48 protein-coding genes, 2 tRNA genes and 2 pseudogenes (2 of these 52 running past the window's edge) are annotated in these 57,671 nt (G+C 43.8%); 30 read left to right on the top strand and 22 right to left on the bottom strand.

Annotation, left to right across the window (positions count from 1 at the left end; all coding sequences use genetic code 11):
• The 7 genes from glmS to hisF form a co-directional block, all read right to left on the bottom strand.
• A protein-coding gene (gene glmS / locus ACPEGP_RS08735; protein ID WP_191690643.1) for a glutamine--fructose-6-phosphate transaminase (isomerizing) crosses the window boundary here: on the bottom strand, window positions 1-1,814 show its 5' portion. It extends 31 nt beyond the left edge of the window; the window shows 1,814 of its 1,845 coding nt (coding positions 1-1,814); its start codon is at window positions 1,812-1,814; its stop codon lies off the left edge, out of view.
• 164 nt (window positions 1,815-1,978) lie between these two features.
• Window positions 1,979-3,355: a bifunctional UDP-N-acetylglucosamine diphosphorylase/glucosamine-1-phosphate N-acetyltransferase GlmU gene (gene glmU / locus ACPEGP_RS08730; protein WP_423813168.1), complete on the bottom strand. Its 1,377-nt coding sequence runs from the start codon at window positions 3,353-3,355 to the stop codon at window positions 1,979-1,981.
• A 253-nt stretch (window positions 3,356-3,608) separates the two neighbouring features.
• Window positions 3,609-4,199 carry a phosphatidylglycerophosphatase A family protein gene (locus ACPEGP_RS08725; RefSeq protein WP_109592018.1) on the bottom strand — a complete coding sequence of 197 codons (591 nt, stop codon included), beginning with the start codon at window positions 4,197-4,199 and terminating at the stop codon, window positions 3,609-3,611.
• A 3-nt stretch (window positions 4,200-4,202) separates the two neighbouring features.
• Window positions 4,203-5,243 carry a thiamine-phosphate kinase gene (thiL, locus tag ACPEGP_RS08720; RefSeq protein ID WP_423813167.1) on the bottom strand — a complete coding sequence of 347 codons (1,041 nt, stop codon included), beginning with the start codon at window positions 5,241-5,243 and terminating at the stop codon, window positions 4,203-4,205.
• Between the two features lie 2 nt (window positions 5,244-5,245).
• A complete protein-coding gene (nusB, locus tag ACPEGP_RS08715) occupies window positions 5,246-6,274 on the bottom strand; it encodes a transcription antitermination factor NusB (RefSeq protein ID WP_423813166.1) in 1,029 nt (342 codons plus the stop codon).
• A gap of 292 nt (window positions 6,275-6,566) precedes the next feature.
• Entirely contained in the window at window positions 6,567-7,100 is a 534-nt protein-coding gene (ribE, locus tag ACPEGP_RS08710) for a 6,7-dimethyl-8-ribityllumazine synthase (RefSeq protein WP_201591898.1), read from the bottom strand.
• Window positions 7,101-7,239: 139 nt separating this feature from the next.
• On the bottom strand, window positions 7,240-8,022 hold the full coding sequence (hisF, locus tag ACPEGP_RS08705) for an imidazole glycerol phosphate synthase subunit HisF (RefSeq protein ID WP_423813165.1): 783 nt from the start codon (window positions 8,020-8,022) through the stop codon (window positions 7,240-7,242).
• 187 nt (window positions 8,023-8,209) lie between these two features.
• On the opposite strand from hisF, the gene ACPEGP_RS08700 reads away from it, so the two are divergent.
• Genes ACPEGP_RS08700 through ACPEGP_RS08690 form a run of 3 tightly spaced genes read left to right on the top strand, consistent with a single transcriptional unit; the run spans window position 8,210 to window position 10,725 of the window.
• A complete protein-coding gene (locus ACPEGP_RS08700) occupies window positions 8,210-9,460 on the top strand; it encodes a homoserine kinase (protein ID WP_423813164.1) in 1,251 nt (416 codons plus the stop codon).
• Window positions 9,461-9,507: 47 nt separating this feature from the next.
• A complete protein-coding gene (locus ACPEGP_RS08695; RefSeq protein WP_423813163.1) occupies window positions 9,508-9,816 on the top strand; it encodes a hypothetical protein in 309 nt (102 codons plus the stop codon).
• Window positions 9,817-10,725, top strand: a complete 909-nt coding sequence (locus ACPEGP_RS08690) for a class II glutamine amidotransferase (RefSeq protein ID WP_423813162.1) — start codon at window positions 9,817-9,819, stop codon at window positions 10,723-10,725.
• Window positions 10,726-10,759: 34 nt separating this feature from the next.
• Here the strand turns inward: ACPEGP_RS08690 and ACPEGP_RS08685 are convergent, their stop codons facing one another.
• The gene (locus ACPEGP_RS08685; RefSeq protein ID WP_423813161.1) at window positions 10,760-11,323 is read right to left on the bottom strand and encodes a YchJ family protein; all 564 of its coding nucleotides are present in this window, start codon (window positions 11,321-11,323) and stop codon (window positions 10,760-10,762) included.
• Between the two features lie 44 nt (window positions 11,324-11,367).
• On the bottom strand, window positions 11,368-12,084 hold the full coding sequence (locus ACPEGP_RS08680) for a metal-dependent hydrolase (RefSeq protein WP_423813160.1): 717 nt from the start codon (window positions 12,082-12,084) through the stop codon (window positions 11,368-11,370).
• Window positions 12,085-12,198: 114 nt separating this feature from the next.
• Between ACPEGP_RS08680 and ACPEGP_RS08675 the strand changes: the two genes are divergently transcribed.
• Window positions 12,199-13,212, top strand: coding sequence for a DUF3025 domain-containing protein (locus ACPEGP_RS08675; protein ID WP_423813159.1), 1,014 nt, complete (start codon window positions 12,199-12,201; stop codon window positions 13,210-13,212).
• A gap of 428 nt (window positions 13,213-13,640) precedes the next feature.
• Window positions 13,641-16,427, top strand: coding sequence for an aconitate hydratase AcnA (gene acnA / locus ACPEGP_RS08670; protein ID WP_423813158.1), 2,787 nt, complete (start codon window positions 13,641-13,643; stop codon window positions 16,425-16,427).
• An 88-nt stretch (window positions 16,428-16,515) separates the two neighbouring features.
• On the opposite strand, the gene ACPEGP_RS08665 is transcribed toward acnA, so the two are convergent.
• The 4 genes from ACPEGP_RS08665 to gltX form a co-directional block, all read right to left on the bottom strand.
• Complete coding sequence (locus ACPEGP_RS08665; RefSeq protein WP_423813157.1) at window positions 16,516-17,169, bottom strand: LysE family translocator; 654 nt, start codon at window positions 17,167-17,169, stop codon at window positions 16,516-16,518.
• Between the two features lie 162 nt (window positions 17,170-17,331).
• Window positions 17,332-17,407 (bottom strand) — tRNA-Glu (locus tag ACPEGP_RS08660).
• 164 nt (window positions 17,408-17,571) lie between these two features.
• Window positions 17,572-17,647: transfer RNA gene (locus tag ACPEGP_RS08655), tRNA-Ala, on the bottom strand.
• Window positions 17,648-17,877: 230 nt separating this feature from the next.
• Window positions 17,878-19,413 (bottom strand): glutamate--tRNA ligase, encoded by a 1,536-nt coding sequence (gene gltX / locus ACPEGP_RS08650; RefSeq protein WP_423813156.1) that lies wholly within the window; start codon window positions 19,411-19,413, stop codon window positions 17,878-17,880.
• 426 nt (window positions 19,414-19,839) lie between these two features.
• Here gltX and rsmH point away from each other — a divergent pair, with 426 nt between their 5' ends.
• The 7 genes from rsmH to ACPEGP_RS08615 all read left to right on the top strand — a co-directional run bounded on the left by rsmH (window position 19,840) and on the right by ACPEGP_RS08615 (window position 29,295).
• A complete protein-coding gene (gene rsmH, locus ACPEGP_RS08645) occupies window positions 19,840-20,853 on the top strand; it encodes a 16S rRNA (cytosine(1402)-N(4))-methyltransferase RsmH (protein WP_423814272.1) in 1,014 nt (337 codons plus the stop codon).
• A gap of 247 nt (window positions 20,854-21,100) precedes the next feature.
• On the top strand, window positions 21,101-21,571 hold the full coding sequence (gene ftsL, locus ACPEGP_RS08640; protein ID WP_068404308.1) for a cell division protein FtsL: 471 nt from the start codon (window positions 21,101-21,103) through the stop codon (window positions 21,569-21,571).
• On the top strand, window positions 21,568-23,673 hold the full coding sequence (locus ACPEGP_RS08635; protein ID WP_423813155.1) for a peptidoglycan D,D-transpeptidase FtsI family protein: 2,106 nt from the start codon (window positions 21,568-21,570) through the stop codon (window positions 23,671-23,673). The genes ftsL and ACPEGP_RS08635 overlap by 4 nt, the downstream gene beginning before the upstream one ends.
• Before the next feature lie 120 nt (window positions 23,674-23,793).
• A complete protein-coding gene (locus tag ACPEGP_RS08630) occupies window positions 23,794-25,503 on the top strand; it encodes a UDP-N-acetylmuramoyl-L-alanyl-D-glutamate--2,6-diaminopimelate ligase (RefSeq protein WP_423813154.1) in 1,710 nt (569 codons plus the stop codon).
• Between the two features lie 107 nt (window positions 25,504-25,610).
• Window positions 25,611-27,059, top strand: coding sequence for a UDP-N-acetylmuramoyl-tripeptide--D-alanyl-D-alanine ligase (locus ACPEGP_RS08625; protein ID WP_423813153.1), 1,449 nt, complete (start codon window positions 25,611-25,613; stop codon window positions 27,057-27,059).
• A gap of 3 nt (window positions 27,060-27,062) precedes the next feature.
• The gene (gene mraY / locus ACPEGP_RS08620; protein ID WP_068404301.1) at window positions 27,063-28,181 is read left to right on the top strand and encodes a phospho-N-acetylmuramoyl-pentapeptide-transferase; all 1,119 of its coding nucleotides are present in this window, start codon (window positions 27,063-27,065) and stop codon (window positions 28,179-28,181) included.
• 169 nt (window positions 28,182-28,350) lie between these two features.
• A complete protein-coding gene (locus ACPEGP_RS08615) occupies window positions 28,351-29,295 on the top strand; it encodes a putative RNA methyltransferase (protein WP_423813152.1) in 945 nt (314 codons plus the stop codon).
• A 26-nt stretch (window positions 29,296-29,321) separates the two neighbouring features.
• Here the strand turns inward: ACPEGP_RS08615 and cls are convergent, their stop codons facing one another.
• Both cls and ACPEGP_RS08605 read right to left on the bottom strand, forming a co-directional pair.
• On the bottom strand, window positions 29,322-30,773 hold the full coding sequence (cls, locus tag ACPEGP_RS08610) for a cardiolipin synthase (protein ID WP_068404298.1): 1,452 nt from the start codon (window positions 30,771-30,773) through the stop codon (window positions 29,322-29,324).
• Between the two features lie 102 nt (window positions 30,774-30,875).
• Complete coding sequence (locus ACPEGP_RS08605) at window positions 30,876-31,670, bottom strand: YdcF family protein (protein WP_068404296.1); 795 nt, start codon at window positions 31,668-31,670, stop codon at window positions 30,876-30,878.
• Window positions 31,671-31,831: 161 nt separating this feature from the next.
• Here ACPEGP_RS08605 and arsC point away from each other — a divergent pair, with 161 nt between their 5' ends.
• From arsC to ACPEGP_RS08590, 3 genes are all read left to right on the top strand, one after another.
• Window positions 31,832-32,239, top strand: coding sequence for an arsenate reductase (glutaredoxin) (arsC, locus tag ACPEGP_RS08600; protein ID WP_068404294.1), 408 nt, complete (start codon window positions 31,832-31,834; stop codon window positions 32,237-32,239).
• Complete coding sequence (gene arsH / locus ACPEGP_RS08595; RefSeq protein WP_423813151.1) at window positions 32,226-33,023, top strand: arsenical resistance protein ArsH; 798 nt, start codon at window positions 32,226-32,228, stop codon at window positions 33,021-33,023. Before arsC ends, arsH begins: the two co-directional genes overlap by 14 nt.
• A 66-nt stretch (window positions 33,024-33,089) precedes the next feature.
• Complete coding sequence (locus ACPEGP_RS08590) at window positions 33,090-34,400, top strand: arsenic transporter (RefSeq protein ID WP_423813150.1); 1,311 nt, start codon at window positions 33,090-33,092, stop codon at window positions 34,398-34,400.
• Between the two features lie 482 nt (window positions 34,401-34,882).
• On the opposite strand, the gene ACPEGP_RS08585 is transcribed toward ACPEGP_RS08590, so the two are convergent.
• Complete coding sequence (locus ACPEGP_RS08585) at window positions 34,883-35,815, bottom strand: hypothetical protein (protein WP_423813149.1); 933 nt, start codon at window positions 35,813-35,815, stop codon at window positions 34,883-34,885.
• Between the two features lie 282 nt (window positions 35,816-36,097).
• Here ACPEGP_RS08585 and ACPEGP_RS08580 point away from each other — a divergent pair.
• The 9 genes and pseudogenes from ACPEGP_RS08580 to ACPEGP_RS08540 all read left to right on the top strand — a co-directional run bounded on the left by ACPEGP_RS08580 (window position 36,098) and on the right by ACPEGP_RS08540 (window position 48,267).
• Window positions 36,098-37,644 (top strand): annotated as a pseudogene (locus ACPEGP_RS08580) (type I restriction-modification system subunit M).
• Window positions 37,634-38,761 carry a restriction endonuclease subunit S gene (locus tag ACPEGP_RS08575; RefSeq protein ID WP_423813148.1) on the top strand — a complete coding sequence of 376 codons (1,128 nt, stop codon included), beginning with the start codon at window positions 37,634-37,636 and terminating at the stop codon, window positions 38,759-38,761. Before ACPEGP_RS08580 ends, ACPEGP_RS08575 begins: the two are co-directional and overlap by 11 nt.
• A gap of 49 nt (window positions 38,762-38,810) precedes the next feature.
• A complete protein-coding gene (locus ACPEGP_RS08570) occupies window positions 38,811-39,308 on the top strand; it encodes a hypothetical protein (protein WP_423813147.1) in 498 nt (165 codons plus the stop codon).
• Between the two features lie 156 nt (window positions 39,309-39,464).
• Entirely contained in the window at window positions 39,465-40,613 is a 1,149-nt protein-coding gene (locus tag ACPEGP_RS08565; RefSeq protein ID WP_423813146.1) for a PD-(D/E)XK nuclease family protein, read from the top strand.
• 212 nt (window positions 40,614-40,825) lie between these two features.
• Window positions 40,826-42,052 (top strand): DUF6161 domain-containing protein, encoded by a 1,227-nt coding sequence (locus ACPEGP_RS08560; RefSeq protein WP_423813145.1) that lies wholly within the window; start codon window positions 40,826-40,828, stop codon window positions 42,050-42,052.
• A 63-nt stretch (window positions 42,053-42,115) separates the two neighbouring features.
• Window positions 42,116-42,859 (top strand): hypothetical protein, encoded by a 744-nt coding sequence (locus tag ACPEGP_RS08555; RefSeq protein WP_423813144.1) that lies wholly within the window; start codon window positions 42,116-42,118, stop codon window positions 42,857-42,859.
• Between the two features lie 222 nt (window positions 42,860-43,081).
• Window positions 43,082-46,447 carry a type I restriction endonuclease subunit R gene (locus tag ACPEGP_RS08550; RefSeq protein WP_423813143.1) on the top strand — a complete coding sequence of 1,122 codons (3,366 nt, stop codon included), beginning with the start codon at window positions 43,082-43,084 and terminating at the stop codon, window positions 46,445-46,447.
• A gap of 6 nt (window positions 46,448-46,453) precedes the next feature.
• Entirely contained in the window at window positions 46,454-47,278 is an 825-nt protein-coding gene (locus ACPEGP_RS08545; protein ID WP_423813142.1) for a M48 family metallopeptidase, read from the top strand.
• 134 nt (window positions 47,279-47,412) lie between these two features.
• Window positions 47,413-48,267 (top strand): patatin-like phospholipase family protein, encoded by an 855-nt coding sequence (locus ACPEGP_RS08540; RefSeq protein ID WP_201591965.1) that lies wholly within the window; start codon window positions 47,413-47,415, stop codon window positions 48,265-48,267.
• A gap of 150 nt (window positions 48,268-48,417) precedes the next feature.
• Here ACPEGP_RS08540 and ACPEGP_RS08535 read toward each other — a convergent pair whose 3' ends face one another.
• Both ACPEGP_RS08535 and ACPEGP_RS08530 read right to left on the bottom strand, forming a co-directional pair.
• The gene (locus ACPEGP_RS08535; protein ID WP_423813141.1) at window positions 48,418-50,205 is read right to left on the bottom strand and encodes a potassium/proton antiporter; all 1,788 of its coding nucleotides are present in this window, start codon (window positions 50,203-50,205) and stop codon (window positions 48,418-48,420) included.
• 549 nt (window positions 50,206-50,754) lie between these two features.
• Window positions 50,755-51,228, bottom strand: a complete 474-nt coding sequence (locus tag ACPEGP_RS08530; RefSeq protein WP_201591971.1) for a winged helix-turn-helix transcriptional regulator — start codon at window positions 51,226-51,228, stop codon at window positions 50,755-50,757.
• A gap of 102 nt (window positions 51,229-51,330) precedes the next feature.
• On the opposite strand from ACPEGP_RS08530, the gene ACPEGP_RS08525 reads away from it, so the two are divergent.
• The 6 genes and pseudogenes from ACPEGP_RS08525 (at window position 51,331) to ACPEGP_RS08500 (ending at window position 55,218) form a co-directional block, all read left to right on the top strand.
• Window positions 51,331-52,059 (top strand): SDR family oxidoreductase, encoded by a 729-nt coding sequence (locus ACPEGP_RS08525; protein WP_198328177.1) that lies wholly within the window; start codon window positions 51,331-51,333, stop codon window positions 52,057-52,059.
• A 36-nt stretch (window positions 52,060-52,095) separates the two neighbouring features.
• Window positions 52,096-52,689, top strand: coding sequence for a 2-hydroxychromene-2-carboxylate isomerase (locus ACPEGP_RS08520; RefSeq protein WP_423813140.1), 594 nt, complete (start codon window positions 52,096-52,098; stop codon window positions 52,687-52,689).
• A 193-nt stretch (window positions 52,690-52,882) separates the two neighbouring features.
• Window positions 52,883-53,245, top strand: a complete 363-nt coding sequence (locus tag ACPEGP_RS08515; RefSeq protein ID WP_201591977.1) for a hypothetical protein — start codon at window positions 52,883-52,885, stop codon at window positions 53,243-53,245.
• A gap of 134 nt (window positions 53,246-53,379) precedes the next feature.
• Window positions 53,380-53,817: an MgtC/SapB family protein gene (locus ACPEGP_RS08510; protein ID WP_201591980.1), complete on the top strand. Its 438-nt coding sequence runs from the start codon at window positions 53,380-53,382 to the stop codon at window positions 53,815-53,817.
• Window positions 53,818-54,072: 255 nt separating this feature from the next.
• Window positions 54,073-54,333 (top strand): annotated as a pseudogene (locus ACPEGP_RS08505) (helix-turn-helix domain-containing protein); the annotation flags it as partial.
• 315 nt (window positions 54,334-54,648) lie between these two features.
• Window positions 54,649-55,218: a PepSY domain-containing protein gene (locus ACPEGP_RS08500; protein ID WP_369957834.1), complete on the top strand. Its 570-nt coding sequence runs from the start codon at window positions 54,649-54,651 to the stop codon at window positions 55,216-55,218.
• Window positions 55,219-55,592: 374 nt separating this feature from the next.
• Here the strand turns inward: ACPEGP_RS08500 and ACPEGP_RS08495 are convergent, their stop codons facing one another.
• The 4 genes from ACPEGP_RS08495 to ACPEGP_RS08480 form a co-directional block, all read right to left on the bottom strand.
• A complete protein-coding gene (locus ACPEGP_RS08495; protein ID WP_227671248.1) occupies window positions 55,593-56,114 on the bottom strand; it encodes a cytochrome b in 522 nt (173 codons plus the stop codon).
• 34 nt (window positions 56,115-56,148) lie between these two features.
• Window positions 56,149-56,421, bottom strand: a complete 273-nt coding sequence (locus ACPEGP_RS08490) for a DUF2218 domain-containing protein (RefSeq protein WP_227671249.1) — start codon at window positions 56,419-56,421, stop codon at window positions 56,149-56,151.
• 49 nt (window positions 56,422-56,470) lie between these two features.
• The gene (locus ACPEGP_RS08485) at window positions 56,471-57,274 is read right to left on the bottom strand and encodes an SDR family NAD(P)-dependent oxidoreductase (protein ID WP_201591983.1); all 804 of its coding nucleotides are present in this window, start codon (window positions 57,272-57,274) and stop codon (window positions 56,471-56,473) included.
• Window positions 57,275-57,371: 97 nt separating this feature from the next.
• A protein-coding gene (locus ACPEGP_RS08480; protein ID WP_423813139.1) for a DODA-type extradiol aromatic ring-opening family dioxygenase crosses the window boundary here: on the bottom strand, window positions 57,372-57,671 show its final stretch. 519 nt of this gene lie beyond the right edge of the window; the window shows 300 of its 819 coding nt (coding positions 520-819); its start codon lies off the right edge, out of view; the stop codon is at window positions 57,372-57,374.

Raw genomic sequence — 57,671 nt, 5'->3', positions numbered from 1 at the left:
CTAGGCTGATCAACATCCGTACCACGCATCACCGCGACATGATACGACAACAACTGCACCGGTACGCTATAAACGATAGGGGCAAGCGTCTCGCAAACCTCAGGGACATAAACCACGTGCATTCTATCTTCTGCGACCATCTTGCTTTCTTCACTGGCAAATACAAACAGCTCACCGTGACGCGCATGTACCTCTTGCATGTTTGCTTTTAGCTTATCAAACATACTGTCTTTTGGCGCGAGCACCACGATAGGCATGTCTTTATCGACCAACGCTAATGGGCCGTGTTTTAGCTCACCGGCGGCATAGCCTTCTGCGTGAATATAAGAGATTTCTTTTAGCTTCAATGCGCCTTCTAAGGCGATTGGGAATTGTAAACCGCGACCTAAGAATAAGCAGCTTTTCTTATATTCAAAGTGCTCACTCATGACTTTGATAGGCGCATCGAGTTGTAAGCTGGCATGTAGTTGCCCGCGTAGCGCTTGTAATTTGCCCAGCAAGGTGGTTAATTTTTCACCTGTCATACGCGTTTGTACAACACCCACTTTTAATACCAGTAACATCAACGCGGCAAGCTGAGTGGTAAAGGCTTTGGTAGAAGCAACGCCAATCTCAGGGCCGGCAAGCGTTGGTAAAAAGATATCGGTTTCACGTACCAAAGATGAGGTCGGTACATTACATAAAGCCAAGCTGACGAGGCCTGCTGGCGTATGTTTTTGGATATCGCGTAGCGCCGATAAGGTATCCGCCGTTTCGCCTGATTGCGAGATGCAAATGACCAAGGTGTCATCGACGACCACTGGATTGCGGTAGCGGAACTCACTAGCAACCTCAACCGAACACGGCACACGGGTTAGACTTTCAAACCAATATTTCGCGACCAAACCTGAATGATAGCTGGTGCCACAAGCGATGACTTGAACATTCTTGATACCTTTTAACTGCGCTTCATGACGCTGCAAAAAGTCATCGCGCAGCTTAGATGGTGCATCACTATCTATTGCCATCTCAATCGTACGGGCAACCGCATCTGGCTGCTCATAGATTTCTTTGAGCATATAATGTTTGAACTCGCCTTTATCAGCATTATGCTGGGCGGCATCAATCTCGTGTATCTGGCGTTTTACTTTTACGCCGTCTGCATAAACTTCAATACTATTACGGGTTAATTTGGCGATATCGCCTTCTTCTAGGTACATAAAGCGATTGGTCACAGGCAAAAGCGCCAATTGATCAGAGGCAATAAAGTTCTCACCGATACCTACACCGATGACCAAAGGCGACCCTAAACGGACGGTAATCAGCTCGTCTGGGCAATCAATATGCACAATGCCAAGGGCAAACGCGCCATGTAATAACGGAATAACTGCGCGTACCGCTTCTAGTAAATCAGGCTTATTTTTGTAGATATCATTGATTAGATGAGCGACGACTTCGGTATCAGTTTGCGAGGTAAACTCGTAGCCTTTAGCAATCAGCTCTTCTTTTAGCTCAGCATAGTTCTCAACGATACCATTGTGTACCACGGCGATTTTACCAGATACATGTGGATGGGCGTTACGCTGTGCAGGTTCGCCATGCGTGGCCCAGCGCGTATGTGCAATACCGATATGACCGTCGAAAAATTCAGGATTGACGGCGACGGCATCGACCAACGCTTGTACTTTGCCCACTTGGCGCTCGCGATGTAGCTCGCCATTACGGATAACAGTCAGACCAGCAGAGTCATAACCACGGTATTCTAGGCGTTTAAGGCCTTCAAGTAAGATATTGGCAATATTCCGCTCAGCAACTGCTCCAACGATTCCACACATAATTATTCCTTAAATTTTATGTTCTCATACCATGTGATTTTGAAAGTTGCCAACACATGGATAATCATTAATCTGTAAATATAAATAAGCAGCACCACAAATTATTGTCGTACTGCTTTAGTGGTTTTACCATCATTTTATCGAGTCAACTATCAGCGCCGCCTTTATTTTTTGGTTGGACGCTGAAAGTTATCTTTCTGGGTTTGGCGCGCACGGCCAAAGGCTAAGGCGCTATCATCGACGTCTTTGGTAATCACTGAGCCTGCCGCAACCGTAGCGGTATCACCAATGGTAACTGGCGCAACCAAGCTGGCGTTAGAGCCAATAAAGGCATTGTCTTCGATGATGGTTTGCGATTTATTGACGCCGTCGTAATTACAGGTAATCACGCCCGCACCGATATTGACATTTGTTCCAACCGTCGCATCACCCACATAACTTAGATGATTGACCTTGCTACCTTGACCGATAGTCGATTTCTTAATCTCGACAAAATTACCTACTTTACTGTTATTAGACAAAACAGTATCAGGGCGTAAGTGGGCGAAAGGTCCAATATCGACGCCGTTACCAATGTGCGCACTGTCAATGACGCAGTACGGCTTTAGGTGACAGGCATTACCAATGTGCGCATTTTTAATCACACAGCCAGCTTCGATATAAACGTTGTCACCTAAGACACAATCACCCTCAAACACAACGCCCACATCGACGAATACATCTTGGCCTGCGATCAAGCTGCCACGAATATCAACGCGCGTCGGATCGGCAAACTGGACGCCAGCTTCTTGCAGGTCAGCAACCAACTTACCTTGCCACGTACGCTCCAAGCTGGCAAGCTGTTGGCGGTTATTGACGCCTTCAATCTCAAAGCTATGTTCAGGCTCGATGGCGACAATATTGATGCCTTCAGCAACCGCCATCTTAACAATATCGGTGAGATAGTATTCTTGCTGCGCATTGTCGTTAGACAGCTTTGGCAGATATTTATGCAATAATGCATTATCAACGCAGTAAATACCGCTATTAATCTCTTGGATCTTTTGTTCATCGGCGTTGGCATCTTTTTGCTCAACGATGGCTTCAATATTGCCCTCTTTATCGCGTTTGATACGACCAAGACCAAATGGGTTGTCTACTGTTAGCGTCAACATCGACATACCATCAGTATTGGCAAGTTTTAAAGCTGTTAACGTCTGGCAGCTGACCAATGGCACATCACCATATAAAATCAGACTTTGGCCTTCTTTTGGTAACTCAGATAGGGTGACTTTTACTGCATGGCCCGTACCTAACTGCTCAGTCTGGGCAACCCACGTAATCGGCAAATGCGCATATTGCTCATTAATGTCTGCTTGGACTTGTTCGCCGCCAAAACCATGGACAATAATGGTGTCATCAACGGTCAATTGATGACAAGTATCAAGCACATGACCCAATAATGACTTGCCAGCCAGTGTCTGTAGCACTTTTGGCTTGGCTGATTGCATACGCGTGCCTTTACCAGCCGCGAGGATAATTACTGAAAGAGGAGCTGTCATAGTATTCCTAAAAAAGAGCCTACAAATGTAACAAAATATAATTCTGAATTATAACGCAAATTACGATTTAACTAAAACGCTATGTCGTGACATCTTTGTAAACTGATTATGACATTAGCTGTCTATAGATATAAATTAAACAGCAGGCGTTCAGAAAATCTAACCGCTAAATAGGTGAGCGATATAAAAGGCGATAAAGTAGAATTATTTATGGTAAAAACATTTATTTGAGGTTTAAAGGACAAACTTAAGATTAAAAGCTAAAAGAGAAGATAAAGGTATAAATAATCACCCAAACGGCTGCCGCCATCACTCCCGCAATAATATCGTCGAGCATAATACCCAGACCGCCCGCGACTTTTTTATCTGCCCAGCCAATCGGCGGCGGCTTAATAATGTCAAAAAAGCGAAATAGTATAAAGGCAATAATGATGGCTAAGATAGTAGGTATTTGAGTGAAATTTTGCCAAAAACTGCCGTTGGCGATACCCATATAAGATAGCGGCAGGAGGGTAAGCCACATACCAGCCCACTCATCCCAAACGATGTGCGGGTTATCGTGGCCGCCCATCAGCTCTGAGGTACGACCGCATATCGCATTACCAAGCAAACAAGCTAAAATGGTAATCATCAAAAACGGCACAAAGCCTAGGCTTAATAATGGTATCGCAACGATTAAAGCGCCAACCGTACCCCAAGTGCCGGGTGCACGGCGCGGCAGACCGCTACCTAGACCGATACCAAGCCAATAAACCAAACGATCAAACGCGCTGGCATTGGCGGGTAGAGGCGGGCAATCATTGGCTTGTCGGATATCAGGCTTAGATAGGTTGTGATCAATCATGGGTTAACCTGCAAAATGTTGGTAACCCGTCAGATTGGGCCAAGTAGGAAATGGGGCGGGATGCGTCGGTGTGACTGCTAGGCCTTGATAAAAAATCTCGGGTCGTACATTTTTAGCAGTATCTGCCTTGTTTGCGGCTATGACTTCACCGATACAGGTCACAGGCGTGTCGCTATTATTATCAATCGGTGGCTCGATATGGGCAGGCAAGGTAAAAGCCAGCTCATAATCATCGCCGCCCGCCAACTGACATAATAAGCGTTCAGATAGACCAACGCTTGATAATGCTTTACTGGTAGGCAGATGCTCAAGGTGGATGCGCATACCAACGGCACTTTGCTCACAGATATGCCCAAGGTCTTGATACAGACCATCAGAGATATCTATCATCGAAGTTGCGCCAATTGTTGCCACTGCTGCCCCTAAGGCAATACGCGGCGTTGGCATATGCAACCGATGGGCAAGCTCAATACCGATAGCAGTATTAGGATGCTGTAGCGCATAAGCAGCATCGCCAAGCGACCCTGAGACATAGATTTTATCGCCGACTTGCGCGCCTGAGCGGTAGACAGCCGGAATGTTTGCAGCCAGTAATCCTTGCGCGCTGACACTAAGCACTAATCTATCACTGCGCGTGGTATCACCGCCAATAAGCGTGATACCAAATAGCTGGCAGGCGTGAAATAAACCTTTGGCAAATTCAGTCAGCCATTGCTCATTCGCCAAATGCTCAGGTAAGGCCAAGGCCAATAGAATACTATGCGGCGTTGCGCCCATCGCAGCAATGTCTGAGACATTCACTGCGACCGCTTTATAGCCGATTTGAAAGGCTAATTCGTTTACGTCATTCCAATCAGCGCTAAAGTGCCGCCCTTGAACGAGGGTATCAATACAGCTAACCAAGTGTGCACCTGCAGGCAAGCTCATTACCGCCGCATCATCACCAATGCCTTTTTCGATATTGTGTGCTTCGGCAGTGCTGGACAATGACGGTGCAGCTTGTATTTGCGCAAATATACGCTCAATCAGCTCAAATTCGTTCATGGCTAGTCTTTATTGTTTTCATTAGGAGTAACAAGGTTTGAATCATGTAAGCCTACGTCAGCTGCGTCACTATTCTCATCTTTGCTAACCCCATTAGTAGCCCCATTTTTTTCTAAAGAGTTTTCTTCTACAGCGCTTTCTTCTGCAGATTTGTCATTAACGATATTATTTGGCGTTTCATTTTTTGCGGCGTCGTTTTTCTTATTGATCTTATAGTCCATAATATTTGCTAGAGCTTTACTCGCGCTATTGCGTTTAACACTGGCATTATTGGCACTGATACGCGGTTTGTTTGAGGCGGTAGATGTACTATCGACATCAGATTCAGCAGTGCTTTCGCTAACTTCTTCAACAGCAGTAGATTGAGCTTCAGTCTGCTTAGTATTTGCTTGAGTCGCCGCTTTTTGTGAGGTGCGTAGATTGGCTTTGCTGTCGGCTTCGACTTCAAGCGCGCGCAATTCAATCGCCATTTTATCAAGGACGGCATTAATCAATTTATGCGCGTCAGTAGCGCCGAAATGATTGTTTAGCTTCATCGCTTCATCAAGCACGACTTTGTAGGGAATTTCTAAGCGGTTTTGTAGCTCATACGCCCCAATCAATAAAATGGCATGTTCAACAGTGTCCAATTTATCAATGTCACGATCAAGGTGCTGACTGATTAGCGCATCGAGAGCGTCAATCTGCTCTGGAATATCGCGCATCATTTCATGATAGTAGCCGATATGAACGGTATGCATGGCATTGGTCGCGCGCGTACGGGCAGCGATATCATGCGGCGCATTGTCCTTCCAGCCAAGCTTGCCATCGATATCAAAACGGCGATCGGTAACCAACCACTCATATAGGCCTTGCATCGCAAAGCGACGAGCCTTACGCACAGCAGTGTGGCTAGTCTTATAAGTCGTTTCACTCATATCAAAGGTTTGCTCACCCGCACTACTGCTCGCGATACGAGTGGCTTCAGCTTGTGCATCATTGGCTTGGGCGGTTTTTGCAGCGCTAATGGCGCGCTTGAGTTGGTCAGTCATAGGGGGTCAATACCTAAATTTTAAATAACTATCATTTTAAACAACTATCTTGGCGCAAATAACAGGCTTGGCAAAGACAGCAAGTTGTAAGAAATAGTATAAAAGTTGTTAAATAGTAGACGACTGGCAGGCTGTGACAGTCGGATATTAAAACGGTGCTTTATAGAACTGTTTATAGTGCTTTTTACTATAGCATTGGCGCTAGGGTTTATATCAAAGATGACATAAACGCCCGCGCCAATTAAATAACGAATAAAGTTTTATAAAATGAGGACTTAATTATGCGTCATCATTATTGTCCGTCTTCATTATTATCATAGTCATCAGCAATGTCTAACTGTGATAGAACCGCTAGCATCTCAAGCACAACCATCGCTGCTTCTGAGCCTTTATTACCGGCTTTGGTACCAGAACGCTCAATCGCTTGCTCGATGCTGTCAGTGGTTAATACACCGTTGGCAACAGGGATATTATAATCAATTGCAACGCTGCTTAAACCTTTGGCAGATTCGCTCGCCACAAAGTCAAAATGCGGCGTGCTACCACGGATAATCGCACCTAACGCAATGATGGCATCAAAGCGATCAGACTCAGCGGCGCGCTGAGCAACGAGTGGCAACTCAAAAGCACCCGGCACGCGAATCACGGTAATGTTGCTACCCAATACGCCATGGCGAAGTAGGGCATCGATTGCGCCATCTACCAATGACTCAACGACAAAACCGTTAAAACGACCGACGACGATACCAATGCGCGCATCTTCATTTTGATGTAAATTGCCATCGATATGGGTAATATCATTGCGCTGCTGTTGTAAATTTGACATAAGAAAATCCTTTGGGTAAGTAGCGTTTAAAACAAAATTTTTATGTAAAATCTCGATTGTTTTCAATAGTTAACTGAAAAAAGTAAATAAGTAGCGCTATGATAGCATTTTTTGCATAGGCATTGATATTTTAGCAATCTTAAAGACGCATCTGTATGCCTTGCGCGGCCATATATGCTTTGGCCTCTTGCACGGTATATTCGCCAAAGTGAAAAATGCTAGCCGCAAGTACGGCATCGACGCCGCCTTCTAATACGCCTTCTGCTAAATGTTGTAAGTTACCAACGCCGCCCGAAGCAATGACGGGCACATTCACGCGGCTGGTTATTTGCTGCATTAGAGCCAAATCATAGCCTTTTTTGGTACCGTCACCATCCATTGAGGTCACCAGCAATTCGCCAGCGCCAAGCTCCGCCATTTTACTTGCCCAAGCCACGGCATCAATACCGGTTGGCTTACGACCACCGTGGGTGAAAATCTCCCAACGCGGTACGATAACGCCATCGACCGTTATATCTGCAACGCGTTTGGCATCGATAGCCACGACGATACATTGATTACCAAATTTCTGTGCCGCCTCCCCAACGAACTCAGGGGTAAATACGGCCGCAGAATTGATTGCCACTTTATCCGCGCCGGCATTGAGCAAATTACGAATATCAGCGATTTTACGCACACCGCCGCCGACCGTTAGTGGCACAAACACGGTTTCAGCCATACGCTCAACGGTATGGTAAGTGGTATCGCGCTCATCATTGGTCGCCGTAATGTCTAAAAAAGTAATCTCATCGGCGCCTTGCTCATTATAGCGTTTGGCGACTTCAACCGGGTCGCCGGCGTCTTTGATATCGACAAACTGCACGCCTTTGACCACACGGCCATTATCCACATCCAAACAAGGAATGATACGCTTTGCTAACATAGGGTCTTTCACCTTATAATCAATTTATCCGTAAGCGCTAGTCTAGCAAAATCGCCGCCATATCAGGCAGCTTTTCGCAAGATTATTATGCTTTTAACCAAAGTTTGCTCATGCGCGGTACAATCACTGTCATTACCGTCGATATTTATCCTATTTACCTTCTTTTAATTGCCATAAGTGAGATGTCATGTCCGTCTATACCCAGTTAACCGATGACCAGTTTGCCGCTTTTTGCCAGCGTTTTGGCGTGTCATTTGCGCGTGCCATTCCGATTACCCAAGGTATCAAAAACTCTAACTGGTTTATTCAGACGACTGACGATGTAGATGGCGCGCACTCTTATGTATTTACCTTATTTGAAGAGCGTCCACCAGAAGATATCGAAAAAATGGCGGTTATCCTCAATCAATTGGATGGTAAATTGCCAGTAGCCGCGCCGTTAGCATTGCTTGATTTAGGCGCTGATAGCGCAGAAAAAGGCTATGTCATACGCTATGATAATAAAGCGATTACGCTAGTGCCTTGTTTGGCTGGCGCGCATCCACAGCAAACCACGCAAGCGATGTGTTATGAGATTGGGGCCGCTTTAGCCATGCTGCATGAGACTTTGCAAGCATTACAGCCTGCGGAAGAATATGGCGTGCCTTTATACCCATGGGCGGAAGTACGCGACCGTGAAATGCAGTTTATGCCCGGTGACGAAGCCAAACTCATGAGCGATATTTGGCGCGCTTACTCAGATTTGCCGCTGGCGACGTTGCCAAAAGGCTTATGCCATTTAGACATGTTCGCTGATAATACCTTATGGGACTTATCGTTAAGTAATAGCCAAAAAGGCGCAGCGCGTTTAACGGGATTGTTAGACTTTACCGAAGTCAGCGTCGAGCATTATGTGATGGATATTGCCATTACCATTAATGATTTTTGTACGACTTGGGGCGATGCCGAGCAGGGCGAAACCGTCAATTTTGACCGCAGTAAAATGGCGGCTTTTTTGCAAGGCTATGAATCCAAACGTCAGCTTGGCGAAGATGAAAAACGTGCCTTACCAGTGATGCTCGCAAAAGCAGCCGTTATCTTTTGGTTATTACGTTTAAACGTTATCCACTATAACCGTACTGAAGGTCGGACTGGCGATAACATCATGGTCAAAAACCCTGACCTGATGAAACGTTTAGCAGCTTATCATTGGTCACATGTTGAAAAAGAACAAAATACGGTATTCGTGCTTGAACACGCACGCTGTAAAGACGATGATAAAAACAACGATGTCGAAGATATTAAATTAATCGGCGTATTTGCGACTGAGCAACAAGCGCAAGCCGCTATCAACCAATTAAAATCACAACCCGGTTTTAAAGAGTACCCAAACGGTTTCCATATTGATGCTTATCCGTTAAATCAAATTAACTGGTCATCAGGTTTTGACTTCTATTAAGTTCATCTGTATTAACAAGATATTTAACTGTTTAAAAGGAATTTACCATGACCGATCAAGTTGATAACTGGCACAAACTGGCGCGCTACGATACCAATATGCAAGGTGAGCTGCATGCCAATCTGCTGCGTAACAATGGTATTACGGTGTCTCTGCAACCGCTGAGTGCCATGCCGGGTATGAATTCTGGGATTGTGCTGTGGATACAATATACAGATTTGGCGCATGCGCAGCGTATTTTGGCGAATATCGATACCGATGGGGCAACGCCTTATGAGATGTTTGATGAAATGTCAGAAGCTACTCTAAACCCTACTTTAAATTCTGCAAAAGACAATAACGGCGGTGAAGTATAAATGTGTCAACTCTTAGGAATGAACTGTAATACCCCAACTGATATTGGTTTTAGTTTTGCAGGCTTTCGTCGTCGCGGCGGCATGACCGACAGTCATGAAGATGGCTTTGGTATTGCGTTTTTTGAGCGCAGTGAATGTGCCAATAATGATAAAACAGCCAACGCTTCGACTGGTCTGCGTCTATTTCATGACAATCATCCGAGCCATCTATCGCCCGTGGCTGATTTGGTGAATAATTATCCAATTAAAGCGATGAACGTTATCGCCCATATCCGTAAAGCGACCCAAGGACAGAACTGCTTGGCGAATACCCATCCTTTCGTCCGCGAAGTGTGGGGCGAGCAGTGGGTTTTTGCCCATAATGGGCAGATGAATAGCGAATTTATCAAACGCTGTCAGCGCCTGCAAGATAATGGCAATGCCTCACATTGCCAGCCAGTCGGTAATACCGATTCTGAAATGGCGTTTTGTTATCTCGTTAATCGTCTGAAAAGCAGCTTTAAAACCCGCCCAGATGATCAGACGCTGTTTAACTTTTTGACCACCCAATGTCGTTATCTATCCGCAAACGGTCTATTTAATTGCCTAATCTCAAACGGTCGATGGCAGCTGGCGTATGCCGGTAGCTTATTGTTTTATCTGACGCGACAAGCGCCGTTTGGGGAAGCGAAATTAGCAGATGACGATTTAGCGATTAACTTTAGCGATGTGACCACAGACACCGATAAAGTTACGATTCTAGTGACGGTGCCATTGACTGAAAATGAAAAGTGGCAACAGTTAGCCGTCAATGAATGCCTGATATTCCAAGATGGCGATGTCATTTATAAAGACAGTCCAAGCCAGCGTAAGTTTTTAACCATTGACGAAGGCATTGCGGTAGCACGGGCGGTTGGGGCGAGTGTTTAGAATTGGCAAATATTTAACGTTGATTAAATATCAGTTAGATATAAGCGCCACAACAGCGCTTAAATTTCTCACCCGAGCCACAAATACACGGCTGTTTTTGTGTAACGGACATAGAAACAGTCGGGTCGAGGAAGTACCAACGCGCCTCATTATTGGTTTTGTCTGTGACTTTTACAAAGGCAGACAATTCATGATGCGCCTGTATGCCGTCATCTTTATTATCAGAGATATTAAAGTAAGCCTTAAACTCAACTTGCGCATGGCGTTTACCTAGCTTTGGCGTGTGCGTGACAATTTCTAATCCTGCCCAGTCCGTCTCTTTTGCCCAATTCTCAATAGCCTGAATATCTAGCAATTTTTGCTGCGCGGGTAGCGTAGTCTTGACGATGTATTCTGGTTTAATAAAGACAAAGGCGCTATAGCGCGACCGCATTAGACGCTCAGCAGAGTCTGGCTTTACGCCGTCAATTTTATCAGTTTCGTTATTTAAAAGCCCGTCATGATAAGGCTGACAGCAATCTTGATAAAGTAGCGGCGCGCCAATAGCTTCTGAGAGAGGGTTTATTTGGCAAGGGCAAATTGGTAAGGAAATTGACATTATTTACTCAAGTTGTTATTTATATTATTAGCGATTTATAAGTTTCAATTGAGCCAGTTTTTTATCAATTCTGGCCATAGACCAAGTTTAAGCTTTGCCCAAGGTTCGGGGTCACGCAGCTGCTGCCAAAACTCAGCAAACGGCGGCGCAAAATATACCAAGAGCGCAAGGATGACGTACAGGAGCAGATACCACCATTTATCTTTATGCTGATAAAACTTCATCGCTGTACCCGATGAGCGCTTCATTTTCATATTGGACAAATTCACACTATATAGCTCATCCAATGCCAAATGTACCATGGCGCCGCCGAATAAAAATAAGCCGTAAAACCAGCTAACCGTCAACGGTAAGTTTAAAATATCGTAGCTGATATAGGTCATCCCGAGTCCCATTATCGCCATGTAGGGTACCGAATGAATGACGCCGCGGTGCACGGTCATGTTGGTAAAAATCGAAAATACCACATAACGCATAAAGCCGTAGCCCGCCAGCCACAATGCAATGAGCGCCAATAAACTCAGCTCACTGCGCCAATGCATGACCAGACCAAAGGCAAAAATAAACGAGGTAATATTAAACCCAAGCTTAATCGGCGTCGAGTTGTCCGAATCCAAATCAGGCAACAGCCCACCGATGGTACCGAGCGCCGCGCACATCAAAAACCCTGAATCATCAATTAAGCCTGCTTTATAAACCGCAAGACTCATCGTACCACTTGCCATAAATGCAACATTTAAGTGGGTGTTAAAATTTGCCATAAAAACTCATCAATAAATAGCGCGCGAAATCTGTATTTCGAGCGGCTTGTCTAGCCGTAAAAAAGCGCTCCATGATACCATAGCCACGCCAGTCGTCTAATAGAGATAGTCAATATGACCGCCACCGATTTACCTGCCAAGCCTTATCGAAATGCTACTTCTGATGCATCTATTAATAACCCGTCTGCATACGCCAGCACGCTTGATGACAGCTTTGCTGCTATTGACTGGCAAGCGCCATGGCTGTGTCATTTACATCAATTGGCCTACTTAAGCAAAAGCATTACCCAACTCAGTGTTTTACATACTGACACCGCGAATGTCGATAAAGTTGAAAATACACCTGATATTATCGCCAAGGTATTGAATACCGCATTACAGCAACAGGCAGAAAACCTAAAACAACCATTACCGCAAACCAAACCTGCGCTAAACAATCAAGCGCACACCTTACAATTCGTTTCACAAAATGCGCTGCCAGAAGGCGAAGCGTACGAGCGTTTTATCGGCACCACCGGTAATATCCCGACCCGTGATAATTTGCATGATTTATTTAACGGTAGTATTTGGCTCACCTTTCCCAAAACCAAAGCCCTGCTGAATTATTATCATATGCTTGAGATTAAGGAGCAAGGTATTGGCGCCAGTCGCGGCCGTGTCCGCGATACCATTACCGTCTTTGATGAAAATGGCGCGATATTGGTCACCGCTGAGTCTAGTATCGGTAAGGCGTTGATTGATTTTAATTGGCAGGAAAGTTTGGTTGCACCGCGTGACAAATGGGACGAGCCAAAGCAACTTAATAAACAAGCTCAAGCAGTAGTTTATATTTTTGGTCATGCACTGTTAGAAAAGCTACTGTACCCACGCAAAGCATTATGCGCCCATAGTATCGTGATAAATGTCACGCAAGAATTTTTTGCCCTATCGCTATCTGAGCGTATCAATCATTTGGATCAAAAAGTGGCCGATTATATGGATGCGTTATTATCAGAGCCAGATGTGTCCCCGCGCAAACTGTCGCCATTGCCCATTTTGGGCGTGCCATACTATTGGGCAGAAAATGTCCAGCCGAGCTTTTATGATGATAGCCACGTCTTTCGGAGCGGTCGTCGTAGTCAAAGTTAAAAGATATGGGCACACCTTGTCCGGTAAACGTTGAATTTTAACTGCTAAAGCATTGTCGTGGTTACGATTGTGCCACGATTCAACACCATCTAGTCGTTAACAAAGTGCTGCTTATTTGTTATGGTAAAAGGACGTTACAGTTAAACGCTAAACAGATGCATATATCTTTTGTTAACGGCGATTTTGTTCACCTCACCGTTATCAATAAACATTTATTCAAATAAAAGCACCGTTAACTATTGTACTTAGCACTTGTTAAAAACGAGCGCTTATTAAAAAATAGGTGTCGCCATTCGATTTAAGCACATTCATTTAAATTAAGAAGAAATAAGCCACCAGTTATCAGCATAAATTGCCATGCATTCACAGTCGTATTAATGGCATAAGGATTTATGCTTAGGATCTATAACAACGATAAGGAAGCTACCATGAGTGATATTTTTAATGTAAAAGATATGATTGAAGTCGCTGGCAAGGAGCACGTTTATTATAGCTTGCCAAAGCTGACTGACACTTACGAGAACATCAGCAAATTGCCGTTTTGTATGAAAATCGTCTTAGAAAACCTATTACGTAATGAAGACGACGGTCAATCTGTCGGCAAAAACCACATCGAAGCCGTTGCCAATTGGGACGCTGGCGCAGAAGCGTCAAAAGAAATCGCCTTTATGCCTGCGCGTGTGGTCTTGCAAGATTTCACTGGTGTACCGTCAGTGGTGGATTTGGCAGCGATGCGTGATGCGGTCGTTGAGCTTGGCGGTCGTGCCGAGCAAATTAACCCCTTTATCCCAAGTGAGTTGGTCGTTGACCACTCAGTACAGGTCGACGCTTATGGCCGCGAAGATGCACTAGACTTAAACGAGAAAATTGAATTTAAGCGCAATAACGAGCGTTATGAGTTTTTACATTGGGGCAAAAACGCCTTTAAAAACTTTGTCGTTGTGCCACCAGCAACCGGTATCGTGCATCAGGTTAACTTAGAATATTTAGCGCGTGTAGTAATGGCTGCTGAAGTAGACGGAGAGCTGACCGCGTATCCAGATACGGTATTTGGTACAGACAGTCACACGACGATGATTAATGGTATCGGCGTACTCGGTTGGGGTGTTGGCGGTATCGAAGCGGAAGCGGCGATGCTTGGACAGCCGTCCTCAATGCTCATTCCACAAGTGGTCGGTTTTGAGCTCAAAGGCAAATTGACCGAAGGCGTGACCGCAACGGATTTGGTACTACGCGTGGTTGAGATGTTACGTGCTCACGGTGTGGTAGGTAAATTCGTCGAATTTTATGGCGAAGGTTTACACAGTATGCCACTCGCTGACCGTGCAACCATTGCCAACATGTCACCAGAATACGGCGCAACCTGTGGTATTTTCCCGATTGACCAAATGGCGATTGATTATCTGCGTCTGTCAGGTCGTGAAGAAAGTCAGATTGAGCTGGTTGAAAAATATGCCAAAGCACAAGGCTTATGGCACGATGCCGATACCCCAGCGGCGACGTATTCAAGTAAGCTTGAGCTGGACTTATCATCGGTGAAACCAGCCCTTGCCGGTCCTAACTTGCCACAGCAGCGTATCAATTTGTCTGATATGCATGAGAAGTTTGGCGAAACGCTAGAGAAAATGACCAAAGACCGTAAGTCAGAAATCGATGGTAAGGTGCGCTTTGACCAAGAAGGTGCGCAGCAAGAGCAAGCCGATAGACTATATGCCAAGCCTAATGTCTTCTCTGACGTTAATATCGATGATAAGAGCCACAAACTGCGTGATGGTTCGGTGGTTATCGCCGCGATTACCTCTTGTACCAACACCTCAAACCCGGCGGTGATGATTGGCGCTGGTTTGGTGGCGAAAAAAGCCGCTGCCAAAGGTTTAAAAGCCAAGCCTTGGGTAAAAACCTCATTGGCACCAGGCTCAAAAGTTGTTACCGATTATCTTGAAAAAACCAAACTGATGGATGAGCTAGAGAAAACAGGCTTCTATTTGGTTGGTTATGGTTGTACCACATGTATCGGTAACTCAGGCCCACTCTTAGAGTCGATTGAACAAGGTATCAAAGAAAACGATTTGGTTGCCGCTGCGGTGTTATCGGGTAACCGTAACTTTGAAGGGCGTATTCACTCGCACGTCAAGGCCAGTTACTTGGCGTCGCCACCGCTGGTGGTTGCTTATGCGCTGGCAGGGACGGTTGATATTGACTTGACCACCCATCCGCTAGGACAAGACCAAGACGGTAACGATGTCTACCTAAAGGATATTTGGCCAACGTCCGATGAAATTAATGAATTAATTGCCAATAATATCGACGCCGATATGTTCCGTAAAAACTACGGCGAAGTATTTGACGGTAGTGCTGCATGGAACGCCATTAGCTCAGCCGATAGTCAGCTGTATCCATGGAGCGAAAAGTCTACTTATATCAAAAACCCACCGTTCTTTGATGGCATGACCATGGAGCCAGAAGGTATCCCTGATATCGAAGGCGCGCGTATCTTGGGTTTATTTGGCGATTCAATCACCACTGACCATATCTCGCCAGCCGGTAATATCGATGCAAATTCTCCTGCGGGTAAGTACTTACAAGAGCGTGGTGTGATGCCAGCCGACTTTAATAGTTATGGCTCACGTCGTGGTAACGATGCGGTCATGACCCGCGGTACTTTTGCCAATATCCGTATCAAAAACCAGATGATGGGCGGTAAAGAGGGTGGCTATACTTACTACTTTAAAGGTGACAACGCCACACTCCAAGACGGCGAAGAAATGCCCATCTATGACGCGGCAATGAAGTATAAAGAAGATCAGCGCCCACTTGTGGTACTTGGCGGTGCAGAATATGGGTCTGGATCAAGCCGTGACTGGGCAGCGAAGGGTACGATTTTGCTCGGCGTAAAAGCGGTATTGACCAGCTCGTTTGAGCGTATTCACCGCTCAAACTTAGTCGGTATGGGCGTGTTGCCATTAACTTTTAAAGATGGTGAAAACGCCGATACTTATCACCTAGACGGTTCTGAAGTGCTAAGTATCACAGGCCTTGATAATGGTGAGAGTAAAACCGCAACAGTGACGGCGACCTGTGCTGATGGTTCAACTGAAACCTTTGAGGTAAACGTCATGCTACAGACGCCAAAAGAGCGCGAATACGTGCGTCATGGCGGCGTATTGCACTATGTACTACGTCAATTGGCAGCTGAAAGTAAAAACGCAGCGTAATATTTAATTAAAGTGACAATAAGAAAAGCCCAGTCGTGATGACTGGGCTTTTTTATGCGCAATACTTTTTAATTCGTTATTTTTACCTTTAACCCTTCTCAGTCAATAGCTTAATACCTAAGCCAATAAACACCACTCCACTAATTTTATTTAAAATAGATTCGATAGCTGGATTCTCTCGCAGCTTTTCACTGAATTTTGACGCCAGTAATGCCAAACATAAACACCATATAAAACCAGTGACGGCAAATGTTAGTCCCAAAAGTAAAAAGGACAAGGTGCTATTCGCATAGTTAGGATTGATAAATTGCGGAAAGAAAGCCAAAAAGAATAGCGCGACTTTTGGATTAAAGGTATTGGTGAGCATACCTTGCTTATATATTTGCCAATAATCTAAAGTCTTAGCAGAAGAAGGTTTTCCGTTTTCTTGTAAACTCGCGCCTATCAAAGGCTGCTGTTTACTCATAAGCATTTTGACGCCTAGATAGCACAAATAGCTAGCACCTATATATTTAACAATCATAAATGCGGTAGGAGAGTTGGCCAGTAAAACGGATAAGCCCAGCGCCGCCAATAATGTATGTATTAAAATCCCTGAGATAATACCAAGCACGGAATAAAACCCCGCCGTTTGCCCCTGTGAAATACTGCGGGTGATGATATACATGCTATCGCTGCCAGGGGTCAGGTTTAACAAGATAGCCGCCAAGACAAACCCTAGGTAATTCTCGATACCAAACATAGCCAATATCTCCTTGTGATAGCATTAAACGTCTATAATAAATCACAGACATAAAAAATCCCAGTCACCGTATGATGACTGGGATTTTTTATTGTGCGCTTATTAGTCTAATCTGATGCTTAAAGGCGCTAAGCAAAAGTGCTAATCATTGACGCCGAATAGTGGCGTCCCCAGGGGGATTCGAACCCCCGTTACCGCCGTGAAAGGGCGGTGTCCTAGGCCTCTAGACGATGGGGACGCATAGAGTGTCATAACCACTATTTTACAATAGCATTACAACGGTACTTCACAATATCAGAGTGCTTATCTATTAATAGAGCAAGCCTTGCCTAGGTGCTGATATCGTCCTACTAGCGAGTATTTATCAAAGTGTCAGTAAACTGAACGTTGCGACAAATAGTATGGTGGAGCTAAACGGAGTCGAACCGTTGACCCCTTGCATGCCATGCAAGTGCTCTACCAACTGAGCTATAGCCCCTCGCTAAGAGTGTGCGTATTTTAGGTAAGACCAGCAGTCTTGTCAACCGCTATTTTAAAAATAATGCAAAATAATGCAAAAAAAGTTAGTAAAAGTATTTAAATGGCTAATTATGGGCATTTAAGTACGGAGATTGACGTAAAAAAGGGTCAGTAATTATAACTAACCCTTTTTTATTACTTATGCATTCTACTCTTAATTAACCAGTACAAGGTTATTTAGCAGCCAAACTATTCAGCCGCCAAGAAGTCTGGCAATTCTGCCGCTTGTTTCTCAAGTTTTTTCAGCTTCTTTTTACCAAGGCCACCTAGGACATCAACCGCATGGCGCAAGCGTGTCAGCGTCATATCAGCGCCAATAATCGCCATAGAGTTCATGACAGGCGTCGATGAGGTGCTACCAGCGATAGCGATAAAGAACGGCGCCATAAAGTCACGCATCTTGATATCAAGATGTGCAGCAAGACCTTTTAGGGTGGCATAGATGTTTTCTTCCGTCCACGTCGGCAAGGTTTCTAGCTGCCAAAGCGCCAGTTGTAGCATCTCGGTAATTTGCTCAGGCGTCAGCGATTTATGGGTAAAGCTCTCAGCGGTGATAGCAGGCAGATTTTGGAAATAAAAGCCGCCCCAGTTAACCGCATCAGACAGCAGTTCAATACGTGGTTGAATCGCCGCGGCAATCGCGGTCAGTTTATCGCTGTCACTTGCCCACTCAAGGATTTTGTTTTTAAGCTCTTCAGGGGTAAGCGCACGTAGCCATTCCGCATTTAGCCAGTTGAGTTTTTCGATATCGAAAATAGGGCCGCCAAGCGATACACGTTGAATATCAAAGCTGGCAATCATTTCCTCTAAGGTGAATTTCTCCGCTTCATCTGGCATTGAGTAGCCCATACGGCCAAGGTAGTTGAGCAATGCTTCAGGTAGCACGCCAGCATCACGATAGTAAGTGATAGAGGTTGGGTTTTTACGTTTTGACAGCTTTGATTTATCAGGGTTACGCAGTAGCGGCATATGGCAAAGAACTGGCATCTCCCAACCAAAATACTCATAAAGCAGCTGATGCTTCGGTGCCGAGTTGAGCCATTCTTCACCGCGCATAACATGACTGATTTCCATCAAATGGTCGTCGACGACGTTGGCGAGATGATAAGTTGGCATGCCATCAGTTTTTAGCAGCACTTGCATATCGACTTGCGTCCAAGGAATCTCAACCGTACCGCGTAGCATGTCATGTATCTGGCAGACGCCTTCGGTTGGCACACGCATACGAATAACGTAAGGCTTGTCTTCAGCGACCAATTGCGCGGTTTTTTCTGGCGCTAAATGTGCGCAGCGACCGTCATAGCGCGGCGTTTCGCCATTGGCCATTTGCTCAGCGCGCATGGTATCAAGCTCTTCAGGGGTACAAAAACAGCGGAACGCATGGTCATTTTCTATCAGCTGCTCGGCATGTTTTTTATAAATATCACTACGTTCACTCTGACGATACGGTGCGTGCGGCCCACTGATATCTGGACCTTCCGCCCAGTCAAGACCGACCCAACGCAGCGCATCCAAAATCATTTGTTCAGATTGCTCGGTTGAGCGCGTTTGATCGGTATCTTCAATACGTAAAATAAACTCGCCGCCGTGGGCTTTGGCAAAGGCTAAATTAAATAGGGCGATATAAGCGGTGCCGACATGCGGAAAACCAGTAGGCGAAGGCGCAATACGCGTACGAATAGAGCGCTTGCTATCAAGGTTGGCTTGGGATGATGTTTGGGTCATAAAAATCTCAGAATATGCTGGTGAATGAATAAAATGGCGAGAAAAGTTAAAGCTCAAGGCGAATAAGGAGATTGTATAAAAAATACGGGTGAAACAGTCGCCGTCACGGTAGAAAAATAGCGTAAAATATAGCGCTAGTATAACAGAGAGCTGAGATATTTTTAACGAAAAGCCTCTCTAGCGCTTGACTCACCGTATATCCTTGCGATAATAATGCTAGGTGAGTCATAACTTGTTTATTTTCATCTGATTTTTTACTATTACTGGCCAAAAAGGTCATCATCTACTGAGTCGTTTGTGTCCATATCGAATCCAAAGTCAAAAAACACGTTAAATTCTAAAGAACCCCCTTCTTCAGTCATTGATAGTTCTGAGTCAGAGGTCAATTCGTCTATTGTTGAAAACGATTCTGCTCAAGAGCCCGTCATACAGCAAGCGGGTTCTAATGAATTAAGTTTTGTCCATGACGCCGTGCTACTACAAGAAACGGTGTCGGCGGTATTGGGTGTCAAAACGCTGCCCAAACAAACAGATGACAGCCGTCAAAACAGCTTACAAAAAAGTGGCATTTATGTGGATGCAACTTTTGGGCGCGGTGGGCATAGCCGCCTGCTATTAAGTCAGCTTGCTGATGATGCAACCTTAATTGTGTTTGATAAAGACCCAACAGCGATTAGCGTTGCGCAAGAATTGGCAAAGTCTGATAGCCGCGTCAAAGTGGTGCATGATAGCTTTGCAACCTTGACCGATAGCCTAGCGGCGATGGGTATCACGAAAGTGGACGGTCTGATGGCGGATTTGGGTATTTCCTCGCCGCAGATTGATGACGGTAGGCGTGGTTTTAGTTTTATGCGCGATGGCGCGGTCGATATGCGCATGGATACCAGTCGCGGGCAGTCGGTTGCCGAGTGGCTCGAGACAGTCGACGATGAAACCTTGGCCGATGTGCTTTATGAGTTTGGCGAAGAGCGTCACAGCCGCCGTATTGCCCGTGCGATTAAGCAGATGGACAGCTATGAGTCCACGCTTGCGCTGGCAGAAGTGATAAAAGCAGCGCATCCAAATTGGCAGCGTGGTAAGCACCCAGCGACGCAAAGTTTTCAGGCCATGCGTATTTTTATCAATAATGAGCTTGGCGATGTGGATGACTTTTTGGAACAAAGTATTCCAATTTTAAAGTCGGGCGGTCAGCTGGCAGTGATTAGTTTTCACTCGTTAGAAGATCGCCGTATCAAGCAGTTTTTGCAGCGCCATAGCAAAGGTCAGTATCCAGAAGATGAAAACTTGCCGATGCCGCCCAAGCGTCCGCGTTATTTTAGTAAACCAAAACGTGTTGGCCCCAGTCAGGCTGAGATAAGCAATAATCCGCGCGCGCGTAGTGCGTGGCTGCGCATGGCGACTCGTAGCGATACAGATTATAAAGCAGATGATAATTCTTAAGCTAAGTCTTAAAACTTGCTATTCAGTTATGTGGGTAAAATATGACTGAATGTTTTAATGATTACGCGGCTGTTAAAAAGCTGTAAACATTCTCTGCTAGGCTCAGCAGTTACTTTTTGCTTGGTTATGTGTTTATTGATTTTATTGGTAGTTATTTTTATTGATGGTGCTGATGGCTCATGAGGGTGTGTTCACTCGCAAATCTTAGCGCTTTTTTTATTTTGAAGTTCACTTTTTTGAGATCGTCATGGCAATATCTGACAAACCTGTAAACCGCCGCGCCGCAATGCCTCCTAATACTGATGTTGGCGAATTATTCGTGCGCCGATTTAACGTGGTCAGTATATACGTGGTCATATTAGTGTTACTGGCAGCGGCTATTATCTGGAGCGGCATCAAGACGGCAGAGGGCGTGCAGCAATATCATCAGGATTATAAAACTTTGCAAGATATGAAAAAACAAGAGCGCAAGCTACAGGTAGAACACCAGCGTTTGCTTATCGAGCAGCAAACCTTTAGTGCGACCCCGCAAATTGCCAGTCGCGCCGTTGCTGAATTGGGTATGTTTTCGCCAACGCTTAAAGATAAGCTGATTATTCAGCCGGGAGCGGCAGTTGCCGTCGCGCCAGTGCTCGAAGACGATGGCACAGATGCTGCCGCTGCCAATGAAACAGATTTTTTTGAGGCGGATGCTAACGCTGCGGAGGCAGGACGATGACTGATAAAAAGCCCACTGCCAAAAACGATAAAGCGGCCAAAAATAACAGTAAAAAATCCGCCAGCGGCAAAGTCACTAAGCCGCTACGCCGTGCCAGTGTTGCCAAATCTGGACAAACAAGCGGCAAAGCTGACAATAAAGCGGCCGATAACCGCAAAGCTAAGCTATTTAGCCGCCTAAAAAAGAACGAAGAGCAGGGCGCTTATACCAGTGTAAAAACCCAAAAAAGCAAAAGAGCCTTTTTGGGTAAAGCCTCTGGGGCATCGTCGCGCGGCGGTGTTGAGCTGGACAAAAACCGCTTTCGCACGATTTGGGCAATATCGTTAGTCATTTTAGGCTTATTAATTGGCCGTGCTTATTATATACAAGTCGCCAATGCGCAGTTTTATCAAGATAAAGGCAATGAGCTGATTACCAGCGTGCGTACGCAAAAATCCTATCGCGGTATGATTACCGATCGTAATGATTTGCCTTTAGCTGTCAGTGCGCCGCTTGCGACCGTGTCGTTTAGCCCGCACGATTATGCGCGCGAATATTATGAGCTGAAACGTATTATTTTGACAAATCCTGAAAGTCCGCAGCTTGTCGCGCGTATGCAAAAGCGTTTAGATAATATGGATTTAACCACGCTTGCAGCAGCGGCCAATATCTCAGTTACTGAGCTAAAAAAAGTCACGGCTATCGATGACAGTATTGACGTCACCGATGAAGAAGCGGTGAAAGCGGCGTTGCCATCGGGCGCAGGTTCACATTATCTGCCACTCCTTAATAAAGTCACGCCTGAGATTGCCCAAAGCGTCAGCTCGCTCGATTTCCCGGGTGTCTATGAGAAAAACTTCTTTCAGCGCTACTATCCGCAGCCGCAACCAAACTCGCAGTTGTTAGGGTTCATGGGGCAAAACGCCAATGATCCTGAAGGCGGCTATGAAGGCCGGGCTGGTATTGAGCGTCAGTATGAAACGGCGCTGGCGGGTGAAGACGGTAAGGTGCTAGTATTAAAAGACGCCAAGCAAAATAGCTTAAAAGAAATCAAGCAAGTCGAGCCAGAAGTACCGGGTAAAGATGTCGCCTTAACGATTGATTCGCGCTTACAGTATCTGCTTTATAAAGAGCTTGAAAAAGCCGGTCGCTTACAAAAAGCGCGCTGGTCGACTGGTATGATTGTTGATGTACAAACGGGCGAAGTGCTAGCGCTATCGACGTGGCCATCCTTTAACTCTAATAATCTGAACGAGATGACGGGTGAAAACCAGCGTAACCGTGCGCTGCTCGACGTCTTTGAGCCGGGTTCGGTCATGAAGCCATTTACCGTGGCAGCAGCATTGGATTCAGGTAAATATACCACCACGTCTTTGATTGATACCAATCCTGGCTCTATTCGTGTGCGCGGTTATACCATTCGCGACCACAATAATCTGGGACGCATTACGCTTGCGACATTACTACAAAAATCTAGTAACGTCGCCTCAACCAAGATTGCGTTATCCTTGCCGCCTGATGCCATTACCAATATGCAAAGACAGTTTGGCTTTGGGGCAAAAACTCCGCTGCAATTCCCCGGCGAGGGCAGTGGTCTTGTCGTTACGCCAAAAGAAAAAGAAACGTCAAGACGAGCAACGGTCAGTTATGGTTATGGCCTACAAGTCACCTTAGCTCAGGTCGCACAGGCGTATTCGGCGCTTGCCGCTGGTGGGGTAATGCACCCATTAACCTTGATTAAAGTTAACAAAAAACAGCCCAGCAAACGTATTATGGCGCACGAACAAGCCATGTCTATCGTACAAATGCTAGAAAGCGTTACAGAACCAGGTGGTACGGCAAAGGCTGCTGCGATTGATGGCTATCGTGTGGCCGGTAAAACAGGTACCTCACGCCGTATCAACCCCAAAGGCGGCTACTATAGCGACCAGTACCGAAACGTCTTTGCTGGTATGGCGCCCGCGTCCAATCCTAAGCTGGTCGGGGTGATGCTTATCGAAGACCCGCGTGGTCAGATTTATGCTGGCTTAACGGTAGCCCCTGTCTTTCATAATGTTATGAAAGAGGCGCTACGTTTATATAATGTGCCGTTAGATAAACCATTGAAAACTGAAGAGCCGTAGCTAAAAAAGTAAATTCCATGCTTGAGTTTTATGACCAATTTTCATGATCAAGTTTCATGACTAAGCTCCATGTTTCAGCTGTTAACTATTTGATGCGTTTTAACCGTTTAGGATTTGCCAATGTCTCTGTCTACCTCGCCAAAAAGCAATACCGCAGTCACCTTACAACAGCTGATTGAAACCAGTGGCAACGATAGAGATAGGCAAAGCCATAGCTTAACGCAAGCATTAACAACGCTGATAAGCACATATAGCAGTCAACTACCGAAAGCAAAAACTTCGATTGCTCATATTCCCTTTGAGCAGTTCCGTCTAGACAGCCGTCAGTTAGTAGCAAAGGATGTCTTTGTGTTATTAAAAAGTCATACACCAAATTGCCAAAAAAGTCGCGACTACTTATATCAAGCCGCTGAGCAGGCGGCGTTTATCCTGTCGGAAATTGACCCAATCGCTTTGCTGTCTACCGCTAGTGTGCCGCCACACGCCAATACTTCCTTCACAAACGATAGTGATCGCTCTAAAGCGCAGCAGCAATTAGCAGCACTGCCTTGTCCAGTAGTATACGTACCCCATATTCGTGATTTTTTAGGTGATTTGATTCAAGCGCGCTTACAGCATCAGCAGCCTGTGACCTTACCGACGGTCGTTGCGGTGACTGGTACCAATGGCAAAACCACCATCAGCCAATTGGTGGCACAATTGACGCAATTGACGGGTATGAGTAGCGCGGTGATGGGCACGGCAGGTAACGGTAGGCTTGGCGCGTTAGTGCAAGCCAGCCATACCACAGGCGATGCTTTAGCAGTCCAGCAGTTTTTATATCAAATGGGTATCGAGAATGCGGAATTATTGGCATTGGAAGCCAGCTCACACGGTCTTGATCAGCAGCGATTACAAGGAGTGCCGGTGTCGGTGGCAATTTATACCAATTTGAGCCGTGACCACCTCGATTATCATGCGGATATGGCAGAATATGCCGTGGCAAAAGCCAAGCTGTTTGATAAAGCGCATTTCCCCGAGTTAACTCACGCCATTATCAATATCGATGACGAGCATGCCCAGATTATGCTCGACACGGCGCATGCCAGTGGTTTGACCGTTTGGAGCTATAGTTTAGACCCAGCAAAATCTGCAACCTTTGTTGCCGCTGATATCAAGCCAAGCTTGCAAGGGGTTGAGATTGCACTGCGTACGGATTTTAAAAATAAAGAAACCAAGAGCATTAATATCATTAGCCCATTACTCGGGCGTTTTAACGTTGCCAATTTACTTGCCGCTATCGCCGCTGCTGTGGCTTTAGGAATTAGCCTTGAGCAGATTGCTGATGTTATCCCGCAACTGCAAGGCGCGGTAGGGCGCATGCAGCGTGTGCCATCTGCTAATGGCTGTTTTATCGTCGATTATGCCCATACGCCTGATGCGTTAAGCCAAGTGCTTGCCAGTCTAAAAACCCATTGTATAGGTGAGCTGTGGGCAGTATTTGGTTGCGGCGGTGATCGTGATGCGGGCAAGCGTCCACTGATGGCGCAAGCGGGATTGACGGGCGCTGATAAAGTGGTATTGACGGCGGACAATCCACGTACCGAAGACCCAAATTTAATCTTGCAAGATATGCAAGCGGGCATGACCCGCGCACAGTACGAGCGTACCCATATCGAGCCTGCGCGCCAAACTGCCATCGAATATGCGGTCAAGCAAGCAGCGCCTGCTGATATTGTCGTTATCGCGGGCAAAGGTCATGAAACCTATCAAGAGATTAACCACGTGCGTTATGATTTTGACGATAGCGTTATTTTGCAACATGCCCTTAAGCAAGCCGGACGTTTATAGTATTTATAGCGAAGTAATAGCGCCTGCCATTCATTTTTTGTACGTTTTAAAAAACCTATACTTAAAAATATCAAAGATAAGTAGTCATCATATATAAGGTAATCATTATGACAGCCGACAACGATAACAGCATTCAGTCGCAAGGGCTGTATGTTTGGCAAGCAGACAATCTGCTTGCGGCAACCAAAACTCTCGCTGGCCATTGGCAATTTGGGGCAGTACCTATAGAGCCAAACAATAACGCAAACAAACCCATTAGCAGTACACGTATCGCTACCGATACGCGTACTATAAAAACCGGTGATATCTTTTTAGCCTTAACGGGTGATAATTTTGACGGACATGATTATCTGGATATTGCTATAGAAAAAGGTGCGGTTGCGGCTATCGTTTCACGTCCGATTGCTGCTGATATTGCGCAATTGGTTGTCAATGATACGCGTTTGGCGCTCGGTCAATTGGCGGCCTATCGTCGGCAGCAGCACAAAGATTTGACCGTCATTGCCATTACGGGCTCAAGCGGCAAAACCACCTGTAAAGAGATGCTCGGTAGTATCTTTGGTCGCTTGGCACCAACACTGATTACCCGTGGCAACCTCAATAATGACTTAGGCGTGCCGATGATGCTACTCGAATTATCTGATCATCATCGCTATGCCATTTTGGAGCTGGGCGCAAACCATATCGGTGAAATTGCTTATACTGCTGAGATTGTGCAGCCTGACGTGGCATGTATCTTAAATATTGGTACCGCGCATTTGGGAGAATTTGGCAGCCGCGAAGGCATTTGCCAAACCAAAGCTGAAATTTACCATACCTTACATGATAACCAATTTGCCATAGTTCCTGATAAAGATGATTTTACCAATCAATTGCGCCGTATCGCTGAAAAGCATACCCCAAACGTTATAGGATTTGGCAATACCGATGTCAGTGCCAGTCATTTAGATGTCGAGCCTGAGCGCAGTGAGTTTAAGCTGCATATTGGTAGCCAAGTCCATGATATTAATTTGCCATTAGCGGGCGAGCATAATGTCAATAATGCGTTGGCTGCTGCTGCTTGTGCCCATGCGTTAAATATCGATATTAGCGATATTGTCGTCGGGCTTGAAAACGCCCGTCCTGCAAAAGGGCGTTTGAATAGTCAGCTCCTTGGTATGCATCGCTTGATTGATGATACGTATAACGCCAATCCGCATTCGGTGCGCGCAGCTGCTAAAGTGCTGGCGGCGCAAACGGGTACGCAGGTGATGGTACTTGGCGATATCGGCGAGCTAGGAGAGGCGGCGATCAGTGAGCACCAAAGCTTAGGTCGTACCATTGCGACCACTGGCATCGATGTACTATTGTGCGTTGGTCAATATGCGCCCTATACGGTGGCGGGCGCGCAAGAGATTTCTGCTATCAATGCCCATGCCTTTGCTGATAAAGACAGTTTATTGGCCTATTTGCAGTCTTATTTACAAGCACAGCAGGCGCAGCCTTGTACGGTGCTGTTTAAAGGCTCACGTTCCATGGAAATGGAAACCCTTATCAATGCGCTAGTCGAGGAGTAGGCGGTGTTAGTTTGGTTGTTTGGCTGGCTTGGTCAGTATTATACGCCGTTTTCTGCGGTTTCTTCGTTGACGCTACGGGCGTTGTTGGCGGTTATTACTGCGCTGGCGTTCAGTATGGTGTTTGGCAGTCGCGTCATCAATCGCCTGCGTGCGCTCAAGTACGGTCAGGCGATTCGCAATGATGGTCCGCAGTCGCATTTGGTCAAAACCGGTACACCAACCATGGGCGGGGTGCTGATTCTAAGCGCAATTGGGGTATCGACTTTACTGTGGGCGCGATTAAACAATCCCTATGTGTGGATTTTGCTCATCGTGATGATTATCTTTGGCGCGGTTGGCTGGGCGGATGATTGGCTTAAAATCAAATATAAAGATCCCAAAGGTCTGATCGCCCGCAAAAAATACTTTTGGCTGTCGATGGGGGCGTTATTCGTCGGGGTGTCTTTATATTATATTGCTACCTTGCAGCCAGATATAGCGACCACGCGTGAGATGCAGGACTTGCTATTACCGATTTTTAAAGATTGGATGATTCCTTTTTCGGCAGTGCCCTTTGGAATTGGCTTTATTATCTTTACCTATTTTGTAATTAATGGTGCCTCAAACGCCGTTAACTTAACTGATGGCTTAGATGGTTTGGCGATTTTGCCGGTGGTCTTGGTGGCGGCAGGTTTAGGCGCCATGGCTTATGTCTCAGGCGACGTACGCTTTGCTGATTATTTACATGTGCCTTATATTGCTTATAACTCAGAAGTGATTATTGTTTGCGGCGCGATGATTGGCGCAGGGTTAGGTTTTTTATGGTTTAACGCTCATCCAGCGCAAGTATTTATGGGTGATGTTGGGGCGCTGGCATTGGGCGCGATGCTCGGTACAATTGCGGTTATGACCCGTCAAGAGATTGCCTTTGCCATTATGGGCGGTTTATTTGTTGCCGAAGCCTTGTCGGTGATGCTACAGGTTGGCTCGTATAAACTGCGTAAAAAACGCGTCTTTCGTATGGCACCACTGCATCATCACTTTGAAGAGATTGGTTGGAAAGAAACCCAAGTGGTGGCAAGGTTTTGGATTATTGCCATTATCCTTGTGATTCTTGGGCTGATGACCTTAAAACTGCGTTAAGTTGTCAAACAGGTTTAAATCAAAAAAATTTCAAATCAAAAGCCATCTTAAAATCTAAGATGGCTTTTTTTAGGTCTTATGCGAACTTCTTTTTGTTGCGGCATTTATCCCTTACTTAGCCGGAACTTTGTTAAAATGGCCGCCATATTGCGCTAACGTTGAGATACTTGTGAGCTTATTTATTTGTCCCCTTTGCCAATCACCTCTGCAGCCCGCCGACGATACGTGGCGCTGTGATGGTAGCTTAAACCCTAAGCAAACCGCTCATCCATTTGATGTGGCGCGGCAGGGTTATATCAACCTATTACCGGTGCAACAAAAAAAATCCAAAGCACCGGGCGACAGTCAGCAATCCATTGAGGCGCGTAAACGGTTTTTAAATGCCGGGCATTATCAGCCATTAAATGACTTAATTTGCCAAAAGATGACAGCGTTATTGATGGCAAAAAAAGCCAGTCTTAAGCAAAAAAATAAACCCATTAATTGGCTGGATATTGGCTGCGGAGAGGGCTATTACACGCAGGCAATGGCGCAAACAGGTATTGATATGCTTATTGCTGCCGATATCAGTAAACCTGCTGTTGTAGAGCTGTCGAGAACCAGTAAGGCTTTAGGTCGTCTTTGGTATCAAGGGGCTGAGGAGGCTAAGGAAGATGGGACTTATGCAGCAGCTATTTACCCGCTGGTGACTAGCGCGGCGCATTTGCCGCTACGCGCGCATAGTATCGATGGTATTAGCAGTATCTTTAGTCCCATTTTGCCAGAAGCATTTAATGAAGTGTTAAGCGACGAGGGCTATATGATCATTGCCAAGCCCGATGTTGGGCATTTGGCGACGATGCGTGAGGCGTTATTTGATGACGTCCGCGAGCATGATTCTGATAAGTTTTTGGACGAATTAGCGCCTTATTTTCAGTTGTTAGAGACTCATCATGTCAGTAGTAAGCTCAGTTTAGCGGCAGAGGCATTGGCAGATTTAATGACCATGACCCCTTATGCCTATCGGGCGCGCAGCGAAAAAAGGCAGACGCTACTAGCAGAGGTGGCAGCACAACCTTTTGCGACAGAAGCTAAGTTTGTTATCTATATTTTGCAAAAAATGCCCGCTCATTAATAGGCGGCAATAGGCTAAAGGTCCACTTATAAAATCGGTCCCATGGTGGCGACGACATTATTCCAAATCCGATACGGCAACGGCCAGTTGTTAACCTCTTCAAGCGTTACTTCATCAGAATCAGCGATATACTGATATTGGCGCTCCATAATATCGGCGGTCAGTTTGTTATCACTAAAGACGATATTGTTTTCATAATTCAAATGAAAACTGCGTAAATCCAAATTGGTTGAGCCAATCAAGCTGATTTCACCATCGACGGTCAGGGTTTTGGCGTGTAGCAGCCCCGGCCTATACTCGTAGATTTTTACGCCAGCCTCAAGCAATTCCCAATAGTAGCTATGACTGGTCGCAGCAACGATAAAGGAGTCATTTTTTTTCGGAAAAATCATCGTTACTTCAACCCCGCGATAGGCGGTCGCACATAGGATACTGACCAGCGAATAATCAGGCACGAAATAAGGGGTAGAAATTATCAGGGTATGCTGGGCTTGGCTAATTAAAGCACCCAAAAACTGCGGGGTGTTACCATGACGCTGGGTCGGTCCATCAGAGAAAACTTGCGCAGCAAAATCATTGAGCGGCAGGTTTGGCTGTAAATCGGTGCTATACGGAAAGCTGTCGAGCGGCGTATCAGGGTTTTCAGTTAGCCAATCACTGGCAAATAGCATCTGATTTTGCGCAACGATGGGCCCTTCGATACGCAGCATAATATCGACCCAAGGGGCGTATTTGGGCTTTACGCGAAACTCAGGGTCGGCGCAGTTACGGCTACCAAAATAGCCGATTTTGCCATCAATCACGGTAATTTTGCGGTGATTGCGCAAGTCAATACGGCTAAAGAGCATAACCTTTATGATATTGGTTAATGGTAGCGCCACACTGAGCTGCACACCCGCGTCCTTCATTTCTTGCCATAACTTTGAGCTGACCATTTTGCGCGAGCCCATGCCATCGACCATCGCTCGGCAGGTGACGCCGCGCTTTGCTGCCCGAATCAGCGCTTCTGCGGTAGCCGTACCCATGCCATCGACCAGCCAAATATAATACAGCACGTGGATATGGTTGGTTGCCGCATCAAAGTCGTCAATCATACGTTTGCGCGTCTCATTGGCATCTGCCATTAGCTTAGCGCGATTGCCAACTGTCGTCTGAAAGCCAGTGGCTTTTGCTGAATAAGCAAAGGCTGCGCGGTACTCAGGTTTAACGGCATGTAATAACGCCACATTGCTACCAAGTACCTCTGGGCGATGGCGATGTAATTTATCGATAATTTTCTGACGTTCGCGTGTGAAGTTGCGTCCTAAATGTACCTCACCGAACATCCAATAAACTAGGACGCCAAAATAAGGCAAGAGAAATAAAATCACCAACCAAGCCAAACGCGCCGGCGCCGTTAAGTCATGGCGCGCAAGGACGCGCAAGGATATCAGCACCAATAATATAAAGTGAATGGTTAATAAAATATCGACGAGCATAGCGGAATCCGTTGTTATTATATTTATGAAGGCTATAGTCGTTCTTAGTTATATTGCAGGACTAAATTATTGGCCGAGTTGCCTTATTGATGGCCTTTATCATTAATACTCACCAAACAGCCAACCACTAACGAAGGCAAAATACTCACGAAACCAAGCATTGTAGCGAATCGATAGCGGCGTCGGGCTGGCGAGCAAAATAGGTCGCTGATAGCCTTGATGCTTGGCAATGGCAGCCACACGAATGGTATGAAAATCACTGGTCACAATGGCAATAGGCGCCGTGATAGGCACTTCTTTTGCTGCCAAAATGACTTGGCTATAAATTAAGTTTTCGGCGGTACTAGTGCTATTACCTTCTTGCAAAATGTGCTCAAGAGCAATGCCATGCTTCTCATGTAAATAGCGCGCCATAATACTGGCTTCGCTATGTGTCTGCCCCATACCAATGCCACCACTGGTCAACGCTAATGCCTCGGGCTGTGCTTTAATCAGCGGTGCCGCCGTATCTAAACGCTGAGCAAGCGTCGGTGTTGGCTTACCGGCGATAGTACCTGACCCTAATACAATAATCGCCGCGACCTCCGATACAGGCTGCGAGCTCTTTTTAATTTGCTGCTGCAATGAGAAAATAAATAACCCAAAGCTTATCAGCCAAATAAAAAATAGCAGCCATAGCGTGTACCAAAGACGATTGCGAAATGGGTTTTGCCTAGTAAACTTGCGGATGGCATGCCAAAATATCCCATGGGCGACAAATGCGCTGCCCAATAAAAACGGCACGACAGTACCAAAGTTAATTTTGCCAACCGTCATTAACACGGCACAATCAACCATGATAACGGCACCGATAACGACCAATCCAACTCGCGTTATAATGAGTAGTTTTTTTGCCATAGTTTTAAATTTATTATGTTTAGGTAAAAATGCTGTAGTTTAGGGTTTATTCAATCAAGTGCTTATTTATCTATTAATTATACGTTGTTTTAATTGCATGGCGGTTTGGTCATATCAAGACATACTAAATCTAATCCCTTTAACGTAAAGAGGAAAACCTTATGACGCCAATGATTTTTCATAATCCAAAATGTGGCACTTCTCGTAATACCCTTGCCATTATGCAGGCCTCAGGTGAGACGCCAGATGTGGTGGAATACCTAAAAACACCGCCATCTCGTGAGTACTTGGTTGAGCTGTTGGCATTGATGCAGAGTACCCCGCGCGAGCTTTTACGCAGTAAAGAGAGTATTTATACCGAGCTTGGTTTAGACAATCCAGCATTGACGGACGCGCAACTGATTGATGCCATGATAGCGCACCCTATTTTAATCAATCGTCCTATTGTTGTTACCGATAAAGGCGCGGCGCTGTGCCGACCGTCTGAAAAAGTGTTTGAATTACTGCAAAATCCGGTCAATAGTTTCACAAAAGAGAATGGGGAAGTGGTGAAGCATGTTACAGAATAAAGAAACTAAAGCCTTAGTGACAGACAATATTGCTAGTAAAAGTACTAGTAATATTGACGCTACTGATTTACTGAAAAACGATTTACCCAATGTTGATTTTGATCAAATACAAGCCATTGATATTGAGTCTTTGGTCGGTAAAGATGACCCACGCCATGCGCCAAGAATATTGGTGTTATATGGCTCCCTGCGTGCGCGTTCATTTTCTAGATTAGCCGCTGAAGAAGCAAGTCGTCTATTGCGTTGGTACGGCTGCGAGGTGAGAATGTTTAATCCATCAGGCTTGCCACTGCCAGATGACGCCGATAGCGACCACCCAAAAGTGCAAGAGTTACGCGAGTTGGCACAGTGGTCAGAGGGCATGCTTTGGGTTAGTCCAGAACGCCATGGCAGTATTACCAGTATTATGAAGGCGCAAATTGACTGGATTCCGTTGGCGCTCGGCGGCGTACGTCCGACCCAAGGTAAAACGCTGGCTATCATGCAAGTCAGTGGCGGCAGCCAAAGTTTTAATACCGTCAATCAATTACGTATTCTTGGGCGCTGGATGCGTATGATTACCATCCCCAATCAATCTTCTATCCCCAAAGCGTTTTTGGAATTTGACGATAATGATCGCATGAAAATGTCACCATTATATTTGCGCGTCGTCGATGTTTGCGAAGAGTTGGTCAAATTTACGTGGCTTACCCGTGGGCGCTCGGCGTATCTGACCGATCGCTATTCAGAACGGGTCGAAAGCGCTGCGGAAGTCTCCCAACGCGTCAATCAAAAATCACTCTAACGTCATTGTTTTATTATTGCCTTTATTAATATTTCATTGCTTCAATTGGCTCATTAAGGTTACTTCATGCTCGCATTCGCTATTTTTATCGTGACTCTGGTCTTAGTCATCTGGCAGCCGAAAGGGCTTGGCATTGGTTGGAGTGCGATGGGCGGCGCTTTGGTTGCCTTAGTATTTGGTGTGGTGCAATGGTCTGACGTTGGTATTGTCTGGGATATCGTTTGGGACGCCACTTTTACCTTTGTCGCCCTGATTATTATCTCCCTTATTTTAGATGAAGCGGGATTTTTTGGCTGGGCGGCATTACACGTGGCTCGGCTTGGCAATGGGCGCGGGCGTTTGCTATTTCCGATGATTGTGCTGCTAGGAGCGTTTATCTCCGCCTTCTTTGCCAATGATGGGGCGGCCTTACTGCTGACGCCAATTGTGATTGCTATTCTACTGCGCCTTGATTTTGCCCCCAAATCTGCTTTAGCTTTTATTATTGCCACTGGCTTTATCGCCGATACCGCAAGCTTGCCGTTGGTGACTTCTAATCTGGTCAATATCGTCAGCGCTAATTATTTTGATATTGGTTTTGGTCGCTACGCGGCGGTGATGGTACCGGTAAATATCGTCTCTGTCCTAGCGACGCTATCGGTATTGTGGCTTGCTTATGCGCGGTACATTCCGAGGCACTACTCAACGGCAAATCTTAGCGCACCTCAATCGGCTATCAAAGATCCGCTGGTATTTCGGGCGGCTTTTCCACTATTAGTATTATTATTAGTGGCGTATTTCGCGACTGAATCGCTCGGGCTGGTTATCTCAGTGGTGACTAGTGTCGCGGCGCTTATCCTAATGGCCATAGCTGGACGCTGGTGGCAAGGCGGGCGTGATGCTAAGTTTTCTATCGTCAATATTCTTAAAAAAGCACCGTGGCAAATTGTATTATTTTCAATCGGTATGTATTTAGTGGTTTATGGTTTGGGCAATGCAGGACTTACCGCCTATGGCGCACGAATACTTAATTGGCTAGGTCAACAAGGCGCGCTCGTTGCGACGGTCGGCACAGGGTTCTTGTCCGCCATCGTAGCGTCTGTGATGAATAATATGCCGTCGACGCTAATAGGAGCGCTGGCGATTGATAGCGCCCAAGTGCCCGCTGCTACTCGAGAGTTGATGATTTATGCCAATGTCATTGGCAATGACTTGGGACCAAAATTCACGCCTATTGGTAGTTTGGCGACGCTATTGTGGTTACACGTATTGGCTGAAAAGGATTATAAAATCAGCTGGGGGCAATATATGAAGGTCGGACTGCTGATAACGCCGCCGGTATTATTAGCCACGCTATTGGCGTTGGTATTTTGGCTGCCTAAATTGCCGAGTGTTTAAGGAGTTTGTGAAAAAGTAGAAAAAGATAGGAAAACTGCGGGCTTTGATTGAGCAGAATAAGATTGGCGGTGAAGGAGGAAGTCTAACTATATATAAGTATTTGATTTAATTATCATTGTAATAATAGATATGCACGTTAGACCATCAAATAGACCAACAGCGTAACAGTATTGGAGGCAAGGCAAATAATGGGATTTATCTCACAATAAAATGTAACTAAATATTTCTACGACATTATTTGATTTCAAACATATACTATCACTAAAAAACTATTTCTAGTAGTTAGGATTACGTTTCCTACCATTACCGCTTAATGCTACTTGCCACCATTCTAAATAGAGCACTGCAAGATGGCTATAGTGGCATAATAAAATAGCGCCCATATTAGGCGCTATTTGTTGTTTCGCTGCTTGTAAGAAAAATAGTAACCACTCACTAGTAAAAGCTACCAAACCTTAAATTTAAACCTTAGCTATACTCGATTAATTCTGATAAACAGCTTTAATTTGTGTTTCTAAGAACTTGGTGGCAACGCTATTGTATTGATTACAGTAGACCTCTGCGATATTAGGGTCGATATCTTCTTTCTCTTGAATACCTTTTTGGTAATAATAAGCTTCATAAATTAAGCCTTTGTATACCACAGCAGCATTAATATCGCCATCTTCATCAGTATATCTTACCGCTTGCAATTCATTTTTGCTTCCGACATTTTCTTTGACAAGATTGCTGACAGTATTGTATTTTTTCTCTTTAGCAATCCACTGATCTATCGTCATACTGCCTTCCTCATCATAATCAGAAAAAGTATAGTAGTCTTGATCAGGTGTTTCTAAAAATATGTAACATTGAGAGCCACTAGGGAAAGTAGCGTTAAAGCTATCAGGGAAATAATCTAAATCTGTCTCTATCCCAGTCTGAGCATTTCCTGGCTGCTTGCCGACGCCAGTGAGGTCAAGAGTAATGATGTCATAAGTCGAATTAACGATGCTGCTACCTGACTGAATTTTTAGCTTGAACGTATCGCTATCTACGAAGTTGATTTTATAGAACTTACTATCGAACTCTTCAGGAACAGCGGCGAATAAATTATTACCAACATAATATTCTAATCTAAGGTCATCGCTTCTGCTGTCTTGATAGGCAGTAGGCGAGCTACCCACAACAGTAGAAATACTACGAATTAAGCCATTATTATTGAGCTTGAAATCAAATTTACCCCATCCTGTTTTGTATTGTCCATTGACCACGTCGCTGAAAGGGTCAAATGTTGCGTAGTTCAGCTCATTGTTGACGATAGGGCCACCATTGTTACCGCCGCCTGCTACATATTCACCGTCATCATCGCCGCCACATCCTGTAAGCGCCAAAGCACTAGTTAATGCGATACTTGCATATAGCTTATTGATTTTCATATTGTTACCTGTCGTTATATTTCAGTAAGAAACTCAATAATAGACAACGCTGTTTTTTATTGCAAAACAAAAATTCAGTAATAACATTATTGCTACGATAGTTTAGTACTTCTAACAATTATCTATATCTAATTCAGTGGAATTCTCATAAGCCAAAAATTGGAGCGTAGTGAATGTTATTACAAACCATAATGTGCGCTATACTTCTAAGCAAAGCGAATGCATGACACCATAATCGACCCCTATAAAACTTATACCTTTCAAAGTATTCAGGAAACATCAATGCCGACCAGCACTACTACTAAAACTATCAATAAAATCAATCAAGACGATATCAACAAAGCCGTATGGAACGCCTGTGACACCTTCCGTGGCGTCATCAGCGCTGATACCTATAAAGACTTTATTTTGACCATGCTGTTTCTCAAGTATCTATCCGACGTCTATCGTGATGAGTACAACAAACTGGTTGAGCAGTTTGGCGACAACCCAGAACTGATCCATGCCATGATGTCCAAGCAGCGTTTTGTCTTACCTGAGGGCGCAAGCTTTTGGGATCTATACGAGCAGCGTCATCAGCCAGGCAACGGTCAACGTATCGATGAAGCGCTTCATGCGATTGAGGAGGCTAACGGTACTAAGCTCAAAAACGTCTTCCAAGACATTAGCTTTAACACTGATAAACTCGGTCAAGAAAAGCAAAAGAACGAATTACTGCGGCATTTATTAGAAGACTTTGGCAAAGATATTCTTAACCTAAGCGTTGAGCGCGTTGGCAGTTTAGACGTGATTGGTAATGCCTACGAGTTTTTAATCAAGCATTTTGCCGCCAGTAGTGGGGCGACGGCGGGTGAGTTTTATACGCCACCAGAAGTATCGAGTTTACTGGCGACTATCCTTGAGCCTGTCGAAGGTGATGAAATCTGTATTGTGGTTCTGGGTCGCTACTCATCAAATGCGGGGCGATGGTTCGCAAAAACTCAAATTCCAAGAAGTATGCGCTATACGGTCAAGAAGCTATTGGCTCGACATGGGCACTGGCCAAGATGAATATGTTTTTGCATGGTGAGGACAACCACCGAATCGAGTGGGGCGATACCATCCGCAATCCGCTGCTACTTGATAAGGACGGCAAGCACTTATTACAGTTCGATGTGGTCACTGCCAATCCGCCGTTTTCACTGGATAAATGGGGTCATGAAGATGCCAGCAGCGATCCCTATGGTCGCTTCCATCGCGGTGTCCCGCCCAAGACCAAAGGCGACTATGCGTTTATCAGTCATATGATTGAGACGCTAAAACCTGCCTCTTCATCAAAACAAGGCGGCCGAATGGGTGTGGTCGTTCCGCATGGGGTGTTGTTCCGTGCGTCGTCTGAGGGCAAAATCCGTCAGCAACTCATCGAAGAGAACCTGCTCGATACGGTGATTGGCTTACCTGAAAAGTTATTCTTTGGTACGGGTATTCCAGCCGCAATTCTCATCTTTAAAAAGAATAAGTCTGACGACAAAGTCCTGTTTATCGATGCGAGTAATGAGTTTAAATCGGGTAAAAATCAAAATCAACTCACAGATGCCAATATCAATAAAATTATTGAGACCTATAAGGCGCGCGAAAGCGTCGATAAATACGCGTATCTAGCGAGCTTTGATGAAATTAAAGAAAACGACTTTAATCTAAACATTCCACGCTATGTCGACACGTTTGAGGAAGAGGCAGAGATTGATCTAGATGCAGTACGTTCTGAGCGTTTAGCGCTTAAAGCCGAGTTAAACCTGTTAGAGGATGAGATGGCAGGGTTTTTAAAGGAGTTGGGTTATGGTGCCTAATGGGTGGGTAAAGAGTAAAATTTCTGACATTGCTAACATCGCTGTAGGTAGAGATTTAAAAGAGGAGTCATATTCTGAGAATAAGAATGACAATTTTCCATTTCCAGTGTATTCAAATACAGTCTCAGCTCGTGGTTTATATGGATTTTATAATTTTGCTGAATATAGCAATGAAGCAGTTACAGTGGTTGGTCGAGGAATAGGAATAGGCACTGCATTTTCTCGTAAAGAACCCTTTGGCGCTATAGGACGACTTCTAGTTCTTGAGCCAAAAAACAACGCTTTTGATGTTGTTTATTTTGAAAATTATATTAATAGTTATTTGCGAGTACATCATGAAAACGGGGCAATTCCTCAACTACCAGGCGCTTCTATTGCAAAATATGATGTTGTATTACCTCCACTTCTCGAACAACAAAAAATCGCCAAAATTCTATCTACTTGGGATAAGGCGATTAGCACGACTGAGCGTTTGATTGAGAATAGTACCCAGCAGAAAAAAGCCTTGATGCAACAATTGCTCACGGGTAAAAAGCGGTTGCTTGATGATGAGGGAAAACGGTTTGATAAAAAATGGGAAAGAATAGAATTAGGGAAGTTATTAGATTATAAACAGCCAACACCTTATTTGGTTAAGTCTACCGATTATTCAGATGAATACCCTACGCCAGTATTAACGGCGGGTAAAACCTTTATCCTTGGGTATACAGATGAAGAATTTGGAATATTTAGCGAAGATCTTCCAACAATTATATTCGACGACTTTACTACTGCTAGTAAATTTGTAGACTTTCCCTTTAAAGCAAAGTCTAGTGCAATGAAAATGTTAGTAGCAAAAGATGGCGTTTCGATAAAGTATATATTCGAGGTCATGCAGGCACTAAGCTATGCTATTGGTGGTCATCAGCGACACTGGATTTCGATATTCGCTAATATTGTAATTGGACTTCCATGTCTTGAAGAGCAGCAAAAAATTACCGCAGTTTCAAATAATGCCGATAAAGAAATTGAGTTACTTGAGCAGCAGTTGGCAGATTTGCAGCAAGAGAAAAAGGCGCTGATGCAGGTGTTGTTGACGGGTAAGAAGCGGGTGGTGGTTGATGGGGAGGTCGCTTGATTTTACTACAGCCTACAACACTGGCCTTTGTATATAGCGAATGTAAACCATGACATTATTTCGCCTCATATCTCTAAGCATTTTATTATTAGTATCCGCTGGCACTACTTTAGCGTATGCCTCAGCTAACGAGTACGAGGATGCCGAGCAGGATGATCTAACATTTAAAGTCTCCTATCCTTATTATGAGCTGCCCTTAACTGACCAAGACTTTAGCGGTTATCAGGACTCATTTGATCTTGACCAATTCGATACCTTGATGCCGCCTATCACTGATCCTGATATATTAGAGCAGCTTGCACAGCTACATTTAGGCGCATCTGACAGTGGGTTTTTTCAACTGCAAGAAGACTCGGATTATCAAGCGTTTTTATCCTATGGTCTATACGAAGATGATGACGAAGCTTATGTCACCAAAGGTAATCCTTATGGCGCATACGTGGATCAAGAAAATATATTGGTCTTGATCAAGGGTAAAAACGTGTTAATTGTCAGGCTATACGATGGCTTTACTATTGATAAAGATTTCAACGTGACTTATGACTAGCTAATAATCTATGACTAGTTAATAACTTACGAGCTTGTAATGAAGTTGAGTCGCTTTAGCAGCAATTGGCGGTTTTTGTTTAACCCTTTTTTGAACTAAATATAAACATGACAAGCTTTCACTAATTATGAAGGCTAACTACCATAAGGAATTGCGATGACCAAATTAAATTACACCTCCTATTTTGATAGATTCGAAGCACTAATAAACGAGTTTAGAGCCTTAGATTCGACCGAAAAAGAAATGAATTTCTTTGATGTTGGCGTGCGCGGTCACTTCGAAAACCCAACAACCGAGCTCCTTAGCTTCTTTTTAGATCCAGCTAAACCGCATGATTTGGGCGATAGCTTTTTTAAAGGTCTAGAGGCAGCCATTGCCAAGGATAAAATGCTACTCGATCTAGGCGAGCTTGAAAGCGTCGAAACGGAAGTGGTGACCCAAAACGGCAAGCGGATTGATTTGGTTGTCGAGACTGAGAACGCCTTAATCCTGATTGAGTGTAAGATTTATCATCATCAAAATAATCCTTTTGATGAATACACCACCTTTGGTAATAATCGCATTTCTAAACCTAATCAAGACTCAGTACCTAAAAAGCTGATCAAACTGGTGCTTTGTCTGAGTGGCAAGATCAGCCCCGATCTTACCGCCAAAGACTGGCAGGGCTTGTCATATAAAGATCTTGTGCAACATATCGAGCAAAATTTATCGATCACTATATTAAACAATCCCTATAACAAGTGGGCGTTGTTCGCAAGAGAGTTCTTATTACATTTAAAAGGCTTAAATACAATGACTAAAATTAATGAAAATGAAATCAACTTTTTGACTGAAAACTTGGACGGGTTTGCGCAGTTAAGCGATTATATTTATAACGATTTAATGCCAAAAATCGGTGAGCAAATTAAACTAAAATTAAACGCTAGCGACTTAAAAGACTTTAACTGTAAGGTAAAACATAGCAAATGGTATTATTACGAGCCTGTAATTAGGTTTTCTAATCTGAACTGGTCAACAGGTTCCGATATTGTGCTTTGGCTTAAGGCAAACGATAGCGAAGTTGCATATAAGATTAACCTGCATATCGGTAAGCAGTCTGATGAGCTGACCGAGCAATTCAAAGCTTCAATTGGAGATTTATGGATGGATCTGCAACCTGAAGCTTGGCATGAGGTAAACGGTTATTGGGGTATATCTTGGTCATTTAAAACTTTTGATTTAGAAGCTGTATCTGAGCAAATGGTTGAGCTGATGCGTCATCTAAATGATTTAGAGTTAAACTATCGTACAGGATTGGTTAAATAAGTATTTCTTATAGATTATTGACACTTTAAGAATTTTCTATATCTGCATGCTTTCAAAGAATAACAAAAAATCGCCACTGTATTAACCAATGCCGATAAAGAAATTGAGTTACTTGAGCAGCAGTTGGCAGATTTGCAGCAAGAGAAAAAGGCGCTGATGCAGGTGTTGTTGACGGGTAAGAAGCGGGTGGTGGTTGATGGGGAGGTTGCGTGATGGATATAAACGATTTAAGAAACATCGATGTTCAAGATGATGAAAGTAATTTTGACTTTAAAGACATGTTGGGTATGAAATTTAGTGTCTCTAACTTCGAGGAGTTAAAAATATTTATAGATGATGAGTTTAGCTTTTGGGTTAGATACGAGGATAAACTAACAGATCTAGGAGATTTAGGCTATTCAAATAATAATGCCCCTTTATTATTAATGCAATATTCACTGCGTCTTTTGGAGGAATTAAAAAATCAGTTAGAAAAACTATCAAAAGACGACTCTACTAGCATTGAATACATTCATTCGAAACTTAACGACCTAGGCTCATACTGGCTATCCTCATCGCGCCCTTTCGTCATTAGAGGACTTAATGTTTTAGATAAACATGGGGTGAGAGCTGCAAATGCATTTTTCGAAGTTTTTATAGATAGTGTCAATATTGATAATCACCGTGATTCATTATTTGGTTCGATTCTTGCCTACGAATTTGAAATGCAAAGTGAAGAAAATTTAACTTCTCGTAGAAACGCAGAGGAAGCTTCTATCGATCAGTTGAGAAATGAAATATTAGCGATAAAAAGTAAATTGTTTTCAGAGGCAACTGAATCTCAAAAAATATTTAAAGATTGGATTGATGGTGCAGCAAAAAAGTATAACGATACTAGTCAGAATCAAGTAGATAAGTTTGAAAAAGAATACAAAAAATGGTCTGAAAAGGTTGTAAACTTAGAAAGTACTTACGAAGAAAAACTAAGATTAGCAAAGCCAGCAGAATATTGGGAAAAGAAAGCTAAGAATTTTAAAGAGTCGGGTGACTTATGGGCTAAGAGACTCACAACATTAGTAATTTCAGGACTAGTTAGCCTTGTAGTATTACTTGCTATCTGGATATACGTTCAGAAAGAGGCTATTGCGTTAGGCGTAGAAAGCCTACAAGGTGTTGTTCTCTTTATTACACTATTATCTATTTATGCATTTGCTATAAAAGCCGTCTCGAAAATGACATTCAGCTCTTATCATTTACAGCGCGATGCCGAGGAACGTGAGCAACTAACGCATTTATACTTATCATTGATCAATGAAGGTGCAGACCTCGATACTGATTCTAGAAGCATTGTATTACAGTCTTTGTTCAGTCGAGTAGATTCAGGCTTAATTTCTGGTGATTCTAGCCCTACTATGCCGGGCTTACCTGAGATAGTACAAATAGCGACTCGTAGAGATTAATCTTGAATTTTTGTAGGGTGCTTTCCACACACCGCTTAAACTAAATAGATGAAGAGAGAAGTGATGAATGTAGAGAGCTTCAAGGAGCTGTATGAGAGTTTTGGCGTATGGGCACCAGTAATCATAGTTTCAATTACGTTGATAAGGATGCTGCTAAACCCTCAGAAGCTTAGAGAGTTTATGGATACATTCTCATACGCTCGACGAAGAAATATTAGGGATAAAGAAAAATCATTAGAATCTCCATATTTAGACTCACTGACTCGCAAAAGTATACAAAAGCAGATATCTGAAGACTATTTTTATCAATCTACTGGCATGAGGTTAGATTTTTATCTCCGTCATGCTATGTTGCAGTTATATGAGTATTCGAAGGGTAGTATCACTTTATCCAATTTTAAAAGAGCTAGAATTCATTTATCTTACGAGAATAAGCGACTCAAAGTTTCTATAAATAAATTCGAAAAATTATTTGGAATGTTCTCTGGTATTTTTTTCCTAGTGTTATCTGCCATGGCGACATTCTTGGCGTTGTACCTTATCAACTTTCTGTTTATGACAGACTCTACCAACATTTTAACTAAAGAAGATATAGGTTCGGCTATTGTTATCGTTGTCTATATTCTAGTGATTCTATGGGGCTCGTTGTTGTTCTTAAATATCTTCTCAGAAATCAAAAATGCTGAAAAAATTGAGAAGTATATGCATGAAAACCCCGAATTTAATGATGAATATTTAACGAAAGAGCCAATTTTCGACGTAGCTGTCAATGATACACAAGCTCTCGAAAACAAAAATGAATCGTAAAGTAACTATAGAGCTTAATATACCGTTAATTAATATCGACATGATAACCATCATCAATTAATCTATACCCAACATAACCGTCACGCTTAGTGCTCTTAGAGTAACGCGCAACCTTGGCGGTTTTTCTTTGCCTTTTTTATGACGTCTTTTATCGTGTTTTGGGCTACAATCGATATAACTAAAGAAACAACCAAACAAACGCTATGTCTAAAGTGGGCAGATATGACCAAACCAAGTTCTAATATTAGTCCCAATGAAAGCATCAACTTCGCGGAAGAATTCAGCTCTAAAATTCCTGCTTTAACCTTACTCACCACACTAGGCTATCATTTTATTCCGCCAAGCCAATGCAACACCATGCGTAGCAATAAGCTGCTAGCCAATCAGGCGAACGCTAATAAAGCCACTAACCAAGTGATATTGTTGCCTATCATGCGTGCGTTCTTAGCGCAGCAGACATTTATATTTGAAGGCAAGCCACATTATTTGTCAGATAGTGCCACTGATAAAATTATGCACGAGCTAAACCCAGCCATGAACTTAGGGTTACAGCTGGCCAATGAAAAGCTATATAACGCTATGCTTTATGGCGTAACGGTGATCGAGTTTATCGACGGCAAAAGAACCTCGCAAACCATCGCTTTGATAGATTGGAATCATATCGACAATAATAGCTTTCACGTGACCGAAGAGTTTGTCGTACAAAATAGTGAAGGTACGAACAGTCGTAAACCTGATATCGTCTGCTTTGTAAATGGTCTACCGCTGGCAGTGATTGAAGCCAAACGTCCTGATTCCAGTAGGGAAGGGCAGTCGACCAATGCGCAAGCGGTGTCCCAGCATATTCGCAATCAAAAGCCAAAAGAAATCCCGCATTTATTTGCTTATAGCCAGTTACTAATAGCAGTCAATGGTAATGACGGTTTATATGGGACTTGCAAAACGCCTGAGAAGTTTTGGGCAAAATGGGTCGAAGAAGAAATCTCTGAGCCTGAGTTCAACCGTCTAAAAAATCAAACGCTTAGTAACGATCAGATCAATATTTTATTTGCTCATCGTCCAGCCTCAGCTAAAAAAGAATATCTGTCACTGATTAATGCTGGTGATCTGGTCGTTACCAATCAAGACCGCTTAATTATCAGCTTATTACAGCCTGAGCGTTTGCTTGAGATGATGCGCCTGTTTACCTTGTTTGATAAAAAGGCGGGGAAAATTGTTGCCCGTTATCAGCAAGTCTTTGGTATCAAAGCCCTGATTAAACGTATCAGCACCTTTGATGAAAAGGGCAGTCGTGAGGGCGGTGTCATTTGGCATACCACAGGCAGTGGTAAATCTTTTACCATGGTGTTCTTTTCCAAAGCACTTATTTGGTTAGAGGAGCTTGCGAAGTGCCGAGTCATTATCGTTACCGATCGTGTTGATCTTGAAACCCAGCTTAGTAAAACCTTTGCTTCTGGTGGTGTGCTTAGTGATCGTGATAAATCCGATGCCATGGCAACCTCTGGTCGCCGTCTAGCGCAGCAGATTGGTCACGGTAATGAGCGCATTATTTTCTCTATCATTAATAAGTTTGGCTCAGCCGTTAAGTACGATGAATGCTATAACGACAGCCCAAATATCATCGTCATGGTCGATGAAGGTCACCGCAGCCAGAATGGTGAAAACAATATTCGTATGGCACAAGCCTTGCCAAACGCTGCTTTTATTGCCTTTACGGGTACGCCATTGCTTAAGGATGATAAGACTGAGAACAAATTCGGTAGCATCATTCACTCCTATACCATGCAGCAAGCGGTCAAAGATAAAACAGTTACCCCATTGTTATACGAAGAGCGTATCCCTGAGCTTAATACCAATGATCAAGCCATAGATAGCTGGTTCGACCGTATTACTCAAAAGCTCACCAATGATCAAAAAACCGATCTAAAACGTAAGTTCTCCCAAAAAGGTCAAATCTATCAGGTGGAGGGACGTATCGAGCTGATCGCTCATGACATCTCTGATCACTTTCAAAACTTTAAACAGCAGCATCTAAAAGGTCAGTTGGCTTGTGACTCTAAAGCCTCCGCTATCCGCTATAAAATGGCATTAGATAAGATTGGCAAAGTGACCTCAGTAGTCGCTATGTCACCACCTGATACCCGTGAAGGGCATGACACCGTCGATGGTCAATCAAAAGACATCGTACAAAACTGGTGGCAAGATAATGTCGTCGCGGACTTCGGCGGTGATGAAAAAGCCTATACCAAGGCCATTATTGAAGCATTTAGTCAGGATGAAGGTCCTGACATTATGATTGTCGTTGATAAGCTCTTAACAGGCTTTGATGAACCCAAGAACACCGTTCTTTATATCGATAAGCCACTAAAGCAGCATAACCTGATTCAGGCGATTGCACGGGTGAACCGCTTGCATGAGAAAAAACGCTTTGGTTATCTGATTGATTATCGTGGCATCCTAAAAGAGCTGGATATCACCATTGAGAAATATCAAGACTTAGCGGAACGTACGCAAGGTGGCTTTGATATCGAAGACCTTAAAGGTCTGTATAACGGCATGGATACTGAGTACAAGCAGCTACCAAGATTGCATAATGAGCTGTGGGCTATTTTTTCATCGGTAAAAAACAAACAGGATGGGCAAGCGCTAAGGCAAGTACTAGCACCTAAGATGCAGGATATCAATGGCAGAGTAGTCGATACCAAGCTTAAAGAACGTGATGACTTTTATGCTGCTTTGACCGAGTTTTCTAACGCCATGAAGATTGCGCTGCAATCAGCATCTTTCTTTGCAGATAAATCATTTGATAGCAAGCGTGATCGCTACAAAGCCGATCTAAAAGCCTTTATTAACCTACGTAAGCAAGTGCGCGAAGACGCTGATGAGACCATCGATTATGATGAGTATGAAGCGGATATTCGCAGCTTACTCGATAAGCATATCGCAGGACTTGAAGTTCGTGAGGCAAAAGGCGTTTACCTAGTCGATAACCTAGGAAAAAATATTAAGCCTGAAGCAATGAGTGACGATGAAGCACGTAACCAAACCGATAAAATTACAGGTCGTGTGACCAAGATGATTGAGCAAGATTTGGCTGATGATCCGTATGCGCAAGAGTACTTCTCTAAGCTTCTAAAAAACGCCATTGAAGAAGCTAAGGCGATGTTTGATGCACCCGTGAAGCAGTACATGATGTTTGCTGACTTTGAGCAAACGGTAAAAGATCGTGATGTTGCCGATGTGCCAAATGACTTTATCGTTGATAATGGCAAATTAAATAAACATGCTCAGGCTTATTTTGGTTTGTTTAAGCATTTATTTGATGCTGACTTCTTAGCGGATAAAGAGCTAGATAATGACAAGCTGGTTGCTTACGCCTTTGAAATTGATGAAGTAGTCAAAACCAATGTGGCGGAATATTCCATCAATGCCAGTGAAATTGAAAATGCGATTAATAGACGATTATTGCCAATGCTGTTTGCTGACTTGGGTATTGATAAAGCGCAACAGCTCATTGAAGAGGTGCTAAAGATTACCCGACTTGGACTGTCGAGAGAGACAAGTAGCCCACGAGCAGCAAGAGGGTAGTAGGCAATGACTGAGAATGGCATTTTTTATTATGGTCAAGATAAGATCTACTACGAAATCGTGCGTAAAGAAGTAACGTATAAAGCAACAACAGGTAAGTCTAAAGCTGACACTCTGACCACTGAAAAAAGTAAACCTCGCAAAATCGTGATTAAAGTACATCCTGATCAGCGTGTGGTTGTTAATGCGCCTATTGATGCTACAGATAAGATCATACATGACGCAATGATGAAGCGTGCGCGCTGGATATGGCAAAACATACAGGACTTTGCCAAGCAAAAAGACCATGTATTGCCTAAGCGTTATGTCAGCGGTGAGACTCAGTTTTATCTGGGTCGTCGTTATGTGTTAAAAGTGATAACCGATGCAAAAACCAGCGATAAAATAAACAGTACGGTGAAGCTCAGTCGCGGTAAGTTACATGTAGAATTGTCTCAAAATGATTCTGAATTAGACGCTGAAAAACGAGCGATTCTCGTGAAAAGCTTGATTGATAAATGGTATAAAGATAAATTTACGTTTCTCTCTAGAGAGAGGCTTGAGGCCTTGATACATAAGGCCTCATGGGTAAAAAATAATCCTTCATTGAAGTTAATAGTAATGAAAAAACAATGGGGAAGCTGCTCAAATAAAGGTAATTTAATCCTCAATCCGCACTTAGTCAAAGCACCAAAAGAATGCATTGATTATGTGATATTGCATGAGCTGTGTCATATCGCTGAGCACAATCATAGTGAGCATTTTTGGCGCTTATTAACTCAAGTCATGCCGCATTGGAAAGAGGTGAAGGCGAGGCTTGATGGAATGGCTGAGCTTTACTTGAATGAGTAAAATTTGGAGCTAGGTAGTTTAAGATGGTTCTTTGGAAAAGTATCAGCCTCCGATATACTCGAGGCGCTTCACTTAATTACTCTATGTAATGGTTGAGTTAAAAAGGTGGTATTCACAAAAATTCGAGGTTTTCAATGCTTAAACAACATCGACAAGCACTAGTAGTTGAAGGTGGTGGAATGCGTGGCGCATTTACCAGTGGTGTCTTAGACGCATTTTTACAACAACAATTTAATCCTTTTGATCTTTGTGTGGGGGTGTCCTCAGGCTCAACGAACGTTGCTAACTATTTAGCTGCACAACGAGGTCGCACCCTGCAGATTTACTTAGATCATTCACTTCGACCTGAATTTATCCATTATGGACGTTTCCTTAAAGGCGGGGACTTACTGGATCTAAAGTGGATGTGGGATGTGGTAGAACAAGAGCATCCACTAAATCAGGCACAATTATTTGCCAGTCATGCTGAGTTTTACATGGTGCTAACACATGCTATTTCAGGTGAAGCTAACTATATTAAAGCCTGTAAAGACAATGTTTTGGATGGATTAAGAGCATCAAGTTCTATACCAGTGCTAACTCGACAAGCGGTCGAGATATTTGGCGAACCTTATTTCGATGGTGGTGTAGCTGATGCTTTGCCTGTGCATTGGGCCGCTCAACAAGATCGTGTTGCTCAGCTAATGGTAATACGTACTCGCCCTCAAAATTACTATAAAGCAGGTCGCAAAGGCGATCAGCTGTTGGCTAAATATTTTTCTAAGCAACGATATGGTTTTGCCCAAAGCTTATTAACACGAACCCAACGTTATAATGATGCGGTGCAATTTTTACATTCTGCATCACCACAGAAGTTTTTAGAAGTTTGCCCACCCGACTTGAAAAATATGGCGAGTCGATTATCTAAAGATAAAGCTAAAATCCGTTATAGCTATGATGTAGGACTAGAAACTGGGTACAAAGCGATTGAAGATTGGCATAAACTTTAATGGTAATTCCGCTAATAAATCAGAACGCTTAAAATTAGACATTAACTGTTAAATAATGCCGCTTAATTCTATTGGATAAGTATCTTATGGTTGAGATATTTGCCGTTCAGCCACTAGCTCATGTTATGTCTAACAGCGATATAGACTATGCTACTGCTGCTTGGGCTCTTGTTGTTTTAAGCCAATCGCTCTAAGTCTTCCATTATCATCAACATCCTTGATAACCAGTAACCACTCCTCATTAATCACCACCGTATCACCCGATACGGGTGCCATCTTTAAGCTTGCTTTGACATACTGAGCGACCGTTTGTTCCCACATATTTTTTGAGCTGCCTTCATTTTTAGTGTTCAAGCCATCGTCCAGAGACTCGAATTTCATCTTATCGCTGAAGAATGGCACATCCCCAAGCTTGACATTCGGCGATAGCAACCAATCGCCATAAAAATCATCGATGGCTCTACGGTCTAAGGTCGTGTCATTAAAAACATCCGCAATCTGACCGGCATGATTGCCGCTCATGGCATACCAAACGCTGTCGCCAAATTTGAGTTTAGTCTGTTCATTAATTGCCAAGATTTGCTGACCGCGCACCAAGGCAAAAACACGGATTTCCTCAGGACTGATGCGCGTAGAGATGTCCCTTGGATGACGACCAATTGCAAAGGCGCCTGACTTTACTTCAAATTCATATAGCGTAATACTTGCTCTATCTGACACCCAAACCTCATGCTCTTCTTTTGGGTCTTTATTGTTTGGAATACGCACTTTAAACAGATTGGCCATAAAAGGAATGGTCGTCCCTTGTAACACCAACGATAAGACCACCACCCCAAAAGCGATATCAAACAGCATAAAGGCATTGTCCACCCCTGCAATCACTGGCAACATGGCAAGGGTAATGGGTACCGCACCGCGTAAGCCAACCCAAGAGATGAAACCGATCTCTTTGTTTTTAAACTTAAAAGGTAAAACACTGGTATAGACTGCAATAGGACGAGCCACTAAAATCATAAAGGCAGCAATGGCCACTGAATAAGGCCAAACTTCAAGAACGTTCGATGGCGTGACCAATAGGCCCAATACCACAAATAACACCGCTTGCGACAACCACGCAAAGCTGTCCATCACGCGCATGACATGCTCAGTTGAGCGTACCTTATGGTTGCCAATCATAATACCAGCGATAAAGACCGCGAGAAACCCACTACCGCCCAGTAAGTTAGTGGCAGAAAACACTGCTAAACCCGCCGACATTATTAAAATGGCATACATACCTTCTGCCAAATGTATCTTAGGTAATAATCGAGATAGGAAATAACCAAAGAACAAGCCCATTCCTAAACCAAAACTAAGCTGTTGTAATAGTAGGCCTAAGAAGCCTAGCGCTGTCTGTCCGGCAGGATCAACATTTAGAGCAATCAATCCAGTGACTAACAGAATCGCTAAAGGGTCGTTGGCGCCCGACTCTAATTCAAGCGTGGCTTGGACACGATCATTTAATTTAACACCGCCATTACGCAACAGTGAAAATACCGCTGCCGCATCGGTTGAACCCACGATTGCTGCCAGTAATAAGCCAAAGCGCCAATCGACATCCAGCAGCCATGTGACGAATACACCCAGTATCATGACTGTCGCAAGTACGCCCCAAGTAGCCAGTGTGATGGCTGGTTTTAAGCCAACTCGGAATGATTTAACAGAGGTGCGCAACCCGCCATCTAACAAAATACAGGCTAAGGCTGCTTGTCCGACAAAATTGGCTATCGCATATTGAGAAAATTCAATACCCAAGATACCTTCTTCACCAGCGAGCATCCCGACGACTAAAAACAATAGCAAAAGTGGAACACCCAAACGCGCCGATAACGTACTTGCCATGATACTGGCGAAAATTAATACTGCTCCTACGAGATACACGATATTTAAGGTATCCATGTTTCATTAAGCCCTATTTTATAAGTTATGATGAGTTGGGAGTTGGGTTGTTGCGATAGCGGTAGTTTAGTTTTGCTGGGGACAGCGCATAGTGTTCTAATACCAAAGCTTATTTAATTAGAACGGAAACATTATTTATCCCTTGCTTTCAAGCAGTTAGTTATGGTTTTAAAGCATTCCTTAAGAATAACATCTAGAATCAAATCTAGAGTACTTATTTTTGAGTAGATCTCTTAAAAAGGCCATTAAGAATGAACTGTCCTGAGATGGTCGGAGACTTAACATTCTGAGTCAGGCAGCTAAGCCTGATAGATTTTTATTGAATAACCTGCCTATTCAAATGAGCCACCCCGATATTGATATTGAGCTATGCTGAAAAGACCGTAGGTAGAGATGAACTTGGTAGACTAACCATCATAACAGGCGTTTATCATGCATAAAAAAATCAGGGCCTACAGAAACTACCTTAAAGCTCAAGCAGTTAAACAGATAGTAGACAATAACGGCAATTTCTCAGCAACTGTAAAGCCGCTTGGCAGAACCCTCTCTTCATATACCAAACTCGTCCTCACCTATCCAATCAGGTCCTATTTCAATCTTAATATCCCGTGCATTTATTGGTTCATGGCATTCTGAACATACCGTTACGGGATGCATTATTTGGCCGCACTTATTGTGTCTATGTAGCAACGGCGCACCACGTTCATCAGCCATGTGTTTGTCTCCCCAGCTAACCAGTGCCAAAACGATTGGATGCAAATCTAAACCACGCTCTGTCAACCGGTATTCCTCACGCAGTGGTTGCTGTTGATACGGTGTTTTTGTCAGAACGTCATACTCAACCAGCTTACGAAGCCGGTTAGACAAGACATGACGTGTGATGCCTAAGCGTTGCTCAAATATATCAAAACGTCTGACACCTAAAAAACAGTCACGTAAAATCATTAGCGTCCAACGATCACCAATGACTGCCAAAGTGCGAGCTACTGAGCAAGGCTGTTTATCAAGTTCATCCCAGCGCATATGTTACCTCCTACATGTATGAGTAATAGATTAGCTTGACAGACTCTGAAAAGGAAGCTATGTTTTTGTTAGTTCTAAAAAGGAACCTATAAGGAAATAGACATGTATAGAGCACCCGTAGCGGTTGTAATTGGAGCAGGCGATGCCACTGGCAGTGCTGTTGCGAAACGTTTTGCAAGAGAAGGTTTTACCTTATGCGTGACCAGAAGGAATGTGGAGAAGCTGAGCGCATTAGTCAGTGATATTGAAGCCGCTGGTGGAATAGCAAAGCCATTTGGTTGCGATGCGCGTGTAGAGCAAGAGATGGTTGAGCTGTTTACCCATATTGAACAAGACATTGGCACGATTGAAGTTGTGGTATTTAATATTGGTGCGAATGTCCATTTTTCCATTGTAGACACCACAGAAAGAGTCTACCGAAAAGTATGGGAGATGGCAGCGCTATCTGGATTTCTCACAGGTAGAGAGGCAGCAAAAGTAATGATCCCCCGTGGAAAGGGCACGATTATTTTCACCGGCGCGACGGCTTCTTTACGAGGTAGTAAAGGTTTTTCTGCTTTTGCTGGCGCTAAATTTGCTTTACGTGCTTTGGCGCAAAGCATGGCTCGAGAATTAGGGCCACAAGGTATACATGTGGCTCATCCTATTATTGATGGTGCCATTGATACCGCCTTTATTCGTGACAACTTTCCTGAGCGTTATGCGCTTAAAGATCAAGACGGGATCTTAAATCCAGAGCATATCGCTGAGCAGTACTGGCAATTACATTGTCAACCGCGTGATAGCTGGACGCATGAGCTTGATCTACGCCCATGGCTAGAGACCTTTTAGAAACTTTCTAATATATTTTGTCAGGAGTACTTTGAGATGAGTAAAAAAGTAGAGTTTTTCTTTGATGTAGGAAGCCCAGCCAGTTATTTGGCATGGACACAATTAGAGAGTATTGCACAGCGCACCAACGCTAAAATCATTTGGCGGCCTATGCTGCTTGGTGCTGTTTTTCAAGCCACTGGTAATGCGTCACCAGCTGCGGTTCCTGCTAAAGGCACTTATATGTTGAAGGATCTTCAGCATTTTTCAAATATTTATGGGGTGCCGTTTAACTTCAATCCATTTTTCCCGTTGAATACGATGCATTTAATGAGAGGTGCGACCGCTTACTTGGAAGAACCTGAGTTCCAGACTTATCTAGCAGCCATTTTTAACGCTTTATGGTCTGAACAGCTAAACATGGAATCACCAGAAGTAGTGGCTGAGGTTTTGACCAAAGCAGGCATTGACGTGACTGATTTTATGGCTCGTATTAGTGAGACTGAGGTCAAGGAGCGTTTGAAAGATACCACTGAAGAAGCTGTGGCACGAGGTGTTTTTGGTGCGCCTAGTTTCTTCGTGAACGGTGAGATGTTTTTTGGTCAAGATCGCTTAAGTTTCGTTGAGACTGCTTTAAAAGAGTGGTCTTAACTAGCAGCGGTATAGCATGAGTTGAGAGCGTTTAGACTGTGCTCTTTCCTAATGATGACAGAGACCAATAAGAATATTAGTTATAATTGTAAATTGATTGAATAAACACTTTTGTGGTGTACTGTATGGGTTAATGAACTATGATTGTATATTGGTAAATATCTTCATCTGTTACTAATAAACGGGTCATATCATGAAAAAAGAGACGCTGACAGGATTGTCTATTATTACATTTGCAGCATTTTATATTTGGATTCAAAGCGACAGTAACTCATTTTATGAAGAAAAAGACACTGAACTCGAACAAGCTCGCAAAACATCAAAGATTGCACTGCTAACGAAGTGTCAAGAAACGACAAAACCTATGCTTAAAAACCTTAAGTCTATGGAGATTAACCGCAAAAATACAGACTACAGACTATTAAATAACGGTAATTTCAAAGTTACAACGCATTACTACGCTAAAGATAGCGTGGATGCTACTCCTCTGGTTGTGGTCGATTGCCTATTCGATAAAGATGGTAATTTACTAGAGACCATCCCAGATTCTGTGTAACTGTCATTTAGCTTATAGCAATACTTACACACTTTTCAGGAAAGTCTCATACGTGGCAATAAACCATCTTCTACACATTAAGAATAACGATTATTCTTGTTTATTTAACATCATTTTAAAGAGCGTAATAAGCCATGTTTGAATTCGATTTAAGCTTAAAACTAATGGTGTATCACCTTACTCAATTAGGCATTGCTTTTATACTTTCGCTGCCGATTGCGCTTAATCGTGAGATGAAAGATAAGGGTGCAGGGCTCAGAACCTTTCCACTAGTAAGTATTGCATCCTGTGCTTTCATGCTAGTTGCTGTAGATATCTATCATGGCTCACAGCCTGAAGCGAGAATCATGTACGCGATTATTACGGGCATGGGCTTTATCGGTGGTGGTGCTATTTTTAAAGGAAATGATAGTGTAAAGGGGACGGCGACGGCTGCAAGTTTATGGAATACTGCTGCTATTGGCATCTCCGTTGCTTATGGTCGTTATGAGATAGCGATCATATTATCGGTTGTCAATTTCTTAATACTGCAATTCTCAGAGCCATTCAAGGTAAAGGATAAGCTGGATTAGTTATTCTTCTTGGTTGCAATCGGTATACCTAAAAGAATATGTTCAGCAAAGTCTAAGGATGTGGTGAACCGCCCGGAGTTTATCGGAGGCCGATTTACTTGAGTTAGGCAGCGATGCCTGACAGGATCAAACTATAATAATACCGCTTTCAAATTCAAAAGGTGACACATAACCAATTGTGCTATGCAGTCATGTTTTATTGAACCTGAGAAGCGCTAAAAATCGATTAACTATCGATTTAGCTTTGCAAGACGAGGGATGATTTTAAGAGTAATTAACGATATGTTGATCGACTTATTGGCGCCGATGGCAAAGCTTGATAACGATAAGCGTAGGGAGCGTATTAAGCAGGGATTGGCCAATAGTGGCTATAAGCCCACTGGTAAGAAAGCCAATATAGCAAAACACAACCGTATTAGAGAATTGGCCAGTCAAACCAATATGACAAAAGAGGAAATTGCTAAGGCAGTGGGTGCTGGGGTGGCTACCGTTTATCGGGCGTTAAAGCAGGGATGAGAGCGGAGGTGTTTTAAATATTAGTCTATTATGATGATTACTCTATTTTGGAAGACACTGCCCTTCGTGACCACTTATTCTTATTCAAAATGAACCCTTAGATCTTTAGGCGAGTAGTACCAATGGTTTGAGTGAATAGTGAGCTTTTGGTCATTATTTCTATTTATTATAACGTCTGTTACACCAGTTACGTTTTTAAGCATAAATCACTTAGACATAGTGATTAACTGTATGTCATTATTCATTTTGAAATCAATCTCTTATTCTAATTAATAAACAGTCTGCAGAAAAACTGACGCATTTTAGGGTTTCATTATGAAAAAACTATCAACATTGAAGAAATCTCTTGTAATAGCACTGAGTGTCGCAAGCTTTAGCATGGCCTCTGTTTCAGCCAGTCAAGCAGCCACTGCTATGAATGAGGTAACGGCAGCGTCACAGAGTAAGATCAGTCTAGAGCAGGCGCTGGCCCTTGCTAATAAAGCGGTAAAAGGCGATATCATCAGTGCAGACTTTGATCAAGAAGATCGTAACGCAAATAGCCATTACGATATCAACATCGTTACCAACAATAATGAACAAGAAGTCAGCGTGAATGCCAATACAGGCAAGGTCACGAAAGGGGACACAGAGCGTTTAGACAAAGAAGACTTGGCAGAATATAAGGCCATGAAACAAGCAAAAGTGAGTCTGTCTCAAGCCATAAAAAAAGCAAACCAAACGCTGAAAGGGAAAGTGCTTGAAGTAGAATTCGATATGGATTTTGGCAAGCCTGTCTACAAAGTTGAAATTGGTAAAGGCAATCAGATTCATAAAGTTGTTGTCGACAGCATGACTGGTAAGATTACGCGCAGTCAGGTAAGCGACGTTGATCGTGATGATTAATTACTGATACCTTGTATTGCATATAGCCTCAAATATTAAAAAGCCCCAAGCTACTTTCTAGTGGCTTGGGGCTTTTTAATAGCCAGTCTAAATAAACAATTATTGGTATTTAGTGTGGGTTCATATTTGTGGATTGCTGGCTGTTTTTTGTTTGTGTGGTAAGAAATAGTTTTACTCGTTTACGAGTCACTTATCACATTAATGATGATAATTACTGGCTAGGGCATGCCTCAATGACACCAGTATAAACCGCCTTCTTCTTTACCATAACGTTTCTTATAAGAACTAAAGTGTATAAATCTAATCCAACTTAAACAAAGGCTGAGATGCCCTATGCTACTCAATAGAGTTATTTTGTAGTAATTTTAAAGGCACTACAGCATCCGCTTTAAGGTGTTATCCTTTTTAATGTAATGATGATACAAAGCCATAGCAGTGTGGCCAATGATTAGTGCTGTCAGCATCCAAGCCAGTGGTGCATGCAGTTGACCCAGCGTTGCCGCCCAAGCAACCTTTTCACCTTCGGCAAAGATATTAAAGCCGAATGCGGTTAGGCCATAGCCTCCACCAATCATTATCATGATTCCAGCTAGCGGCAGTAGTAACATACACGCGTAAAGCAAACCATGACCAGCGATAACCAGCTTGGCAGTGATTGGCTCGTGTACTGGACGTTGATGGCGTTGCGAAGCGACCCACATCAGTCTCAGGACAACTAATATGAGCAATAGAACACCAATAGAAACATGCCAAGGCACTAACGTCTGACCGATCCAATGCTTGCCGTCGCTGATACGGTCAGTGAACTTGAGTAACTGCCAGAAGATTAATACTGTCGTACTCCAGTGAAAAAATTTGCTAATGCGACCATAGCGCTCTTTCGAATCAATATTCATAACCTTTTTCTCTTGTATTGGCTGTGATGCTCAATTAAGCCCATTCGATAACAAGCGTCTCTTTGCCAGCCATACGTAGCAAATGATCACTGACAACTTGCTGTAATTTTGGCAACTGCTCGGCATCACTTTTGAGTGTTACTATCAGTAAGTCGGTACAATACATCTGACAGACACCCATGGGCAGCTCAATCTCACCTTTATCTGAGCTTAGGGTAACGGGCAGCTTATGTGCCCAGTGCTTGCACAGTCGATTCATTATTTGCTGCGGATTTTGTGTTTGTATCGTTGCGCTAGATGTTAGCATAATTAAATCCCCCTATTATTAATGATAGAAACTTACCGTCTAAACCTCGTTAAGCAATACTTTCTACAATACCACCTTCAACCCGTAGTGCTGAACCGGTGGTTGCGCTCGCTTGTGTTGAGGCGATATAGACACTCATATTAGCAATCTCCTCGGGGGTTGCAAAACGCTTGATTAGCGTTGATGGACGGTTCTCATCTAAGAATATGCCTTCCATCTCCTCCGATGAGACGCCGCGCTCATCCGCCAGTTCTTGCATCATGGCTTTTGCGCCCTCGGTTCGAGTCGGTCCTGGCAAAATACTATTCACTGTCACACCGCTGCCCGCTAACACTTTGGCAAGACCACGTGATACGCCTTGAATAGCTGCTTTGGTCACGCCGTAGTGCACCATTTCAGCTGGGATATTCAATGCCGATTCACTAGAGATAAACTGAATACGACCCCAACCTTTTTCCTTCATTGCTTTTGCATAATGCCGCGACAGACGGACACCGCTCATGACATTAATTTGGAACATCTCCTCCCAAGCATTGTCATCAATATCAAAGAAAGGGGTGGCGCCATAAATCCCTAGATTGTTCACTAAAATATCTACTTCTGGCAAGGTGTTGATAATTGTCTGACAGCCACCAGCCGTCCCCGCATCAGCAACAATGCCTTTTATATTATCGGCATCATTAACACCATCAGCTTGTTGAAGCTGTTTGATCGCCTCATCAACGCCAGCTTGATCGCGACCAACGATAGTGACTTGTGCGCCAGCTTTGGCAAGACCTGTTGCAATAGCGAGGCCAATACCCGCAGTTGAACCTGTGACGAGTGCTGTTTTTCCATTAAGGCCGATGTTCATAATATTTCTCCGTTTATAAATAATTTTTGTCTATGTATGTTTGCTGCTTTGTGAGTATCAGTTTATAAAGAATTAAATGAATATCAGATTAATAGATTTATCCAAACTGAAAGGCTGAAATCTGAGTTTTCATGACTTGCTGAGAATATGTTTTCTTACCTCTATCTGTTCCTGCTGCGCCTACGGCAACCATTAAAGGTAGCAAATGCTCCTCCGCACCTAATAGATGAGAATCCAATGCATGAGGTGCCTCTGTCCAATTAGCAAGCGCTGCAAAGCGCTCATCTGCATTAGCTGCAACTGCTGTCGTTAGCCACTCGTCAAATATTGCTGACGGTGCGGTAAAACTTGAATCACCATAGCCGCGCATATTATGAAAGCTCATACCACTGCCTAC

It is taken from the genome of Psychrobacter sp. 219-2-C (genome assembly GCF_049560815.1).
Lineage (GTDB): Bacteria > Pseudomonadota > Gammaproteobacteria > Pseudomonadales > Moraxellaceae > Psychrobacter > Psychrobacter faecalis.
Note: the sequence above shows the minus strand (reverse complement) of the source record. Positions and strands in the feature narration are given on the sequence as shown.

Coding starts and splice junctions, on each gene's coding strand:
- glmU (WP_423813168.1), bottom strand. CDS start 3,355: ATGACAGCTCCTCTTTCAGTAATTATCCTCGCGGCTGGTAAAGGCACG.
- ACPEGP_RS08725 (WP_109592018.1), bottom strand. CDS start 4,199: ATGATTGATCACAACCTATCTAAGCCTGATATCCGACAAGCCAATGAT.
- thiL (WP_423813167.1), bottom strand. CDS start 5,243: ATGAACGAATTTGAGCTGATTGAGCGTATATTTGCGCAAATACAAGCT.
- nusB (WP_423813166.1), bottom strand. CDS start 6,274: ATGACTGACCAACTCAAGCGCGCCATTAGCGCTGCAAAAACCGCCCAA.
- ribE (WP_201591898.1), bottom strand. CDS start 7,100: ATGTCAAATTTACAACAGCAGCGCAATGATATTACCCATATCGATGGC.
- hisF (WP_423813165.1), bottom strand. CDS start 8,022: ATGTTAGCAAAGCGTATCATTCCTTGTTTGGATGTGGATAATGGCCGT.
- ACPEGP_RS08700 (WP_423813164.1), top strand. CDS start 8,210: ATGTCCGTCTATACCCAGTTAACCGATGACCAGTTTGCCGCTTTTTGC.
- ACPEGP_RS08695 (WP_423813163.1), top strand. CDS start 9,508: ATGACCGATCAAGTTGATAACTGGCACAAACTGGCGCGCTACGATACC.
- ACPEGP_RS08690 (WP_423813162.1), top strand. CDS start 9,817: ATGTGTCAACTCTTAGGAATGAACTGTAATACCCCAACTGATATTGGT.
- ACPEGP_RS08685 (WP_423813161.1), bottom strand. CDS start 11,323: ATGTCAATTTCCTTACCAATTTGCCCTTGCCAAATAAACCCTCTCTCA.
- ACPEGP_RS08680 (WP_423813160.1), bottom strand. CDS start 12,084: ATGGCAAATTTTAACACCCACTTAAATGTTGCATTTATGGCAAGTGGT.
- ACPEGP_RS08675 (WP_423813159.1), top strand. CDS start 12,199: ATGACCGCCACCGATTTACCTGCCAAGCCTTATCGAAATGCTACTTCT.
- acnA (WP_423813158.1), top strand. CDS start 13,641: ATGAGTGATATTTTTAATGTAAAAGATATGATTGAAGTCGCTGGCAAG.
- ACPEGP_RS08665 (WP_423813157.1), bottom strand. CDS start 17,169: ATGTTTGGTATCGAGAATTACCTAGGGTTTGTCTTGGCGGCTATCTTG.
- gltX (WP_423813156.1), bottom strand. CDS start 19,413: ATGACCCAAACATCATCCCAAGCCAACCTTGATAGCAAGCGCTCTATT.
- ftsL (WP_068404308.1), top strand. CDS start 21,101: ATGGCAATATCTGACAAACCTGTAAACCGCCGCGCCGCAATGCCTCCT.
- ACPEGP_RS08635 (WP_423813155.1), top strand. CDS start 21,568: ATGACTGATAAAAAGCCCACTGCCAAAAACGATAAAGCGGCCAAAAAT.
- ACPEGP_RS08630 (WP_423813154.1), top strand. CDS start 23,794: ATGTCTCTGTCTACCTCGCCAAAAAGCAATACCGCAGTCACCTTACAA.
- ACPEGP_RS08625 (WP_423813153.1), top strand. CDS start 25,611: ATGACAGCCGACAACGATAACAGCATTCAGTCGCAAGGGCTGTATGTT.
- cls (WP_068404298.1), bottom strand. CDS start 30,773: ATGCTCGTCGATATTTTATTAACCATTCACTTTATATTATTGGTGCTG.
- ACPEGP_RS08605 (WP_068404296.1), bottom strand. CDS start 31,670: ATGGCAAAAAAACTACTCATTATAACGCGAGTTGGATTGGTCGTTATC.
- arsC (WP_068404294.1), top strand. CDS start 31,832: ATGACGCCAATGATTTTTCATAATCCAAAATGTGGCACTTCTCGTAAT.
- arsH (WP_423813151.1), top strand. CDS start 32,226: ATGTTACAGAATAAAGAAACTAAAGCCTTAGTGACAGACAATATTGCT.
- ACPEGP_RS08590 (WP_423813150.1), top strand. CDS start 33,090: ATGCTCGCATTCGCTATTTTTATCGTGACTCTGGTCTTAGTCATCTGG.
- ACPEGP_RS08585 (WP_423813149.1), bottom strand. CDS start 35,815: ATGAAAATCAATAAGCTATATGCAAGTATCGCATTAACTAGTGCTTTG.
- ACPEGP_RS08575 (WP_423813148.1), top strand. CDS start 37,634: ATGGTGCCTAATGGGTGGGTAAAGAGTAAAATTTCTGACATTGCTAAC.
- ACPEGP_RS08570 (WP_423813147.1), top strand. CDS start 38,811: ATGACATTATTTCGCCTCATATCTCTAAGCATTTTATTATTAGTATCC.
- ACPEGP_RS08565 (WP_423813146.1), top strand. CDS start 39,465: ATGACCAAATTAAATTACACCTCCTATTTTGATAGATTCGAAGCACTA.
- ACPEGP_RS08560 (WP_423813145.1), top strand. CDS start 40,826: ATGGATATAAACGATTTAAGAAACATCGATGTTCAAGATGATGAAAGT.
- ACPEGP_RS08555 (WP_423813144.1), top strand. CDS start 42,116: ATGAATGTAGAGAGCTTCAAGGAGCTGTATGAGAGTTTTGGCGTATGG.
- ACPEGP_RS08550 (WP_423813143.1), top strand. CDS start 43,082: ATGACCAAACCAAGTTCTAATATTAGTCCCAATGAAAGCATCAACTTC.
- ACPEGP_RS08545 (WP_423813142.1), top strand. CDS start 46,454: ATGACTGAGAATGGCATTTTTTATTATGGTCAAGATAAGATCTACTAC.
- ACPEGP_RS08540 (WP_201591965.1), top strand. CDS start 47,413: ATGCTTAAACAACATCGACAAGCACTAGTAGTTGAAGGTGGTGGAATG.
- ACPEGP_RS08535 (WP_423813141.1), bottom strand. CDS start 50,205: ATGGATACCTTAAATATCGTGTATCTCGTAGGAGCAGTATTAATTTTC.
- ACPEGP_RS08530 (WP_201591971.1), bottom strand. CDS start 51,228: ATGCGCTGGGATGAACTTGATAAACAGCCTTGCTCAGTAGCTCGCACT.
- ACPEGP_RS08525 (WP_198328177.1), top strand. CDS start 51,331: ATGTATAGAGCACCCGTAGCGGTTGTAATTGGAGCAGGCGATGCCACT.
- ACPEGP_RS08520 (WP_423813140.1), top strand. CDS start 52,096: ATGAGTAAAAAAGTAGAGTTTTTCTTTGATGTAGGAAGCCCAGCCAGT.
- ACPEGP_RS08515 (WP_201591977.1), top strand. CDS start 52,883: ATGAAAAAAGAGACGCTGACAGGATTGTCTATTATTACATTTGCAGCA.
- ACPEGP_RS08510 (WP_201591980.1), top strand. CDS start 53,380: ATGTTTGAATTCGATTTAAGCTTAAAACTAATGGTGTATCACCTTACT.
- ACPEGP_RS08500 (WP_369957834.1), top strand. CDS start 54,649: ATGAAAAAACTATCAACATTGAAGAAATCTCTTGTAATAGCACTGAGT.
- ACPEGP_RS08495 (WP_227671248.1), bottom strand. CDS start 56,114: ATGAATATTGATTCGAAAGAGCGCTATGGTCGCATTAGCAAATTTTTT.
- ACPEGP_RS08490 (WP_227671249.1), bottom strand. CDS start 56,421: ATGCTAACATCTAGCGCAACGATACAAACACAAAATCCGCAGCAAATA.
- ACPEGP_RS08485 (WP_201591983.1), bottom strand. CDS start 57,274: ATGAACATCGGCCTTAATGGAAAAACAGCACTCGTCACAGGTTCAACT.